We start from the raw sequence: 45,603 nt of genomic DNA on the forward strand, positions 1-45,603 counted from the left end.
GGTGGGTGGCTTCATGCCATTGCCGGTGATCGAGGCCCTCGTCGCCCGGCTCGAACCGCTGCATCTTTCGGTCAGTTCGACCAGAGCGCGGTCCACACCGCGCGTGGTGGTCGGCGCCGCCGGCAAGGACACCTCCGTGCTCGGCGCCGCCGCGCTGCCGATCTTTTCGGAGACCAACCCCCAGTTCGACGTGCTGCAGAAGCCACTCGGCTGATCCGCCGGGCCATTCCATGAAAAGCGGGGCACGGTCCTCCGCCTGGGCGCTATGGCAACCCGTAGAGAACGGGCATCAATCCAGCGAGCGCCTTGAACCGCTCCCAGGATTTGCGCTGCGGCTGCGTCCAGCCGGTTTCGGCAAGCGCCGAGAGGCGCGGAAACACCAGCCGGTCGAAGACGGCGCGGTCGGTCATCGGTTCCGACCAGATGCAGCATTGCACGCCGAGGAAATGTTTCTTCTGCGCCTCGCTCCAGCCTTGCACCGGATCGAAGCCGTAGAGTTTCTCGGGCGACGACCAGCCGGCCCAGGCGGCGCCCGGTTCCGACCATTCCTGGCTGTTGGCCATGTCGAGATAATAGACCTGTCCCGGATTGACGACCATGTCGTAGCCTTCGCCGGCAAGGGCTGCCGAAACCTCGACATTGCGCCAGCCATTCAGGTAGCACTTCGTCTTATCGATGACATTGCCGTGCGCGGCTTCTTCCCAGCCGCCGGTGATGCAGCCCCGCGATGCCAGGAAGGTTTGGATCCGCTTGAGGAACTGCGCCTGCAGCACCGCTGCCCCCGAGCCTTCGATCTCATCGGCGCCATGCGTGTTGGTGACCACGCCAAGCCGCCTGGCATGCGACTGCGCCACCGCCTCGCCGCCGATCTCGGCAAGCCGGTGCAGCGCCTGCGGCGAACCCGACCAGGCGCCGATCGGCACCTCGTCGGCGCCGACATGAATGATCTTCGAGGGAAACAATTCGATAAGTTCGTCGAAGATCGTCTCCAGCACGCGGTAGGTTTCCTCGCGCGCCGGGTTGAGGCAGTTGTTGGGAAATCCCTGCACGGAAAAATACTCGCCATGCTCGCCGGGATCGCGCAGCCCGGGCAGCCCTTGCAGCATGGCGTAGCAGTGGCCGGGCACGTCGATCTCCGGCACCACCTCGATGCCGAGGCGGCAGGCCAGCGCGACGATGTCGCGGATGACCGGCTTGGTGTAATAGCCGCCGGACTTCTGCGGGCCCGAGCCCAGCAGCGGCGGGACCGGCAGGCCGTGACCACGCCAGGCGCCGATTTCGGTCAGTTGGGGATAGGCCGATATCTCGACCCGCCAGGCTTCGTCGTCCGACAGGTGCCAATGGAAACGGTTGAGCTTGTTCCAGGCCAGAAGCCTGAGGAATTTTTCGATTTCTGCCGAGGCGTAGAATTGCCGCGCCGCGTCGAGATGGCAGCCGCGCCAGCCAAGTGAGGGTTCGTCGCGGATTTCGCCGGCCGCCGGAAAGCGGAAGGTGCCGGGATGTTGTCCGGCGCCGCGCAGGATCTGTCCAAGCGTGATCAGCCCGTAGAGAAACCCCGTGCTCGTGGCCGCTGAAACCGTCGCGGCATCGGTGGAAAAGGTGATGGCATAGGCTTCCGGCGCGAAGCCGTCCCCTGGCGACATGATGACGGGGAAGCCGCCTTCCGCCGCCGGGCGAACGATCCCCTCGACGGGGAACAGGCTTGCGGTGAGGTCGGCAAAGGCCGTCGTTGCGGCGGTGGCCTCTTTGCCCTGCGGCCTCGGGTCGAGACCCGCGGGCGCCGGCATCGCGCCCGACACCTCGACCTTGCCTGGCCAGGGGATGACCGAAATCGAAACCGGCGCCACGGCGGGCACCGGATAGGGTTCGGCGCCGCGCCTGCGCACCGCATTGTCGCCGGTTGCCTTCGTCGGCTCGACCGAGATGCTCTGCGTGTTGCCGTCGGCGAGCACGAGATAGGCGCTGGTGGCGCCGTCGGTCCAGTGGCGCAGCGGATAGCTCAGGCCCCGCGCCGTCACCGTCCAGGCAGCGCCCGGCTCGAGCACGAAGCCGTCCGGCGGCGCGAACGCGGCATGGTTGGACATCCGCTCGGTCAGCACACCGCCTTCAACCGTCGCGGCGGGATCGATCCGGCCCGGGCCGCTGATGCAGAGCCGGAAGTCTCGCAGTGGCTGGTGCGAAGCGTTGGTGAGTTTCAGCGAATAGGCCAGTTTCTGGCCGTCGCCCGGAGGCGTCCAGAAACTTTCCAGCCGCAGGGCAAGTGTCTCGGTCATGGCAATCTCGTGAGGTGAAAGGGTCAGGTCTTCAGCAGGCCGGCATAGATGCCGGGCTCCGAATTGGGGATCGGCGTCGCACCCACGGTGCATTCGTAGAACTCGGACGGGCCGACATCGCCGATGATGGCGTAGGCATAGCCCATCGTCTTCAGGTCGAGCAGGGAGGCAAGCAGCAGCGCATGGCCGATGCCCTGGCCGCGCGCGGCCTCGTCGACACCTGTCGGGCCGAAGAAGCCACGGGCGATCGATTCATGGCAGGCAAAGCCCACGAGCTCCCCTGCCCGCGTCGCCAGGAAACAGGCCGGCGGCTGGCGCATGAAGGAGACGGCGGTTTCTCCCGCCCAGCCGGCACTGAAAGTCCGCCGCACCCAGCCCGTCACCAGTTCGTATTCCGGCGCCAGCGCCCGGCGGACGGTGACACCAGTCTCGGCCAGGCGCTGGTCGAGCGCCGGATCGGGTCCAAGCAGGGAAAGATTGACCAGATAGTCCATTCCAAAGATCCTGTTACGAAACCGCGCCGAGCGCACGGACGAAATGGTCCGAAGCCACCTGCTCCACGTCAGCCGAGGCCGGGCGTGATAGCCGCCGCACCTCCTCGGCATGGTTGAGGAAGCGGGCGCTGTCGCCCGGCACGAAAGGCCGGTCCGGATCGGGCACCGCCGAAAGCAGGAGCTGCGTGTAGGGGTGGCGCGGGTCGGCGATTACGGCTGACGTCGCGCCCCACTCCACCATCTGCCCGGCGAACATGACGATGATCTCCTCCGCCACGTGGGCGRCAGTGGCGATGTCGTGGGTGATGTAGAGCAGCGCCAGGTTCTTCTCGCGCTTGATACGGGCGAGCAGTTCCAGGATACCGAGCCGGATCGAGACGTCGAGCATCGAGGTCGGCTCGTCGGCAACCAGCACGTCCGGCTGCACGGCGAGCGCTCTGGCAATGTTGACGCGTTGGCGCTGGCCACCCGACAGCTCGTGCGGAAACTTGTGCGCCGTCAGCTCCGGATCAAGGCCGACATCGGCAAGTAGGTCCATCACGCCCTTGGTCAACGCTGCCTTGCCCCTGGCATGGCCGTGCAAAGCGAGCGGTCGGGCCAGGTGATGATGCACGGTGAACACCGGATTGAGCGAGGCGAACGGATCCTGGAACACCATCTGCACGGCGCGGCGGTAGGCCCGCTCCTCGTCGCCTGTCCCGGCTCGCGTCGCGTCGCGGCCACGAAAGGACAGCGTGCCCGCGGTCGGATGGTCCATGCGCGCGATGATGCGCGCGCACGTCGTCTTGCCGCAGCCGGATTCGCCGACCAGGGCGAGTGCCCGGCCGGGCCGCAGCGACAACGAGATGCCGCGCAGCGCCTGCACAAGGCCGAAGCTGCGTTCGATCGCGTTGAGCGCGATCACCGGCTCGGCGAGCACCGAGGGCAGCGCGTTCATGCCAGCGCCTCGCGCGCCCGCGCCGGCAGTTGCGGGATCGCGCCCCAGAGCTTGCGTGTGTATTCGTGCACCGGGGCATGGCTCACCTGACGGACATCGCCCACCTCGACCAGTTCGCCCTTCAGCATCACGCCGATGCGATGACAGAGCTGCGCCATCAGATGCAGATCGTGGGTGATGAACAGCACCGAGAAGCCGAGCGCGCGCTGCAGGTCGATCACCTGTTCGAGGATCTCGCGCTGCACCACCACGTCGAGCGCCGTCGTCGGCTCGTCCATGATGATCAGCTCGGGCTCCAACGCCAGGCAAATGGCGATCACGATCCGCTGGCGCATGCCGCCGCTGAACTGGTGCGGATAGTCGGAAAGCCGGTTCGCCGGGATGCCGACCAGCTTGAACATCGCCTCGGCGCGGGCCCGCGACTGCTCCCGGATGGCGCCATTGTGCCGCCGCAGCACGTCGTGGAACTGCGCTTCCACCCGCATTAGCGGGTTGAGCGAATTCATTGCGCTCTGGAACACCATGCCGATGCGGCTCCAGCGCACCTTCTGCATTGCCGGCTCAGCGAGCTTCAACAGATCCTGGCCGTCGAGCAGGATCTCGCCGCCCGCTACCCAGGCCGGCGCCTTGGCCAGCCTGGTGATGGCATAGGCGATGGTGCTCTTGCCGCAGCCGGATTCGCCGGCGAGCCCGAACAGTTCCGAGCGGCCGATGTCGAACGAGACGTTCTTCACCGCGCGGAAGGCGCCCTTGTCGGTGAGATAGTCGACGCTGAGGTCGCGGACTTGCAGCAGGGGTCCGCTCACCGTGCGGTCTCCAGTTCACGCTTGCGCAGCCGTGTCAGCCGCAGCCATCGCGACAGCGCCGGCCCTGAGCGCAGCTGCGGGTTGGCGATCTCGTCGAAGGTGAAGTTGAGCAAGGCCAGCCCGAGCCCGACCAGCGCGATGCCGAGCGCCGGCGCGCCGATATCCCACCAGGCGCCGACGATGATCGCCGAGGAATTCTGCGCATTGTAGAGCATGGTGCCCCAGGTGACGTTGAGCGGATCGCCGAAGCCCAGATATTCGAGCGTCGTCTGCGCCACGATCGCATAGATGATCGAGCCGACAATGTTGATGCCGATCAGCGGCACGAGGTTGGGCAGGATCTCGACGAAGATGATGCGCCATGAAGGCTCGCCGACCATGCGTGCCGCGGTGATGAATTCACGGTTGCGCAACGCCATGGTCTGCGCGCGCGTCATGCGCGCGCCCCACGGCCAGGATGTCAGCGCGATGATCGTCATGATCGCCAACGGGCCGACCGTTCCGGCGAAGGAGGCAAGCAGGATCAGCAGCGGAATGTTGGGTATGACCAGCACCGCATTGGTGGCGAGATCGAGCGTTCCATCGATGCGGCCGCCGAAATAGCCTGATATGAGGCCGATTACCGTGCCGATCGCGGTGATGGCGAGGCCGGTGGCAAAGCCCACGGCAAGCGACGGCCGCGCACCCCAGACGAACTGGCTGTAGACGTCGCGGCCCATCTTCGTGGTGCCGAAATAATGCGAGACCGTCGGCGGCTGGTGCGAGCGCCCGACGCGCGCGGCCGGATCGGTCGGCGCCAGGATCGGAGCGAAAATCGCCATCAAGGCAAGGGATGCAATGATGATGAAGCCGGCCACCGCCTTCCTCTGGCGGAACAGGAGTTGCAGCCCGAACCTCATGCGCGCTCCTCCCTGATGCGCGGGTCGACGACACCATAGATGATGTCGACCAGCAGATTGGCGCCAAGCGTGGCCAATGTCATCAACAGAAGCTGGCCCTGGATGACGGGATAGTCGCGCGCCACGCTCGCGGTGAACAGTGTCAGCCCGAGCCCGGGATAGTTGAAGACGATCTCGGTGACGATCGAGCCGCCGAAGACCGCGCCCAGCATCAGCGCCAGATTGGTCAGAACCGGCAGCATTGCGTTGCGCGCCGCGTATGAGAACATCACCGCCGTTTCCGACAGGCCCTTGGCGCGGCCCATGGTGACGTAGTCCTCGCCGAGCACCGAGATCATCGAGGAGCGCATCGTGGTCTGGAACTCGCCGATCATATACGGCGAGAGCGTCAGCACTGGCATGATGGCGTGCCAGAACACGCTGCCGAGGAAGGTGAAGTTGAAACCGGGATCGAGATCCGGATTATAGGCGTAGCCGACTGGGAACCAGCGCAGCGTCACACCGAAGGTGAACAGCGTGGCCAAGGCGATGATGACCGGCGGGATCGCGATCAGCACGACAGAAAACGGCGAGACGAACGCATCGAAACGTCCGCCCCGCCGCCAGGCTGCCACCGCGCCGAGGGAGACACCGACGCAGAGGGAAAAGACGATGGCGCAGGTGACCAGAAGTGCTGTCCAGCCGGCCGAGCGGGCGAGCACCTGGGTGACCGTCTGCGGATAGTATTTTACCGAGACGCCGAGGTCGAAGGTCGCCAGCCCCTTGATATAGTCGACGAACTGCAACCAGACAGGCTGCTCGACGGCGCCGAAGCGGGCCTTGATCGCCTCGACCGCCGCCGGTGTCGCGCGCGGACCGAGCTGCGCGATCATCGAGTCCACCGGACTCCCAGGCATCAGCCTGGGAAGGGTGAAGTTGACGATGATCGCAAACAGGAAGGCGACGAAGTAGACACCCAGCCGCCTTAGTGGAATCCGCATCGCGATTACCTGCCGGCCGGGTTACTGAGCGGGCTTCAGGCGCAGCAGATGCATCAACCGCATGCGGTTGTTGTCGTGGTTCTCCGGGTTCATCACCGGCTCGTCCTTGGTCACCCAGCCGGTGAAGCGCTTGCTTGAATACTGGTACCATGTCGGGCCGTTGAACACCGGAACGACCGGAAAGTCGTCGGCGATGATCATCTGCACCTGGTCGAACAGCTTCTTGCGCTCCTCATCCGTGGTCGCCTTGCGGTAGGCGTCGAACACCTTGTCGAGTTCAGGATTGGAGTAGCGCGAGTCCGCGTGGACGATGCGCCCGGCGAATGCCGTCGACAGCGTCTGGTAGTAGCCGCGGAACGGTGTCGGCCCATCGGGGCGCGAGTTCATGACGGCGTCGAACGACCCGTCCAGGAGTTGCTTCTGCCACTGCTCATATTCCGGCGTGGCGACGGAGGCATTGACGCCGATCTTGCGCAAGCCTTCGGTGGCGATCTGCACGGCGTCGATCCAGTCGGTCCAGCCGTTCGGCACGATAATGACGAAGGCAATCGGTTGGCCCTTCGGCGTGGTGCGGAAACCGTCGGCGCCCTTCTTGTAGCCGGCATCGTCAAGCACCTTGTTGGCCTTGTCGATGTCGTAGGTCATCCAGACATCCTTGTCGCCCTCGGCGGCCTTGTTGCGCCAGGAGTCGAAGCGCGGCGGCAGGCCGCTGGCATGCAGATTGACCACGGGATAGCCGAAGCCGGCAATGTCGACCATCGAGGTGCGGTCCATGGCGAGGCTGAAGGCGTGACGGAAATTGATGTCGTTGAACGCTTCAAAATTGCCCGGCTTGTTGGTCTTCAGATTCATCTCGTAAGCGATGGTCTCGGCCGGCGGCTGCCAGTAACCATTGTGATCCTTGTCGAGCGCGACATAGGTCTTGTCGATCTCCGGCAGGAACGAGCCGATCCAGTCCATTTCGCCTTGCGGCAGCAGCGCCAGCATCTGGTCATTACCGGAGATCTGCGGCAGTTTCAGGCAGTCGACATGCAAGTCGGCTGCGTCCCAGTAATTCGGGTTGCGGCACTGCTCATAGACCTGCGGCGTGAAGCGGCGGATCTCGGTCATCGGCCCCGAGCCGACCGGCTTCTCGTTCTTGAAGGCGAGCGGGTCCTTGATATCCTTCCAGATGTGCTCGGGCACGACGGGAAAATCGGCCAGCGATTCCGGGAAGTGGGTGTCGACGCCCTTGAGGTCGATCTTGACCTCGGTCGGTGACGGCGCCTCGACCGAAGCCACGCTTTCACCTACGCCGACGATGTCGACGGCCGGGTTCTTGAGCATCAGTTCGAGCGTGTATTTCATGTCGGCCGAGGTCAGCGGCTGACCGTCGGACCATTTGACGCCGTCGCGCAGCGTGTAGGTGATCGACTTCAGATCGTCGGAGAATTTATAGCCCGTCGCCAGCCGGAAGATCGGCTTGCCGCTGTCATAATCGTTGAAGATGACCAGCGGCTCGTAGACGAAATCCATCGTGCTCTGGCGCCGCCCGCCGAGATCGAACGGGTTGAAGTTCTGCACCCAGCTCGTCTGTTCCTCGATATGCATGGCGAGCACGGATTCGGCGGCCGCGGGCCGCGTCACGCAGACAAAGGCCGATGAAACCGCCACCGCGCCAGCAAGCGCGAACAGCAGCCGGCGGCTGATCGCGCCGCCCGCGAAAGCGGCCGCACGCATTGAACCCTGCACCTCTGGTGATTGTACGAGACCCAGCATCTTTCTCCTCCCTGAGCAGACTGGTCATGATGTAAATCAAATTGATTTAATCGCAGGCCAATGCGGGCGTCAACCCTTGTCCCTGACATCCGCACAGGGTCGCGCCACTGCAGCCGCCCGAAGGCCTGGCCACCGTCGCAAGACAGCCTGCGCCTCCTGAATGCGTCCCACCGCGCCGGTGGACGCCGCCACTGTGTCCGTAAGTCTTCGTGAGGAGATCGGCCTATGTGCGCCGAAAGCAGATCAGCCGATCATTTCCCGCAATGATGGTCGTTGATCTTGTTCAAAGCATTCGCATCCGGCCCGACCCGGTCGTAGGAACACGCGCCCGCGGCTGTCGTGAACAGTTGCTGGTCGTAGTAGCGCGGACCGCCGAAGAGGAAGCCGATGAGATCGTCATCGGCGGGAACATAGCGTTCCGGCTCGGCCTGATGGTGGCGATGCTTGCTCCCGGCGGATGCCGACGCGGACATGCCACAGGCCATCGCCACGGCAAGAGCGCAGATCGCAAACCGTTTCGTCGTCATCGGCAACACCCTCCTGGCCATTCGCATGTCCTATATAGGCAAAATCGGCAGGCGAAACAAAGGTTCCCTGCCCGTGCGCGTCACCGCACCGCCACACCCCTCAGTCGGTCTGGATCCAGACCGACTTCGTCTCCAGATACTCGTGCAGATGTTCGAGGCCGCCCTCGCGGCCGTAGCCGGACATCTTCGTGCCGCCGAACGGCACGGCAGGGTCGATGGCATGGTACATGTTGACCCACACCGAGCCGGCCTTGATGCGGCGCGCCAGCTTGTGCGCGGTGCCGAGATGGCTGGTGAAGACACCGGCCGCCAGCCCATAGGGCGTCGCATTGGCGCGCGTGACCGCCTCGTCCAGCGTGTCGAAGGGCATGGCGGAAATGACCGGCCCGAAAATCTCCTCGCGCGCGATGGTCATCTTGTCGGACACCGCGCCGAAGACGGTCGGCGCGATGAAATTGCCACCATCGTAGAGTTCGCCCGTCAGCCGCGATCCGCCGGCGACCAGTTCCGCGCCCTCGTCGTTGCCGGCCTTGATGTAGCCCTCCACCTTGCCGGCCTGCCTGGCATTGATCAGCGGCCCGATTTCGGTCTCCGCCTCGATGCCGTGGCCGATGCGCAGCCTGCCGGCGAATTCGGCGACCCGGCGCACGAATTCGTCGTGGATTTCGCGCGCCACGAACAGCCGCGAACCGGCAATGCAGATCTGGCCCGAATGCACGAACACCGCCATTGCCGCGACCGGAACCGCCTTGTCGATGTCGGCGTCGCGGCAGACGATGATCGGTGACTTGCCGCCGAGCTCCAGCGACACGCGCTTGAGATTGGTGACCCCTGCCCGCGCGATCGCCTGCCCTGTCAGCGTCGAGCCGGTGAAGACGATCTTGTTGACGTCGGGATGTTCGGCGAGCCGCGCGCCGGCCTCCGCCCCTGTGCCGGTGACGATGTTGACGACGCCGTCGGGCACGCCGGCCTCCTGCATCAGCCGCGCGATCAGAAGCGGCGTCAGCGACGCTTCCTCGGAAGGTTTCAGCACGATGGTGCAGCCCGTGGCGAGCGCCGGGGCGATCTTCCAGATCGAGGCGGCTGTCGGCGCGTTCCAGGGAATGATCGCGCCGACGACGCCGACCGGCTCGCGCCTTGTGAAGGAGACGATCTCGCCGGGAATGGAATTGTCGATCGCCTCGCCATGCAGCGCCGTCGCCATGCCGCCATAGAAGCGCAGCATGCCGATGACACGGCGCCGGTTGGCCAGCGTGCGGGTGATCGGCAGCCCCATGTCGAGCGTGTCGGAAACGCTGAGCTCTTCCCAATGCGTCTCGAACAGATCGGCGATGCGCAACAGCACGCATTGCCGCTCATAGGGCGAGAATTTCGACCACGGCCCCTCGAAGGCCCCGCGTGCGGCGGCCACCGCCGCGTCGACATCGGCCGCCCCGCCGCGCGGCACCGTCGCCAGCACCTCGCCCGTCGCCGGGTTCAGCGCCTGCATCACCTCACCGGACTGCGCCGCGACCCACTTGCCGGCGATGAACATCGGCCGGAATTCGCCGTGGTAGAGCGTCGTGGCCTTCGCCCTCGGGTCGAAGCTCAGCGTCATCTCTTCCTCCTCACGAACTCCGCCGCGACTATTACTCCCGGCGCGGTCGACCTCAACAAGGAAAGGTGAGCTTGGGCTTCATGCCGGACGTCGAGCACGGCAAGCGTCGCCCAGCGGGGGTTTCGAAAGCCGGTGTCAGGCATCCGTCGCACCGCGAAAGAAGGATGGTTCAGTCGAAGAAGCCCGCATCCTCTTCGCTGAGATACTTCCTGGCGGCTTCGGCGTCGATATCGAGCCCCAGGCCAGGCGCTTCCAGCAGGTCCACCATGCTGTCCCTGACGATCTGCGCCGGCAGGCCGATCACCAGATCCTCCCACCACGGGTCCGAGGCGCTCGGATATTCGAACGCCACGTAATTGGCCGGCAAGGTGGCGCAGACGTTGATCAGCGCGCCAAGGCCGAGCAGGCCGTTCGCGGTGCCGTGCGGCGCCATCAGGATCGAGTGCATATAGGCATGCTCGGCGACCCATTTGAGCTCGGCGATGCCGCCGATATCCGCCGGATCGGGACCGATGACCCGGACCGCCTGCGTCTCGATCAGTTCCTTGAAATTGTGCCTGAGGTAGATCTGCTCGCCGGTATGGATCGGCGTCGATGTGGAGGTGGTCAGCTCGCGATAGGCCTGCGGATTGACCCACGGCACATAGTCGCCGGTCAGCATGTCCTCGAGCCACATCAAATTGTACTTCTCGACCGCGCGGGCGAACTTGATCGCATCGGGCAGCATCCAGCCCGGGCCGCAGTCGAGCGCCAGGCTGACCTTGTCGCCCAGCACTTCCTTCATCGCGATCACACAGTCGAGCATGTGATTGAAACCGCGCTCGCTGATCACGCCCTGATCCATGGCGCCGTGATAGCCGGCCTTCTTCTGCGTCACGCCGTAATGGAAGCCCTCGACGGTGTCCTTCATGTTGGAGTGGAACGAGATTCCCTGCTTGACCATGAAGAAGTTCTGCGGCTGCTCCATCATCCATTTGACGTCGGCGGCGTAATCCTCCGGCCGGTCGCCGGCGCGCTTCCGGCGGATCGAGCCGTTGTAGACGCGCACCTTGTCGCGTACCTTGCCGCCAAGCAGCTTGTAGACCGGCACGCCCGCCGCCTTGCCGGCGATGTCCCATAAGGCATGCTCGATGGCGGAGACGGCGGCGCCATAGGGCTTGAACGAGCCGCGCTGGCGGATCTTCAGCATCACCCGCTCGACGTCGGTCGGGTCCTCGCCGATCAGCGCCTCGCGGAAATGCAGCACAAAGGGCTTGAGGTAGGTCTTGGTGAACTCGACCTCGCCAAGGCCATAGAGGCCCTCATCGGTCACGATGCGGACGATGGGGTGCTTGCCGATGACGGCGCAGCGCAGGTCGGTGATCTTCATGGCGCAGCCCTATTTCACGGACGAGAAAGCTGTCGGCGTGAGCAGCTGGCTGCTGATATTGGCAACGATCTGCCCGTCGCGCTCAGACTCCTCCCGGGCCTTGTGCCATACCGGATCGGTGACGAAAGCCGCCCATTTCGCCTCACGCTCGGCCAGCGATTGCCAGGCGAGGAAATAGGTGAGGCGATTGCTGTTTTCGCCGATCGCCGTGGTGAAAAACCCGGCCTGGCGGATGCCATGCCTCTCCCAGATGGCCAGCGTTTGCTCGGAAAAGCGCTTGAGCAAAGCCGGCAGCCTGCCCGGCAGGCAGTCATAGATACGCAATTCGTAGATCATGGTTTCGTCCGTTTCTTTCTTCGCCTGGGAGAGGTCGACACGAATGGTCGGTCGTTGGCCCTGTGATCCATGGGGGAATGATGGCAGGTGGTCTGGGCTAACTCCAAGTCCGGTCCCAGCTATATTCATTGTCCCAGTGCTCGGTGGATTGCCATATCCCCGTGACACCGGGCTGCAGATGCTGGCTGATCACCTCGTCGACCACATCGTCTATGCCCAGCCCCGGTTTGTCGGGCACTGTGATGAAGCCGTCCTTGACGAGCGGCTTGGGCAGGCCGGTGACGATGTCGTCCCACCAGTCGACATCGGCGGAGTGGTATTCGAGCGCCATGAAGTTTTCGGTTGCGGTGGCGACATGCGCGGCGGCCATGGCGGCGATCGGACTTTCGGCCATATGGATGGCCATGGCGACGCCGTGGTCTTGCGCCATGTCGCCGATCTTCTTGGTCTCCAGGATGCCGCCGCTGGTGAGCAGGTCCGGATGGATGACGGAGAGGCCGCCGCTCTCGAGCAGGGGCTCGAATCCTTCCTTGAGATAGATATCCTCGCCGGTGCAGATCGGCACCGTGGTGGCCTGCTGCAGCTGCCGGTACTGCTCGGTATATTGCCAGGGGATCACATCCTCCAGCCAGGCAGGCACATATTTCTCGATGCGGCGCGACAGGCGTATGCCGTCCTGCAGCGAAATGTGGCCGACATGGTCGATGGCGAGCGGAATCTCGTATCCGATCACCTCGCGGACCTCGTGGATATACTGCTCGAGCAGGTCGATCCCCTTTTCGGTGAAATGCAGGCCCGTGAACGGGTGCTGCACGTTCTGCGCGTCATAGGCGAGATTGCGGGCCTTGCGCTCCTCCAGCGTGCCGCCACGGCCGCGCGGGTTGGCATGAAACCCTTCGAGCGCGCCGGCGGGCGCGGCCACGGCGCCCGGGACATGGGCGATCTGCATCAAGCCCAAATCCATCTTGAGGAAGGTGAAACCGCGCTCCATGCGCTGCTTGAGGCGCTTTCCGGTTTCCGTACCGCTCGGTTTCTCGGCATCGGTATCGCAATAGACGCGCACCTGATCGCGGAACTTGCCGCCGAGCATCTGGTAGACGGGAACGCCATAGGCCTTGCCGGCGAGATCCCACAGCGCGATCTCGACCGCCGACACGCCGCCGCCTTGCCGGCCATGGCCGCCGAACTGCTTGATGCGGCGAAACAGGCGATCGATGTCGCAAGGGTTCTCGCCAAGCAGCCGGCTTTTCAGCATCAGCGCATAGGTGGCGCTGGCGCCGTCACGCACCTCGCCAAGCCCGACAATGCCCTGGTTGGTATAGATCTTGAGCAGCGCCGAGGTGAATGGCGCGCCGACGATTTCGGCCACCCGCATGTCGGTGATGCGAAGGTCGGATGGCCTGGAATTGGCGTTGACCCGATTGAGAGCCTCGCCGGCTCCTCCCGTCTTTGGCATGACTTGTCCTCGTTCTGGTTGGAAGCTTGTCGCTCCCCGAGCGGCGGCCAGCATCGAGCCTGGCTAACTCAGCTCGATCTCATGGGCTTGCAGGTAATCGCGGTTCATCTCGACACCGAGACCAGGCTTCGACGTCAGCTTGAGGCTGCCGTTCGAAACATCGAGCGGTCTGTCGATGAGATGATCGTATTTGCCCAGGTTCCACTCCGACGTTTCGAGCTTGTAGAAGTTCGGAACGGTCATCATCACCTGCGTCCCCGCGACCACGTTGATCGGCCCGGCGGCGTCATGCGGCGAGACCGGGATGTAGTAGGCCTCGCACAGGGCGGAAATCTTCTTCAGTTCGGTAATGCCGCCGGTCCAGGTGACGTCAGGCATGATGTAGTCGGCGAGCTTGTTCTCGAGCACCGGTACGAAATCCCATTTCGTGTGGCCGCGCTCGCCCCAGGAGATCGGGGCGCTGACCTTGTCGCGCACCTGCTTGAGGGCGTTGAGGCTTTCGGGCGGACAGGGCTCCTCGAACCAGTCGATCTGGCCGGCTTCCTCGAGGCTGCGGCAGAGGCGAATGGCGGTGGGAACGTCGAAGCGGCCATGCGCATCGATGAGGATGTCGACGTCGGGACCCGCCGTTTCGCGGATCAGGGCCGTGAGTTCGGCCGCTTCGCGCTCGTCCTTGCGGGTCATGCCGCCATCGAGATAGCCGTCCCGCTGTTCACGCGACATGCCGTCCGAGGTGCGGCCCTGGTGGGGGAACGGATCGAATTTGAGCCCGGTGTGCCCGGATTCGACAATATCGCGAATTTCGCGGACCACGGCCTCCTTGCTGGTGAATTTGGCCTGGTTGGGATGGGTGTAGAGCGCGATTTCATCGCGCACCGGGCCGCCCAGCAGTTCGTAGATCGGCTTGCCTAGGACTTTGCCGCGGATATCCCAGAGCGCTATGTCGATGGCGCTCACGCATTCGACGGCGGCGCCGCGGCTGCCCATATAGGTGAAGCTGCGGAAAATCTTGTGCCACAGGTGCTCGATGCGCGCCGGATCCTCGCCGGTCACGGCGGCGCCGATCTGCCGCAGGATCGTGCAGAGCGCACGGTTGGCCAGCTTTGTCGTGGTTGTGATCTCGCCCCAGCCACTCACGCCTTCGTCTGTCGTCACTTCGACGAACAGGTACTCTCCCCAGTAAGATGCATCGGATTTGATCAGCCACGGCCGAATGCTCGTGATTTTCATCTCTTGACTACCCTTGTCTGGAATGAACCGAAGAGCGGTGTTCCGGGCCAGTTGTTCTACCCTGCCCGGGCGGCGTTGCGCGCGCGCATGTGTTCGAGGACATGCCGTCCGGAACCCTCGACATGGCGTGCGATGAGTTCGGCTGCCTCGTCGGCATTTCCCGCCTTCACATGAGCGATGAGCTCGCGGTGCTCGCGAATGATCGCGGCACGCCGGGCGAGTGTGAAATTGAAGCGCCGGCTCACGGCTCGCAGCACCTCGCGATGCTTCCACCAAAGCTCGGCGGCATGGCGGTTGTAGTGCCGCTGGTACATCACGGTGTGGAAGGCGGTGTCCAGCTCGCTGTGCCTGAACGTGTCGGCAAAGTTGTTCTCTTCGATCAGGCCTTGAAGACGTTCGAGTTCGGCGATGTCCTCGTCGGTTGCCATGTTCACGAACCATCGCGTCAGGGCCGGCTCGATGAGGACGCCGATCTCGTAGATATCCCGGACAAAATCCTGGTCTATGGGCCGCACGCGCGCCCCGCGGTTTGGGAGAAAGGTGACAAAGCCTTCCCCGCGCAACAGTTGCAGGGCCTCGCGCACGGGATTGGTCGAGGTGCCGTGGCGCCGGGCCAGATCGGTCACCACAAGCCGCTCGTTGGCGGCGAGCCGCCCCTCGATGATGTCCTCCCTGATCAGCTCATAAAGCGAGGCGCCCTCGCTCGACGCGCCGAGAGGATCGATCCCCTCGGGTGGCTCTGCTTTGAATTCCCGCGTTTCGGCCAAGGCCGCCCCCTTCCATGAATACACGCCTTTCTCGATATCACGCACGATTTCCATAAACAATGTACGATTTGTTGCGTTGACAGCCAATCTGCGATCTGAAAACGTATAAAGTGCTCGAAGGGATACATTTGAGGAGATGTCCCCAGCCGACGAGTAAAGCCCGCTCGCCTCGATAAGGAGCGGCATGGGAGAGAAACCTGGAGGATACCTATGACGAGGTTCACACTCGGCGGTGCCGTCCTGCGCGGCACTGTCTCCACTGCATTGATCGCATCGTTGATGTCCGCACCGGCTCTCGGCGCGGCGCCGGTCGATCTGAGCAAGTGGTCGCCCGAATATGTGCGCTCCATCGCGGGCACGCAGGAATTTGACACGGCGGCCGATTGCGGCAAGGTCACCCCGCTCGACTACAAGGGGCGGCTGACTTTCTGGTATCAGGGCGTGTTCGAGGGCGACCCCGATCTCTTGCGCCAGTACTACAAGGATTTCTTCGAGACCTTCCGCAAGACCTATCCGAACATCCAGCTCGAGGAACAGGCCCTCACCTACAACGATCTCCTGGACAAGTTCCGCACGGCGCTCCTTGGCAATGCGGCGCCGATGGCGGTCCGCCTGCAGATCCTGGGCGGCACCGAATTCGCTTCAAAGGGCTATCTGCAGCCGCTGAAGCCGGAGGATGTAGGCTATTCGACCGAGGATTTCTGGCCCGGCGCCATGAAAGCGGTGACCTGGGACGGCGTGACCTACGGCATTCCAACCAACAATGAAACGATGGCGTTCATCTGGAATGCCGATATCTTCAAGCGCGCGGGCCTCGATCCGGACAAGGCTCCGGCGACCTGGGACGACGTCGTCAAGTATTCCAAGCAGATCCACGACAAGCTCGGCATTGCCGGTTACGGCCTCGTGGCCCGCAAGAATGCCGGCAACACCCCGTATCGCTTCATGCCCCAGCTGTGGGCCTATGGCGGCGGCGTGTTCGACGAAGCCACGGCGAACCCGGCCTATAAGGAGATCGAGCTCAACAGCCCGCAGAGCAAGGCCGCCCTGCAAGCCTCCTACGACATGTATGTCCGCGACAAGTCGGTCCCGGTTTCGGCACTCACCAACCAGCAGGCCGACAACCAGCCGCTGTTTCTCGCCGGCCAGCTCGGCATGATGATCTCGCACCCGTCCGACTATAACGTCATGCTCGACCTGCAGAAGAAGGCCACCGGCACCGACAAGGACAAGGCGCAGACCGTCATCGACAACATGCGCTACGGCCTGATCCCGACCGGCCCGGACGGCAAGCGCGCCGTCGTCTTCGGCGGCTCGAACATCCACATCCTGAAGCCTGAATATGTCGAGGGTGGCAAGGTGGACGAACCGGCCGCGAAGGCCATCATCTGCATGTGGACCAGCCCGGAATGGTCGCTGAAGATGGCCTATGCCGGGTCCAATCCGGGCAATCTCAACGGCTTCAAGACCAAATGGATGAAGGAACGTCTGGACAGCATCAAGTTCCTCGACGTCACGACTTCGATGCTGCCATACGGCATCCCGTTCCCGGCGCTGCCGCAATCGCCCGAGATCATGAACATCATCGTCCCGGACATGCTGCAGAATGCCCTGACCGGAGCGATGACCGTCGATCAGGCAGCGGACGACGCGGCCCAGAAGGTGAAAGACCTGATGGGCGGACTCTAGTCCGAGCCTCACCTGCGACCCGACCGGCTGTTCCAGGGAACAGCCGGTTCGTTCCGAACAACAAGGGCACGCCAAAGTGACGATCGTGACCGGCAAGACCGAGGCTCGCCGAAGATTGCAACCGGGTGGATCCGGCTTGCCGCGCAAGATCTGGGAGCATCGCGCTGACTACGCCTACGTGCTCCCCGCGATCGCCGTGATGCTCGTCGTCATCGCCTATCCGATCTACTACACGATCGAGCTGTCGTTCTTCAGCACGCCACCCGGCCTGCAGCTTCGCGACAAGACCTTCATCGGCTTCGACAATTACACCGCCATCCTCACCAGCGGGGTGTTCTGGAAAGTCACCTGGAACACCCTGATCTGGACGGTGGGGTCCACCGGCATCTCCTTCGTCCTGGGGTTTGCCGCCGCGCTGGCGCTCCACCGCGACTTTTTCGGCCGTGGTGTCCTGCGCGCCATCCTGATCATTCCCTGGGTCATCAGCGCGGTCGCCGCCTCCTATATCTGGAAGTGGATCTACCATTCGGACTTCGGCATCATCGGCGCGGTGCTGGTCGGCCTCGGATGGGCTGACCGGCCGCCGAATTTCATCGACAGTGTCTCGACGGTGCTGCCCTCCCTGATCGTCGTCAACATCTGGCGCGAATTTCCGTTTGCCATGATCATGATGATGGCCGGCCTGCAGACGGTCCCCGACCAGTTGCTGCGCGCCGCGAAAGTCGACGGAGCCAATGCATGGCAGCGCTTCTGGCACGTCACCTTTCCGCATTTGAGAAACGTCTCGACGGTGACGATCCTTCTGCTGGCGGTCGCCAACTTCAACTCCTTCATCATCCCCTGGATCATGACCGGCGGCGGGCCGTCGAACGCATCGCATATCTGGATCACCCACATCTATGAACTCGCCTTCGGCCGCCAGCGCTGGGGGGTGGCATCGGCCTATTCGGTGCTGCTGTTCATCATCCTGATGACGTTCGGCTACTTCTACGTCCGCGCGCTGAGCGGCAACGACCGGAGGGACGGAAGCGCATGAGCACGATTGCCGGGACAGCCCCTCGAGGCCAGGCCCGTCGCCGCATCCGCTTCGACGGATGGCGGTGGGGCGGACGTATCTTCCTCGTGTTCATGCTGCTCTACACAGCGTTGCCGATGATCTGGATGCTGCTCACCTCGATCAAGTCCGGCTTCGCCGCGATGCAATTCCCGCCGCAATGGTGGCCTGACCAACCGACACTCGCCAGCTACCAGAAGCTGCTCGATCCGCAGAACAGTGTCGGCCAGGACTTCCTCCGCTTCTTCTGGAACAGCCTTTTCGTCTCCACCGCCACGACCATCCTTTCGGTGATCGTGGCGGTTCCCGCTGCCTACGCGTTTTCGCGCTTCACCTTTCCGGGCCGGAACTTCCTGTTCTTCACCGTCCTGCTGCGCAACATGTTCCCGGCGGTGATCTTTCTCGTGCCGCTCTTCATCCTGATGCGCGCGATCGGGCTGGTGAACACGCATGGCTCACTCGTTCTCACCTACCTGACATTCGGCCTGCCGCTGGCGATCTGGCTGCTGAAGGGCTTCTACGACAACATCCCGGTGCAGCTCGAGCAGGCGGCGCGCATCGATGGCGCGACGCGGTTCCAGGCCTTCATCCTGATCGTGATGCCGCTCTCGACGCCGGGCATCATCGCCACGGCGATCTATTCCTTCATCGGCGCGTGGAACGAGTACATCTACGCCTACACCTTCCTCTCCAAGAACGAACAGTTGACGCTGCCGGTCGGCATCCAGCGCTTCTTCTCGGAAAACACCACGGACTTTCCAGGCCTGATGGCGGCCAGCTTCATCATGAGCGTGCCCGTCGTCGTGCTGTTCCTCGTCCTGCAACGATACTTCGTACGCGCCCTGACAGAAGGCGCGGTCAAGCATTAGGGAGTTGCCGATGGCCCACGTGGTCCTCAAAGATCTCGTCAAGACCTATGGCAGCTTCAAAGCCGTCAACGAGGTCTCGCTGACGGTGAATGACGGTGAGTTCGTTGCGCTCGTCGGCCCTTCGGGCTGCGGCAAGACAACGACGCTCAACCTCATCGCCGGGCTGATCCCGATCACATCGGGCGACATCGTCATCGGCGACCAGGTGGTCAACGATCTCGACCCCAAGGACCGGGACATCGCAATGGTGTTCCAGAACTACGCGCTCTATCCGCAAAAGTCGGTCTATATGAACCTCGCCTTCCCGCTGCAGATGCGCAAGCTGCCCAAGGCCGAGATCGACAAGAAGGTCCGGGAAGCGGCACGGGTGCTCGACATGACGCAGTTGCTCGAGCGCAAGCCGCGCGAACTTTCCGGCGGCCAACAGCAGCGCGTGGCGCTCGGCCGCGCGCTCGTTCGAGATCCGGCGGTGTTCCTGATGGACGAGCCGCTCTCAAATCTCGACGCCAAGCTGCGCGTGCAGATGCGCTCCGAGATCAAGCGGTTCCATCAGGACCTCAAGGCGACCATCATCTATGTGACGCACGACCAGCTCGAGGCCGTGACCATGGCGGACAGGATGGCTGTGATGAACGGCGGCTATCTGCAGCAATACGATTCGCCGGCCCAGGTTTTCGCGCATCCCGCCAACATGTTCGTCGCCAGCTTCGTCGGCAGCCCGGCGATGAGCCTCATTCCGCTGGAGGCATCGACGGCGAACGGCGACACCGTTCTGACCAGCGCGGAAGGCTGGAGCCTCGGCCTGTCGCAGCTCAACGCGCGCAAGGCCCAGAGAGCGACCACCAGGAAGGTCGTGCTCGGTGCGCGGCACTCGACGATCAAACTCCACAAGAGCGCGGTGCCAGGCGCCATTCCGGCCAAGGCCTATACGGTGGAACCAACCGGAGACGTCACCTTCGTGCAGGCCTTCCTCTCCGGTGCCATCGTCAACGTCAGCGTGCCCCCCAACATTGCCGTCAAACCCGACGAGCAGATCTGGCTCGAGTTCGACCAGGAACGGATGCACCTGTTCGACGGCGAAACTGAAATGGCTCTAGAGGCCGCCTGAGACAGGCGTTTGGGACGGGGCGTGGATGACGACGAAGCTCAAGATCACAGCGATCAAGCCCTACCCGGTGTGGGTGGGAACGCGCAACCAGATGCTGGTGAAGGTCGAGACCGACCAGGGCATCTTCGGCTGGGGCGAGAGCGGCCTGAGCGGCCGCGAGAAGGCCGTGACCGGCGCGGTCGAGCACTACCGCGAATTCCTCATCGGCCGCGATCCCATGCAGATCGGCCGGATCTGGCAGGAGGCCTATCGCAGCCAGTATTTTGAAGGCGGGCGCGTTCTGCAGGCGGCGATTTCCGCCATCGACATCGCGCTCCACGACATCAAGGGAAAGGCGCTGGGCGTGCCGGTCTACGAGCTGCTCGGCGGCAAGCAGCGCGACCGCATCCCCACCTTCGCCTCGACCGGTGACGAGGCCGAGGGCGATGTCGCCATCGAACGAGCCCGCGAATTGCACCAGCAGGGGTGGCAGGCGATCCGCTTCTTTCCCGCCGGGCAAAGCAGCAGGGACATCTTCGAGCCGCGCGAGTCGATCGGCGTGACCGCGCGGATGCTCAACAAGGCCCGCGAGGCGCTGGGCGACGAGGTCGTGCTCGGCATCGACTATCATCATCGGCTGTCGGTGGCCGAGGCGGCGAGCTTCTGCAACAAGCTCGGCCGCGGCGTGCTCGATTTCCTCGAGGAGCCGATCCGCGACGAGACACCGGAGGCCTACGAATCCCTGCGCACGATGACCGACATCCCGTTCGCCATCGGCGAGGAATTTGCCAGCAAGTGGCAGTTCCTGCCCTACATCGAGCGCGGCATCCATCAGTTCAACCGGCTCGATGTCTGCAATGTCGGCGGGCTCACCGAAGCGATGAAGGTCGCTGGCTGGAGCGAAGCGCACTATGTCGACCTGATGCCGCACAACCCGCTTGGTCCGGTGTGCACGGCCGCGACCGTGCATCTGGCCGCCGCGGTCGCCAATTTCGCCTGGCTCGAGACCAGGGTGCCCGAGAGAAAGCTGGGCTTCGACAGCTCCGAGTTCTTCCCGGTGCAACCGCAACTCGACGGCCCCGCCTATCCGGTCGGCGATCTGCCGGGGCTCGGCGTCGAGGTCAACGAGGCGGCGATCCAGGCGCAGAGCTTCCGTTTCTGGGAAGCGCCCCACCTCAAGCGCCGCGACGGTTCTGTCACCAACTGGTAGTTCAATTTCAACCGGAGTCCACCATGACGCATACCTCCGACATCATCCGGCCGCCCAAGGACTTGATCGAGGGATTGAGGGAGATCGGCGCCGCGACGGTTGCCGGCACGCTTGGCCATATGGGCTTCCGCAATCCGCATATGGTCGGACCGGTGGCGCAGAACCACGGCAAGTCGATCGTCGGGCCGGCGCTGACGCTGCAGTTCCTGCCGCAGCGGCCGGACCTCTTCAACGAGGGAGAATATGCCGATCCGGAGACGCAACTGCACCGGCACGTGCTCTATCATGCGCAGGAAGGGGACGTGGTCGTGGTCGACGCGCGCGGCGACATGAGTTCCGGCGTTTTCGGCGATATGATGTCGACCTATTTCAAGGGCAGAGGCGGCGCCGGCATCGTCATCGACGGATGCATGCGCGACAGGCCCAATGTCGAGAAGCTCGACCTGCCGCTTTGGCTGCGCGGCTGGACGCCCAACTATCATGTGCAGACCAGCATCTATCCCAATGCCGTCAACGTTCCGATCGCCTGCGGCGGTGTCACGGTGATCCCCGGCGACATCATCGTTGCCGACGATGACGGCGTCGTGGTGGTTCCCGTGGCAATGGCCGCGAAGGTCATCGACGAAGCGAAGAAGCATCACGATTGGGAAGAGTTCTCACGCGAGAAGCTTATGCAGGGCGCCCCGTTGCAACGATATTATCCGCTGCATGACGATGCCCGTGGGGAATACGAGGCGTGGCGCAAGACAAACGGCTTGAAGAACCCCAATTAGGCTAGAGAAAACGCGACGAATCCAGCAGTTCGGCCACGCCGTCCAGTTCCTTGTGCAGGCGATGCCAGCGACGGTCGAGATAGACCAGCGAATGCGCCTCCGGAGGGACCTCGTCCGGCTGCACCTCGCCTTCCAGCAGCTCCGCCGCGACCAGCGTCGCGCCCTCGATCGGCAGCAGGCCGAGCCGGCGCGCGCGGAACCAGGTCGAAACGCCGGTATAGCGCGGTTCGCCCGTCGGCAGCCGCGCCCAGGCGCCTCCGGGCGGGAAGCGTTCCGCGCCGCTCGACGCGCAGAGTTGCGCTAGGTCGATGTCGGTGAAGCGGAGCAAATGGATCACCATGGTCTCGGCCCGCAGCAAAGGCTCGGACGAGGTCGATTTCATCGAAAGCGAGAAGGCGACGACCGGTGGCGCGGCGCTCACCGAGATCAAAGAGGACACGGTCATTGCCACCGGCCGGTCGCCGGGATCGGCCGTGATCACGGCGACGCCCGCCGGGTGGCGGCGAAAGGCTTCGCGGAAGGCGTTGGTCATCGGATGCGGCGCGTTCATCGACATGTCTCTTCTGCTGTTTGAAAAGGGGGCCGGACGGCGTCCGCCGCCCGGCCCTTCGGACTACTTCTTCTCGATCAGGTCGTAGAACTGCCAGACGCGGTCGCTCCACATGCCGCCGATGTCGCGGCCGGCCGAGGTGACGATCGACGGCGCGATGGTGAAGTGGTTGGCCGCCACCATCATCTCGCGGAAGGTGCGCTGGATCACGCCGGCGCGCAGCGAGGCGCCGCCGCCCGCGCGGTAGGCGAAGTTGCAGATATCGACGCCAACCTCGTGGATCTCGGACTTGGCCAGATGGACAAGGCTGATCTGGCGCGTCGACATCCTGTTGCCGGCCTCGACCGTCGCCTCGACGTCGCGCCAGGTTTCGAAGACAAAGGCGCGGGCGGCACGATAGCGGGCCTCGGCGCGGCCATAGTCGTGCCAGAACTTCTCGCTCTCGCCGATCAGTCCGGCGCGGCCCGACTTCGAACGGGCGAACTTGGCGATCTCGTCCAGCATCCGGCGGCCCGCACCCAGCGCCCAGCCGGTATGGCCGATGGCGGCGAGGCCCACGACGCCGAGGCTGAAGAACTCCTTCTGGCGCAGCGGCGGCGCGGTCAGGATCGGGAAGACGAGATCGTCGGCGATGAAGACGTCCTCGGCGGCGTAGTCGATGCTGCCGGTGCCGCCGAGGCCCAGCACGTCCCAATTGCCGAGCTGCTTGTGCTCGGAGATCGGCGCATGGGCGCACATGACGATGACATTACCGTTCTCGTCCTTGGCGGGCTTGCCGGAGCCGTCGTCGACGAAGGCGGCGCTATGGCTGTAGGTGGCGTGGCTGAAACCGCTGCCATAACTCCACTTGCCGTTCAGCCGGTAGCCGCCGTCGACTTTTTTCAGCATGCCCAGCGGTGCGCCCTGCCCCGAGAACCGGTTGTCGGTGCCCGGCGCGAAGAGCCGCGCGACCGCACTGTCGGGCAGGAAGGCCGCCGACATCGCCCCGATGCAGCAATGCACCATCGAAACCCAGCCCGCCGAGCCCGAATGCCAGGTGATCGCCTCGATCAGTTCAAGGCCCTGGGTGGGCGGCAACTGCGCGCCGCCAAGGCTTTCGGCGGCGAAGATATGCGACATGCGCAGCGGCTTCAGCACCTCGAACGTAGCCTGGGTCAGTTCGCCGCCCTCCTCGTCGGCGGCGGCATTGGCTTCCAGGACCGGCCCGATCTCCGCGATCTTCTTCAGCAGGTCGCGATGGTCGACGGTCGTTCCCCAAGAGCCATGCTTGATGGGTTTGTTCATCGTCTTCTCCTCCTTATTTTGAAAATGTGGTCAGCCGGCGAGGAAGTCGCCGATCTTCCCAAGCGTTTCGGGTTTTTCCTGCATGACGAAATGGCCGGCGTCCTCGACCAGGATCAGGCGTGCGTCCGCAAGCGCCTCGACGAAGAGTGGCGCCTGGCTGGCGGGCAGCAGACGGTCCCTGGTGCCCCAGACGACCAGTGTCGGATTGGTGATGCGCGCCAGGAAGCGGCGCAGATTCGGATGGCCCATGCCGAAGGGGGCAAGCAGGCGGCCCAGCGTCTCGCCTTCGCGGGCGCGATCGGCGCCGAAGGCCTCCGCAAAGGCGGAGTCCGAGCCGTCCGGGAAATAGCGCAACGCCGCCGAGACGTCATGCGCCAGATAGGCCGGCAGTTCCTGCGGCGCGACCGCGCCCAGATTGGTGGCTGGATGCGCGGGATCGTTGAGCCCGGCCGGCGCGACCAGCACCACCTTGTCGAACCGCTCGCGGGCAAGGCCGGCCAGCTCGGTCGCCATCCAGCCACCCATGGAAAAGCCGATGAGATGAGGCTTCTCCGACAGTTTCAGGACATCGAGCAGGTTCAGATAATGCAGAACCATGTCGGACATCGCCGCCACATGCGGCGCGGCGCCCGAAAAGCCGAAGCCCGGGTGGCTGGGGCACAGAACGCGGAACCGGTCGGCGAGACCTTGTGCAAAGTCGAAACCTTCCAGCGTCGAGGCGCCGTGCAGGAACAGCACGGGCTTGCCCTTGCCGATGGCCTTCACCACCGTTTTTACGCCGCCGACATCGTATTCGAGCGTTTCGAACTGAACGGTCATTCCTATTCCTCCTCAGACAAGGTCGGGCTGGATCAGCACTTTGCACTGCGTCGTGCGGCGGCGAAGGCTCTCGAAGACCTGCGGAACCGGCGAGAGGTCGATCCGATCGGTGATCAGCGCCTGCGGCGCGAAAGGTCCGCCGCGCAGCGCATCGAGGGCGATGCCGAACTCATTGCGCTGATGGAAGAAGACCGAGAACAGCAGGTTCACTTCCTTGGTCAGCGCGATGAACGGGTCCCATTCGTCGCCGCCGATGCACAGGCCGACGCCCACCACCGTGCCTTGCAGCCGGATCGCCTTGACGGCCGCGTCGATGAGGCCGCGCTTGCCGACGCATTCGAGGACGATATCGGGCGCACCGCCACAGAGATCGGCAAGGTTCTCGGCCAGCCTGTCGCCCGATAGCGCAAAACCCGTCGCGCCGAGCGCCAGCGCGCGGTCGCGCTGATGGCTGTGTATGTCGGCCACGACCACGCACGACGCCCCCATGCGCCGCGCCCAGAAAGCGACGAGCAGCCCGATCGGCCCGGCGCCCAGTATGGCGACCCGGTCTCCCGGCTTCATGCCCGAGCGGACGATGCAATGCAGCGCGACCGAGAGCGGCTCGGCCAGCGCGCCGTCCTCCAGTGCCACCTCGTCGGGCAGCACATGGCACTGGCGCGCCGCGACGGCCACGTATTGCGCATAGCCGCCGCCAATCAGCACCATGTCGGGACAGCGGCCCGGATCGCCGCGCCTGCAGGCCGGGCATTGCCCGCAGCCGCGCATCGGCACGACCGCGACACGGTCGCCGATCCCAAGGCCCGCCACGCGTGATCCCAGCACGACGATGTCGCCGGCGAATTCATGGCCGAGAACGAAACCTCCACCGATGCCGAAAGGCACCGGATCCTCGGTGATGTGCAGGTCGCTGCCGCAGATGCCGCAAGCGGCGACACGCAGTACGACCTCGTCGGGTGCCGGGGTCGGATCCGGCACCATGCCGACGCGCAGCGGACTGCCGACCGTATCGAAGATGGCTGCTTTCATGAAAACCCTCCCTTTCAGCGGTCCGGATCGACGAGCTTGCGTCGGATCGGGAACCATGGCGCATCCCACCGTTTCGAGATCAGGCCCCAGATGCCCGTGCGGGCGTACAGCGCCACCAGCAGCGTCATTAGGCCGAGGACGACGAAATAGGTTGCGCCATATTCACCGAACCAGCGGTCGGCGATGAAGAAGATCAGGGATCCGATCAGAACGCCCTCGATGGAGCCGATGCCGCCGACCATGACGATGAAGATCGCCACATTCGCCCACATCGGATCGAAGGCCGAGCCCGGGGTGATCCGCAACTGCGCCATGAAGTAGATCGCGCCCGCGAGGCCGCAGCCGACCGCCGACGCGACGTAGACCAGGAAGCGCAGCTTTGCGACATTCACGCCCTGGCTGGCAGCTGCCACCGGATTGTCGCGCATGGCGATCAGCGCAAGGCCGAAGCGCGAGCGAAGCAGCCAATAGCTGCCGCCCAGCGTCACCAGCAGCATGCCCGCGCAGAGCAGCGACATGGCGACATTGCGCTCGAAGGCCGAATAATCCTTCATCACGCGCAGCGACATGCCCGCGCCGGAATTGACCAGCGGCAGGTTCGAGGCGGTCAGCCGGAAGACCTCGGCCACCACCCAGGTGCCGATCGAGAAATACGGGCCGTCCAGGCGATGAAGCAGAAGGTAGATCGGCACGGCCAGCGCCGCCGGCACCAGCAGCGACAGGAAGACCGCCGCGAACGGATTGATGCCGTAAGTCTGCGCCAGCACGAAAAGCGCGTAGCCGGCCGCGCCCATGAAGGCGTGCTGGCCCACCGAGACAAGGCCGGCATAGCCGGCGAGCAGGTTCCACATCTGCGCGACGGCGATGTAGCAGCACAACACCAGGATCGAGCGGATCGTGCCGGTCGAGGCCCACCACGGCATGGCCGCGACAGCGATCATCGCCAGCACCGCCAGCGTCATCGCGATGCGGCCGGACCGGGTCTGGCGCTGAACCAGCACCTCGGGCGCCTCGGTTTCCACATAGGGGATCGCACTCATGACAATGCCTTTCCGAACAGGCCCTGCGGGCGGGTCGCCAGCACGATCAGGAAGACGATGTGTCCAGCGAGCACGCCGAAGCCCGGATCGATGCGGAAGCCGATGGCCTGCGAGATGCCGAGGACCATCGAGCCGACGAAGGCGCCCCATACCGTACCCATGCCGCCGATGATCACCGCCTCGAACGCGTAGATCAGCTGGGCAGGCCCATCGGCCGGCGCGACGGTCGACCGCAACGCCTGGAAGACGGCGGCGAAGCCGAGGATGCCGACCGCCGCCGCCGTCGCCATCGCATAGACGGCGCGCGGGTTGATGCCGGTCATCGCCGCCGCCTCGACATCGGCCGACGCGGCGCGCAGCGCCCGGCCGAAGCGCGTGCGCTTCAACGTCAGATCGAGGCCCCAGGTGAGACCCGTGGCGACCGCCAGCACGATCAGCGGCAGAAGGCCGACATAGACACTGCCGATCTCGATGGATTGGCTCTCGATCCCGTGGCCGGGCAGCGACCGGCTGTTGGCGGACCAGATCTGGAGCATCAGGTTCTGCAGCGCGATCGACAGTCCGAAGGTCGCGATCAGCGACGGCAGCGGATCGCTGCCCACCACACGGTTCAGCACGGCCTTCTGCAGCACCCAGCCCATCAGCACGGCGAGCGGCACCAACACGATCAGCACGGGCAGCGGTCCCAGGCCCCAGGCCGTGGCCATCGAGATGCCGATCAGCGACAGCAGGATCACCAGATCGCCATGGCTGATGTTGACGATGCGCATGACGCCGAACATGAGCGCCATGCCGAGCGCGTACTGGGCATACATGCCGCCCAGCAGGATCCCCTGCACCAAGGCGTCAAACCACTCCATGGCCCGCTCCAAAATAGGCTTTGCCGATCTGCTCGCGCGTGATTTCGGCGGACTTGCCGGTCAGGGTCACGCGCCCCTCCAGCATGCAGTAGAGACGGTCCGAGGCGGTCCGGGCGAGGCCGACATCCTGTTCGACCACGATCATCGCCGTCCCGGTGGCACGGATCTCGGGCAGAGCGGCATAGATCTCGCGGATCACCTTGGGCGCGAGGCCGAGGCTGATCTCGTCGCAGAGCAGGACGCGCGGCTGGCACAGCAGCGCGCGGCCGATCGCCACCATCTGCTGCTGCCCGCCCGAGAGGCTCTGCACCTGCGTGCGGGCCTTCTCCTTGAGGATCGGGAACAGCTGGTGCAACCGTGCCAGCGTCCATCCGCCCTTGGCGCCCATGCGCGCGGCCTGGTCGATGGCGACGCGCAGATTGTCCTCGACCGACATGCCGGTGAACAGGCGGCGGCCCTCCGGCACGATGGCGACGCCCTTCTGCACCATGCGGTCGGTCGCGGTGCCGCCGACAGGGTCGCCGTGCAGCCGCACCATCTCGCGCCCGACCGGAAGCAGGCCCATGATCGAACGCAGCAGCGTGGACTTGCCTGCCCCGTTGGCGCCGATCAGGGCCACGGCCTCACCCTGGTGCAGCTCGATGTCGATGCCGTAGAGCGCCTGGAAATCGCCATAGCGGGCCAGCAGCCCGTGGGTGGAAAGAACGGCCGTCATGCCTCGATCCCCATATAGACGCGCTGGACCTCGGGCAGCGCGATCACTTCGGCCGGCACGCCTTCGGCGATCTTCTCGCCGAAGTTCAGCACCAGCAGCCGGTCGGCCACAGCCAGCAGCGCGTGCAGCACATGCTCGATCCACACGATGGTGATGCCGCGGTCGCGGATGCGGCGCACCAGCGCCACCAGCGCTTTCGATTCGTCGTCGGTCAGCCCGCCCGCGATCTCGTCCAGCAGCAGCAGCTTTGGATCCGAGGCCAGCGCGCGCGCCAGTTCCAGCCGCTTGCGGTCGAGCAGCGTCAGGGCGCCGGCCGAGACATTGGCCTTGTCGGAAAGCTCGCAATCGCGCAGCACCTGGGCGCAGAAGGCATAGCTCTGCTTCTCCGACCGGCCGCCGCCGAAAGCGGCGGCGACCAGCAGGTTCTCGAAGGTGGTCATGCCGGAATAGGGACGCGGGATCTGATAGGTCCGTCCGATCCCCATCTGGCAGCGGCGGAAGGGGGGCTCGCCGCGCAGCGCGGTGTCGCCGAGCTGGATCTCGCCGCCGGAAGCCTTCAAATCGCCGCTGATCATGTTGAACAGCGTCGTCTTGCCCGCCCCGTTCGGGCCGAGGATGCCCAGCACCTCGCCCCGATGCACGTCGAAACTCACCTCATGCAGGACGCGGACGGCGCCGAAGGACTTCGACACGCCGCGCGCCGTCAGCAGGATTTCCCTTTCCATCGATCCGTCCGCGTCCCTGCTCATGTCACCACGCGATCGGCTGGATCGCCTGTTGCGGTGCGAAGAGCTGATTGACCGTGTTGTCGACGATCTTCAGGTCGTAGGGCCATTTCTCGCCCTTCACCCACTGGCCGCCGAAGATCGGCGTCTTGCAGATGTTCTTGTGCGGCGAACCGTCGAACTTGATGTGGCCGACAAGCGTCTGCAGATCGGTGGCGACCAGCGCGTCGCGGTTGGCCGTCCGGTCGAGCGGATTGGAGGAGCGCTTCAATATGTCGAGCGCGACCTCGAGCAAGGCATGCGAATAGCCCAGCGGCTGCGTCCACTGCCGCTTCGAATCGGCTTCCCACTGGTCGGCGATGTCGCGGCTGACCTGCCCGGTCAGCGACGACTTGAACGGGAAGGCCGGCGTCCACCAGACCTCCGAGGACATGCCGTTGCCGAGCGGACCCATCGCCTCGACGCCGCTTGGGAACAAGAGCGCCGCCGCCACCGTGACGGCCTTCGGCTTGAAGCCCTGCTGGTTGCACTGGGTGACGAAGGTCTTGAGATCGTCCGGATAGGTGATGCCGCCGATGATGTCGCAGCCCTGCTTCTTGAACTCGGAGATCTGGGCGGAGAAGTCATTGGTGCGCGGCTGGAAATAGCCGGGCACGACGACCTCGTAGCCGGCCTTACGGGTCGGCGCCGGCAGGCCGTATTCGTCGTTGCCCCAGGTCTCGCCGTCGATGTTCTGGGGAAACAGCATCCCGACCTTCTTGTTGGTCTCCAGATGGTTCCAGAGCCCGACGAAGGTGTTCAGCGCCTCGTCGAGGCCCCAGAAGAAATGGTAGGTCCAGTCGAAGGTCTGCTTGCCGCCGCCGCGCGGCATGATCACCGCCTGCCAGGGCGCGCCGGAGGAGATGCACGGCGTCTCGTAGAGTTCGGACTGTTCGGCCGCGGGCAGGATCGTGTCGGTGGTCGAGGCCGGCACGAGTAGGTGCACCTCGTCGTTGAGGATGAGGTTGCCGGCGATTTCCGATGCTTTGTTCGGATTGGACTGGCTGTCACGATCGAGGATCTCGATCTCGTAGGTGTTGCCGTTGGCGCATTGCAGCTGGCCGCCGAGCAAGGCGCGGATCTTCTGCAAAGTGTAACCGTCGGTCTCGCCGAAAAGGGCGAGCGGACCGGTGGTGGGGCTGAGATAGCCAAGCTTGATCTTGCCCGCCGTCGCGGCGCGGACATAGGCCGGCATGCCGAGCGCGCTGGCGGCAACGCCGGCTCCAAGCCCCTTCAGCACCGTCCGGCGGCTGGGCAAGCCCGATTTCACGAGTTTGTTGTAGTAGGTCATCGTCGTTTCCTCCCTTGGTTAAGACTTGCCGGCCCGTCCCCTCGACGAACCCGCGTCAGTTGAAGCTTGGTCAGGTCATGCGCAGCAGCGAGCCGCCATCGATGACGATCAGCGAGCCTGTCACGTAGGACGCGGCGGGCGATGCCAGATAAAGCGCAAGGCCCTTGATCTCCTCCGGATCGCCGATCCGGCCGACGAGCGACTGGGCTTCGAAGGCCTTGCGGTCCGCCGGGTTGCGCAGCCTGCCGCCGGCGATGTTGGTGATGAACGGCCCGGGCAGGATGGCGTTGATGCGGATGTTGTAGGCGCCGAGTTCCATCGCCATGTGGCGCACGAGATGGTTCACCGCGGCCTTGGCGGGCATATAGGGCGTGCCCACGATGCTCTCGTTGATCAGCGAGGCGATTGACGACGTGACGATGATCTGGCCACCGCCATTCGGCTTCATGTGCCGCACGGCGTGCTTGATGGTGGTGTAGACCGAAGTCAAATTGATCTCGATCACCTTGTCCCAATGCTCGTCGGGCAGGTTCTCGATGGCGCCCTCCGGGTTCCTTTCGCCGGTCGGGGTGTTGAATCCCGGTCCGGCGTCGATCCCGGCATTGGCGAACACGACATCAATGGAACCCGCCGTCTCGGCCACCTTGTCGAAGGCTTCAGCCATCGCCGCGCGGTCGCCGACATTGACGACCTGGCCCCAGACCTCGCCGCCCGATGCCTTGATCGCGGCGACGGTCTTCTCCAGCCCGGCCGGGTTCAGGTCGAAGATGCAGACCTTCGCCCCATGCTCGGCCATGATCTCGGCATAGGCCTGGCCGATGCCGCTGGCGCCGCCGGTGACGATCACCGACTTGCCTCTGACATCGAACATCTTCTCAAGTGCGGCCATCAGTTTCCTCCCATTTGCACGATACCGGCCTGCGTGCGGGCCGCCTTCTCGGCGCCCGCGGCGCGGCGGTTCACTTCTTCTTCCGCGAAAGCACGAAATCGAACTCGACGTCGTAGAACGGAGCCACAACCTCGGCCTTGGCGGCGGCCCTGGCGTCCTCGACCTTGCGGAATTCAGCGAGCAGGCTCTGCTTCACCCCGAAGACGGCGTCCGTATCGATGTACGGGTCGTCCGGATCGAAGATGTGGGTGGTCAGCGCGTCGAAGCCCTCGGCCTCGACGATGTAGTGGAGATGCGCCGGGCGATAGGGGTGGCGTCCCAGCGCACCGAGCAGCTTGCCGACAGGCCCGTCATCCGGGATCGGGTAGTATTTGGGCTTTGCGCCGCGGAACCAGTAGCGTCCGTCCGAGCCGGTGCGGAAGACGCCGCGCAGGTTGAAGTCGGGCTGGATGCCCTTCTGCTGCACGTCGTAGAAGCCTTCGTCATTGGCCTGCCAGACATCGATCTTGGCGCCCGCGATCGGGTTGCCCTCGGTGTCGAGGATGCGGCCGTGCACGAACATCGGCTCTCCCTTCTGGTCGAGGCAGATGTTCGAACCCATCGGCAGTTCGGGCGCGTCGGCGACGTGGAATGGCCCCAGCACGGTGGATTCCGAAGCCCCCGACGGCTTGCGGTTGTTGATCGCATCGACCAGCATCGAGACGCCGAGGACGTCAGACAAAAGGATGTATTCCTGCCGCCACTCGTTGCAGATCTGGCCCGTCCGCGTCAGGAACATGATCGCGTCGAACCATTCCTCTTGCGTCGGCTCGATCTCCTTAACCGCCTCGTGCAGCTTGCGGGTGATGACCTCCATGACCTGAGCAAGCCGCTGGTCCTTGGCGTACTTGTTGCGCGCCACGACGACTTCGGCCGAGTTCGCTTCGGTGAAATAGCCGTGTTCGTGTTCGTCGATCATGGGATCCTCCTCAGCGCGCCAGAACGGATTTGAAGACCCGGCGCAGTTCGGCCGCAGGATCGGCCGCCAGAGTTTCGGAACGCCAGGCAATGTGGTGGTCGGGACGCACGGTCAGGCAGCCCGCGTCGCGGATTTCGCGCGCGCGCGCCCAGTCGCCGGTGTGGTCCTCGATCGCGCGGCGCGGGCCGATCACATGGCTGCGGATCGGCAGGCCGAGCTCGGCGCCCACCGCCTCGGCAGCGGCGACCCACGCCTCGCCGCCGATGCCGGTCAACAGCGTGAACTCGCCATGTCCGCAAAGGTCGAGCGTCGACACCTTCCGGCCCGAGCGCTCGAAGACCCAGACATGCGGAAGGCGCGCGCCGGGCCAGGTCGTGGGCGCGTAGTGCAGCTCGCGATCCTTCTCGAAAGCCGGCTCGCGCTGGCCGTCGGTCACCACGGCGCCCGACGCATAGCGCTGGTTCATCTCGACGCCATGGGCGTCGAACTCGTACTTCTTGAAGGCGATGGCCTTGCGCAGCGCCTCGCGCTGCGCTTCGGCCGCCGGGGTGGCGTCGGCGCGGGCCTCCATGTTCCTCTGGATCTTGTCGTGATCCACGCCGCCATCCATGCCGAGCGCCTCGAAGATCGGGCCGAATTCGGCGATCGACTGGTTGGCGCGCGTCACGATCTGGCGCGCGATCGGCGCACGCTCGGCCGAGTAGCTGTCCAGAAGCCCGATACCCGCCTGCCCCTTGACGACCTTGGCGAGTTTCCAGGCGAGGTTGAACCCGTCCTGGATCGACGTGTTGGAGCCGAGCCCGTTCGAGGGCGGATGCCGGTGCGCGGCGTCACCCATGATGAACACCCGCCCCTTCTGCATGTGCGTGGCGAAGCAGTTGTTGACGGTCCAGGTGTTGGCGCCCAGGAGCTCGATCTCGAGCTCGGGATCCCCGACCAGCTGGCGGGCGACGCCGGTGGCCAGTTCCGGCGTCACATCGGGCGGCGGCTGGTTGATGTCGTAGCCCCAGACGATGAGCCACTCGTTCCACGGCCGCACCATGCGAACGAGACCCATGCCGATGCCGCCGACATCGGCACCGGGCTGCATGACCCAGTAGAGGACGCTCGGCCGGTGAGCGACGTATTTCGAAAGATCGGCCCGGAACAGGATGTTCATCGACCCGCCGACGCCCATCTTGCCCTCGAACGGCAGGCCAAGATGCTCGGCCACCAGCGAGTTGCCGCCATCGGCGCCGACGAGAAATTTCGACCGCACGGTGAAGTCCTTGCCCGACAGCCGGTCGCGGCAGGTCGTGGTGACGCCGTCCGCATCCTGGACATGGCTGACATATTCCGTGCTCATGCGCGCCTGCGTGCCGCGCGCGCACGCCGTCTTGAACAGGATCGGCTCCATGAAGGTCTGGGGCAGATCGTTCATGAAGGACGGCGACGACTGGAGATGTTCGGCCTTGGAGAGCGGGTCCGTGCCCCAGCTTTTCATGCGGCCGAGCTCTTCGCCGGCCAGGCTTTCGCAAAACACGTTCTCGCCCATCAGTTCCTGCGGCGAGGCGTGCATCACGGCCTCGGCCTCGACCTCCGGCCCGAGGTCGCGCAGCACCTCCATGGTGCGCTGGTTGGTGATGTGGGCGCGCGGCGTGTTCGACAGCCAGCGGTAGCGGTTCACGACCATGTTGGCCACGCCGGAGCTGGCGAGAAGTGCCGCCGTGGCCGAGCCGGCCGGGCCCGTGCCCACGATCAGCACGTCGGTTTCTATATCCGCCATCAAATTCCTCCCTCGATCTTCGGACCGGCCAGCCTGCGGCGGACCGGAAACAGGTGCAGGCCGGTGCGGGCCGAAATCAGCCCCCACAGCCCCTTCGGTGCGAACAGCATCACCGCGATTGCGGCGAGGCCGAGTGTCATCAGGTACCAGCTGCCGTAGTCGGCCAGCGCCGAACGCAGCGCAAAGAAGACCAGCACCCCGACGATGGGTCCCTCGATGGTGCCGATGCCGCCGATGACGACGATGAAGATGACGTAGGCCGTCCAGTCGGTGACGGCGAAGGCCGCTTCCGGCGAGATGCGGGCCGTCTGCACGAAGATCAGCGCGCCGGTCAGTCCGGTGGCGGCCGCGACGATCAGAAACACCGCCCATTTGAGCCGCACGACATCGACGCCGACCGATTGGGCCGCATCGACATTGTCGCGCACGGCCGCCAGCGCCAGCCCGAGGCGGCTGCGCAGCAGCCAGTAGATGCAGCCGGTGACGACCACGACCAGCGCCAGCGCCAGCCAATAGGCGAGAATGTCGCGCGCCGCCGCCTCGCGCACGCCGAATAGCGCCCGGATCGCATCCGTGCCCATGATGTTGCTGGTCGCCTCGCGCGGCAGCGAGGTGCCGGTGCCGCCGCCGAGCGCCTTCCATTGCGCGATCAAGAGCCGCGTCACCTCGGCGATCACCCAGGTGCCGATGGCGAAATAGGCGCCCTGCAGCCGGAAGGCGAAGAAGGCCGTGGGAACGGCCAGCGCCAGCGCCGCGAGGCCACCCAGCAGGATCGCGGCAACCGGGTTCCAGCCCAGCAGGATCACGCCGGCGAACATCGCATAGGCGCCGATGCCGACGAAGGCCTGCTGGCCCACCGAGACGAGACCGCCATAGCCCGCCAGCAGGTTCCAGATCTGCGCCAGCGTCAGCATGGTGAGAATGAAGAACAGGTCCTGTATGACGCCGCGCGAGGTCACGGCGGGCAAGGCGAGCGCGGCCACGACGAGAACCAGCACGGCGATCTCCGTGGCAGTTCCGGCGCGGGTGCGGGTTGTCAGCCGATACATGCCGCCCTCAATCCACTGCCCGCGGGAACAGGCCCCGCGGCTTGAGCAGCATCACTGCCAGAAAGGCGATGTGGCCCGCCAGGATCTGCCATTCCGGGTTCACCGCCGCGCCGGCCGTCTGGGCCACGCCGATGATGATCCCGCCGGCAAGCGTTCCCCACAGGCTGCCGAGGCCGCCGATGATCACCGCCTCGAAGGCATAGATCAGCCGCGCCGGCCCGATCGAGGGATCGAAATTCGCCCGCATGCCGAGATAGAGCGCCGCCAGCGTCACCACGACCATCGCGATCCCGGTGGCGACGGCGAACACCCGCTTCGGCTCGATCCCCATCAGGCCCGCCGTCACGGCGTCGTCCGAAGTGGCGCGGAAGGCACGGCCGAGCGCTGTGTGATAGAAGAGCCCGTTCAGGGCCATGATGGCGAGGATCGCGGACGCGAAGGTCATCAGCGGCATCACCCCCACCGTGACCAGCCCGAGATCGAGCGACGCCCCCTCCAACGCGCCGGCCGGAATGCGCCGGCTGTCGGCGGAAAAGGCCTCGAGCAGCCCATTCTGCAGGGCAACCGACAGGCCGAAGGTGACGAGAAGCGGCGGCAGGATATCCTTGCCCAGCACCCGGTTCAGCACGGCGGCCTGCAGCAGCCAGCCAACCGCGAACATCGCCGGCATGGCGATCAGGGCTGCGATCCAGGGCGACAGGCCGAGCAGCGTGACGCCCATCAGCACCAGATAGGCGGCAAAGACGATAAGGTCGCCATGGGCAAGGTTCACCAGCCGCATGATGCCGAAGACGAGGCTCAGCCCCGCCGCGAACAGGGCATAGAGCCCGCCCAGCAGAATCCCCTGCACGAGGGTGTCCAGCCAGATCATCGCCGCGCCCCCGTCATCGGGCGGCGGGAAAATTGCGCAGGCATGCGGGGTTGCCTCGTCATGCCGCCACTCCGAAATAGGCGGAATGGATTTCGTCGCGCGAGACCTCGGCCGCCTTGGCGACCAACGTCACCCGGCCCTCCATCATGCAGTAGACACGGTCGGCCACGGCCAGCGCCTTGCCGATATCCTGCTCCACCAGCACGATCGCGGCGCCGCCTTGGCGGACCTTGGGAAGGGCTGCGTATATGTCGCGGATGACGACGGGCGCGAGGCCGAGGCTGATCTCGTCGCAGAGCAGCAATTCGGGATTGGACATCAGCGCGCGGCCGATCGCGACCATCTGCTGCTGGCCGCCCGAAAGCGCCGTGCCGGGATTCTTGCGCCGCTCGCGCAGGATCGGGAAGAGCTCGTAGACCGCCTCCAGGCTCCATGGCCCCGGCGCCTTGCGCGCCTGGCCACCGATCAGCAGGTTCTCCTCGACGCTTAGCGAGGCAAAGAGCCGGCGCCCTTCCGGCACCATGGCGATGCCGCGCTTCATGATTTCGGCAGAGGACAGCGCGCCGATGGGCTCGCCCTTGTGCAGCACCATGCCGGGCTCGTTGCGGATCACGCCTGTGATCGAGCGCATCAGCGTGGATTTTCCGGCGCCGTTGGCGCCGATGATCGCCACGCATTCGCCCGCGGCGACGGTGATATCCACGCCGAACAGCGCCCGGAACTGGCCGTAATTCGCAGTGAGGGCGCGCGTCTCCAGCAGCATCAGACCTCGAGCCCCAGATAGATTTCGCGAACCTCTTTCGAGGCCATGATCTGATCCGGCTCACCGATTGCGATCACGCGCCCGAAATCCAGCACGAGAAGCCGTTCGACCACCGATCTCAGCGCGTGCAGCACATGCTCGATCCAGATGATCGTGGTGCCCCTGGCGTGAATGGCCTTGATCGTCGCGACAAGTGCCTTGCATTCGCCCTCGGTCAGCCCGCCCGCGATCTCGTCCAGAAGCAGCAGCTCGGGTCCCGTCGCCAGGGCGCGGGCGAGTTCCAGGCGCTTGCGGTCGAGAAGGCTCAGCGATCCGGCCAGCACATTGGCTTTCCTGAGAAGTTCGGTCTCTTCGAGGATCCCAGCGCAATCGTCGACCATCTCGGCTTCGCGGCCGCCCCGGCCGAAAGCGGCGGCGGTCAAGAGGTTCTCGAACACGCTCAGCCCGTCGAAGGGCTGCGGGATCTGGAAGCTGCGGCCGACCCCCATGCGCACCCGATCCATGGCCGGGGCGCGGGTCACGTCGCGGCCGAGGAATTCGATGCGGCCCTCATTGGCGAGCAGATTGCCGGTGATCAGGTTGAAGAGCGTCGACTTCCCAGCCCCGTTCGGACCGATGATGCCCAACGCCTCGCCGCGCGGCACCGCGACGCTGACGCCGTCGGTAACCTTCAGGGCCCCGAAGGACTTCGAGACGTTTTCCAGCCTGAGTATCATCACTGTCATCCTCGGGTCGCGCCGAACGAGGGCGGCGGCATACGCCGCCCCCGGCGGCGTCAGGCCAGGGCTTCCATCTTGCCGGCGGTGGGAATCTCGGACGCGGTGGCGTTTTCGACGATCACCAGATCGAAGCCGCCGCCGGCCTTTTTGCGCCACTGGCCCCCGACGAGCGGCGTCTTGCAGACGTTCTTCGCCGCGAAAGGCGGCAGCCCCGCACCGCTCCAGGCCACCTTGCCGACCACGGTCGTCATGTCGGTGGCCGCTATTGCCGCCGCGATCGCCTCGGCATTCCCGGGATCCGAGACGCGGCCCATGACATTGGCCGCCACCTCGAACAGCGAATGGACGAAGCCGATCGGCTGGGTCCACGGACGCCCGGTCTTGGCGGTGAAATCCGCCGCCAGGTCCGCCGAACTCTGGCCCGTCACCGACGATTTGAACGGATGCGAGGCCGACCACCAGACCTCGGACGAAAGGTTGTGGCCGGCATCGCCGAGCGTCTCGACCGATTGCGGGAAGAGGATGGCCTTGGCCACCGTCGCCGCCTTGGGCTTGAAGCCTTGCTGGCGGGCCTGGTTCCAGAAGGTGGTGAAGTCGGGCGGGATGACCACGCCGGTGACGATCTCGGCATCGGCCGCCTTGAAGGCGTTGACCTGCGCGGTGAAATCGTCCGAGAGGTTCTGGTAGCGGCCGGGATCGCTGAGGCTGAAGCCGGCGGCATCGAGGCCGGGCTTCAGCCCGTTCTTCGGATCGCCCCAGGCATTGCCGTCGGCATCGTTGGGGAACAGTCCGCCCACCTTGCCGTTGGTGGAAAGCTGCTTCCACATGCCGGTGTAGACGGCGATGATGTCTTCAAGACCCCAGAAGTAATGATAGGCGAACTTGAAAGGCTTCCATGACGACGGATCGGCGGGATTGCCCTGTTGGCCGATGAACCAGGGTTGCCACGGCGCCATGGTCGAGATGACCGGCACGCCCTCCGCCTCGCAGGTGGTGGCGACAGGGTTGGTGTTTTCGGGCGTCGAGCCGACCAGCATCAGGTTGATCTCGTCGTCGACGATCAGGCTCTTCGCCACTTCCGCCGCGCGATTGGGGTTGGACTGGCTGTCCTTGACGATGACCTCGAAATTCTTGCCCGCCTCGGACGCGAGGAAGGCCTTGATGTTGTAGTCATCGCTTTCGGCGAAGCCGGCGAGCGGCCCCGTCTGCGGCGAAACATAGCCCAGGCGAATCTTGGCGCCTTGCGCGAGCGCCGGCGTCGCCAGCCGGGAACCGGCAAGCGCAAGACCTGTCGCCGCCGACGCTTTCAGTAAGCTCCGTCTTGTAATCATCTGCTCTTCCTCCCTCTTGCCTCTTTTCAGCTCCCTGGACGGCGTCCCTCAAACGCCGCCTGGAGGAGTTCCCTTGTCGATCCCAAGTCGATCGGCCGCGGATTCGCATAGGCGTTCTTCACCGCGATCGCCGCCGCGCGGTCGAGATCGGCCTCCTTGATGCCGATCTCCTTCAGGCTCAGCGGAGAGCCGACGGAGCGCGCGAAATCCCAGAGCCCGCCGCCCGCCGAGCCGCCGCCGAAGGCTTCGGCCATCGGCCGCAGCAGATCGGGCACCGCCACTTCGTTGAAGGCGGTCGTGTAGGGCAGCAGGATGGCGTGGGTCTCGGCATGCGGCGTGTCGAACGAGCCGCCGAACACATGCGCCAGCTTGTGATGCAGCGCCATCGAGACATAGCCGAGCGCGGTCGAGCAGCACCAGGCCGCATAGAGCGCCTTCGTCCGCGCGGCGCGGTCCTGCGGATCGTCGATCAGCTGCGGAATGCCGTCCCGGAACGCAGCCATGGCGTCCCTGCACATCAGCACGATCACCGGGTTGCGGTCGGGGGCGTAGAAGGCCTCCATGGCGTGGGCGATCGCATTCATCGCCGACGTGACGGTGAGACCGATCGGCAGGCTCAGTGTCAGGTCGACGTCGTAGATCACCGTCTCGGGACGGATGTCCGGCGAGCGGCGGGTGGTCTTCTCGCCGGCCGCCGTCTCGCCCAGGATGTCGGTCATTTCCGAGCCGGCATAGGTGGTCGGGATCACCACCTGATCGGCGCCGGTGCGCACGGCGATGGCTTTGCCCAGCCCAGTGGTCGAGCCGCCGCCGAGGCTGACGACCGCCGTGGCGCCGCTGGCGCGGAAGGCCTCGACGGCCTTTTCGGTAACCTCGACGGGTGTATGCATGACAGCGCCGGCAAAGACCCCGGCGGCGAGGCCGCCAAGGCTGTCGGCCAGCTTGTCCGCATCGGCCTTCTGATGTGGCGTCGACAGGACCAGCGCCTTGTCATGGCCGAGCCGCCGCACCTCCTCCTCGGCGCGGCCCATCGTGCCGGCGCCGAAGATCACCCGCGTCGTCAGCCCGGGAAAGGTGAAACTGTCCATCATCGCGCCGCCCCCATGCGCGCACCCCGGCCGGCCTCGAGGTCGGCAATGATGGTGCCCAGCATTGCAATCTCGGCGTCCGAAACCTCATGGCTGCGGCCAGGGAACAGATCGGCCCGCAGGCTCGCGCCACCGCGGCCCAGCGACTGCGCCGTATCGGCGAAGGCCGAGACCGGAATCCAGGGATCGGAATCGCTGCCCGAAAGATAGACCGGCACGCCGGCCGGCACGGCTTCGGAGCGCCCGTCCGTCGGAACACCGACGCGGCAGCCCGTGAAGGCCGCGAGCGCGTCGGGCGGCGGCAGCCCGGCGCAGAGATATTCGATCGACAGACATGCCCCTTGCGAGAAGCCCGCCAGAAGCAGCGGCAGTCCGGGCAATTCCGCCCGCGCCGCCACCACGGCGGCCGCCAAATGGTCGAGCGCGTCGGAAAGGTGCGCGCGGGCGACGGGCGTCAGCGGGTCGACGGCGCGCGCTTCCCACCACACGCCGAGCGGCGCGCGCGGCAGGATGAATGCCACGGCCGGCGCGGAAAGCCGCGACAGCACGTGCGACTGCATCTCCTCCGGCGATTGGCCGCGGCCGTGGACGAAGACGCAAATCGCCTTCGCTTGCGCGCCCTTTGGCCCGAGCCGGAGTGGACCGCTGCCTGAACTCACGCGAAATCCGCCTGTTCCAGACCAGCCTGCAATTCGCTCTCGCGATCCTTGAACCACGGCGGGAAGACAAGCGTCTTGCCGATCTGGCCCGGGGGTTCGTCCTTGGCCCAGCCTTCCGGCGTGGTCCAGGCAAGTTCGAACAGCGCGCCGCCGGGCGAGCGGACATAGCAGGACTTGAAATAGTTGCGATCCTTCTGCTCCGAGATATCGGTGAAGCCGAGGCCTTCGATATGGGCGCGCAGCTTCAGCTGGTTCTCTTCGTCGCCGGTGTTGAGGGCGAGGTGGTGGATAGTCCCGCCCGCCAGCGTCCAGGTGCCTTGCGCACTGTCGCGATCGACGAGCACCTCGACCCGCTGATTGACGCCGGTCGCGTCCGGCACACGGAACACGAGCCCCTCGTGATTGTCCGCCTCCTTCTCCAGCGGCAATGCGATGGTCAGGAAGTCGTCCATCGCGGTGCGATCCATCACCGCCACGACGGCGCCGTAGATGCCCTTGATGCCGTGGTCCTTGCCGATGCCTTGCGCTGCGTTGGTAATGGGTGCGCGCGGATCGCTGTCGCTTTCCACCAGCTCATGCGAGATGCCGCAGGGATGCGCCAAAGCCACGCGGTCGGCGCCAAAGCGTGTGACCTTGGTGGCCTTGATGCCGCGCCCGTTCAGCCGGTCCACCCAGAAATCCGCGGCCCCCTTGGGGATGGATTGCATGATGGTGCGCGACTGGTTGGTGCCGCGGCGGCCATAGACGCCCGGCTTGCGGAACGGGAAGGTGGTGATGATCGTCGAGGCGTCGCCGTCGGGCGAGCCGTAATAGAGGTGATAGACCGGGATGACGCCGTCGAACAGGACGGTGCGCTTCACCGAATGCAGGCCGAGCGCCTTGGTATAGAAATCAAAATCTTCCTGAGCGCCGTCGGTCGACAGCGTCAGATGGTGGTAGCCGCTGATACGCGCCATCGCTCATCTCCTCCCAGAGGTTTCGGTTTCGCCCCGCCGCTGCGGGCAGAGCACGAGATTGAGGTCGAGCGCGTGCTTCCGCTTTCCTCCATGGGGCGGCAGCGCGCGGAACTCGGCCATGAGTTCGGGTTTGACCCCGAAAATGGCATCCCGGCCGATCGCGGGGTCCGACCGGTCGAAGATGTGGGTCGTCAGCGTTTCGAAGCCTGGCGCCGAAACGCGAAAATGGATGTGGGCCGGCCGTTCGAGGCCAAGACCGAGCGCGGACATCAATTGACCGACCGGGCCGTCCGCCGGCAGCGTGTAGCCCTTCGGCTTCACCGACATGAAGCGGAACCGCCCTTGCGGATCGGCACGGAAGCGTCCGCGCAGGTTGAATTCCGGTTGCCTGTCCGGCTCCTGGTTCTCGTAGAGGCCCTCGGCATTGGCCTGCCAGATCTCGACCATGGCATCGCCGATCCCCGCGCCGTCGAGCGCCACGATCCGCCCGGTAACCTCCAGCGGCTCGCCCTTATGGTCGCGCGAGATGTTCCCGCCGAGCGGCATTTCCGGCACATCAGCCCGGTAGAAAGGTCCGGTGAGCGTGTTGGGGGTTGCCCCGGCGGGGCGCGGGCTGTTCTGGTCCTCGATCAGCGAGGACACGCCCAGCACATCGGCGAACAGCACCCATTCCTGGCGCCGCGCATCGGCGTAGTGGCCGACCTCGGTCAGAAAATCGATCGCCAGCCGGAACTCCTCGCCGGAGGGCCGCAACTCCACGATCAGCGCGTGCAAACCATCGACCGCGGCCTGTGCCGCCGCCGCCAGCCGGGACTGCCCCATTGCCGCCAGACGCCGCGCGAACTCTTCGGCCTGCGTCGAGATCGCCTTGGGGAATTCATCCCTCTGGGGGTCGTGCTGGCCGTCCATTTCGCCGGGGCCTCCCTTCCCCTTGCCAAACGGGATAACACGGCCCGACACGATGCTTGATGAGATGTAATGGCCCTTGTATAGCGTTTTGCTATGAAGCTGAACGAGCGCCACTTGATGCAGCTCGCCGCGGTGCTGGATGCCGGCGGCGTGTCGGAAGGAGCCGCCATGCTGGGCCTGACCCAGCCTGCGGTCAGCCGCTCGCTGGCCATGCTGGAGGCGCGGGTCGGCGAGCCGCTCTTCCTCAAGGGCCGCCGGCCGCTGCAGCCGACGCCGCTCGGCTTCCAGCTGGCGGCGCAAGGGCGCACGATCATCACGGCCTCGCGCAAGGCGTCGGATGCGGTGCAGGGCTTCATGAAAGGCACCAAGGGTGTCGTCCGTGTCGGCGGCGTGCCTTTCTTCATGGATGCCATGATCAGCCGGATGATCGGGGAATTCCAGAAGCTCGAACCCGAGGTCACCGTCCAGCAGAGCTATATGAACCTGCCCGAGATGGTCGCGGCGCTGGAGAGCAACCAGATAGATCTCGGGATCGTGCCGATCGGCGTGCTCGACCTCGGACCCGGCTTCGAATTCACCGAGATCCTGCCCGGACGCAATGTCGTGGCTTGCCGGCCGGACCATCCGCTGCTGCGCAATCGCCGCCTCAGGGCGCACGACCTGACCAGTTTTCCCTGGGTGGCGCCCCTGCCCGGCTCTCCGTTGATGTCGGACCTGCAGATGATCCTGATGAGCATCGGCATGTCGGACCTGAACGTGCGCTATTCCGGTGGCTCGCTGATGAGCGTCATCAACTTCCTCGCCGAAACAGATGCACTGGCCGTCCTGCCGTTTTCCGTGGTCTTCGCGCAGCGCAAGGAGAACCGGGTGACGGTGCTCCCCTATGAAATCCCCCAGCCCAGCCGCTCGCTCGGCATCCTGCGCCGGGTTGGCGGGCCGCGCTCTCCCGCGGCGGAGCGCTTCGCGGGCCACGTCACGACAGCTTTCGAGAACTTAAAGCACATCATCAAGCGGCACGAGAACGCCGTCGTATGGGGCCGTTAGCCGGCGCTGATCAGCGCCCGCGATCGAAGCCCCACCTTTGGTCCTTGACAGCTCGCTTTACGCGGCGCTTGCGGGAGCATGTCCGGCATGCATGGACGCCAGCCGGCCCACGCCCTCGGACCTGCCGGACGACTGGCGCGACACGATCCGGCTTCTCTTCCGTCGGTTTCGCGCGCGCGTCCACGAGCACCCCAGGGCTGCGCCCCTGCTCGGCCCGCACATACGCTCAAACGGCGCGAGGCATTCAATTCTGTCGTCGGGGTCCTCGAAGGCTACATCACCATGGAATTGGCGGCGGACGGCGCCACCGATGGCTCGGAATGGGTCGAAACCTTCAACGCGGGTCTTGACGCACTTGACCCAGCGCAGTTTCCGCTGGTCACGCGACACCTGCCACAAATGTACAACCGGTCGTTCTTGATGCGCTGGAAGAGCGGCAATGCCGCCCCTCTCGAGGACGGATACAACTTCCTGATCGAGACCCTCATTCTCGGTCTGGAGGCGCAGGCCAAACGTGCCCGAAACAGGGATTAGAACCGGCCACGCCGACCCAGCCGTGTTTGCTGGACCGAGGGCCCTAGCGCCGGTGCGTTCAGCATCGACTAGACAGGCGACAAGGTTCTATGGCTGCGCCCAGCTAGACAAGTCTTGCACAAGCGCTGAACATGCGCTGAATGGCCTCGTTCAACTCGGACTCGGCCGTCGCGTAGGAAACACGAAAGAACGGCGACAGGCCGAACGCCGCACCCGGCACCACCGCGACATGAGCGTCTTCGAGCAAATAGTCGCAGAAATCGGTGTCGGTATCGATCCGCTTGCCCGCAAGTGTCCGCTTGCCGATCAGGCCGGCGCAACTGGCAAAGGCGTAGAAGGCGCCTTCGGGCAGGCGGCAGTCGATACCGTCAATAGCATTCAGTCCCGAGACGACAAGGTCGCGCCGCTTTTGAAAGCTTTCCGCTCGAGGCTTGAGAAAATCCTGCGGGCCAGACAGCGCTTCGACGGCCGCCGCCTGGCTGACTGACGACGGGCAAGACGTGGACTGGCTCTGCACTACCGCCATCGCCTTGATCAACTCGCGCGATCCGCCAGCGTAACCGATGCGCCATCCGGTCATGTCGTAGGCCTTCGAAACGCCGTTGACCGTGAGCGTCCGCCCCTTCAGGCATGGCTCCAACGCGACCGGCGTGACGAAACGGAAATCGTCGTAGACGATGTGCTCGTACATGTCGTCGACCAGCAAGCGGACATGCGGATGCCTCAGGAGGACTTCGATCAGCGGCCGATAGTCGGCTTCGCTATAGGCGGCACCGGACGGGTTGGACGGTGAGTTCAGGATCAGCCATTTCGTTCTTGGTGTGATCGCTGCCTCCAACTGGCCGGCCGTCAGCCTGAAGCCGGCTTCAGCGCTGCAGGGAATGCAGACCGATTTACCTCCGGCGATAGCGACGATGTCCAGATAGGACGTCCATGCCGGCGTCGGAATGATTACCTCGTCAGCCACATCCAGCGTCGCCATCATGGCATTGAACAGTATCTGCTTGGCGCCAGTCGCCACCGTGATTTCGTCGACGGCATAGTCGATGCCATTCTCGCGCTGGAATTTTTGCTGGATCGCCCCTTTGAGTTCGGGTGTGCCATCAAGTGCTGTGTACTTCGTGTCACCTCGCTCGATGGCGCGACAAGCGGCGTGCTTCACATTGTCGGGCGTGTCGAAATCCGGTTCGCCTGCCCCTAGAATGATGACCGGCGCGCCGGCGCGTTTCTTCGCCTGGGCACGGGCGCCAATCATCAGGATCTGCGAAACCCCGATGGCCGATATGCGCGATGCCGGGACGAAGCCTGTCTCATCGATCCTTGTGCTGATGGTCATGGGTCTGTTCCTCAGTCGATGTCGAAGGAGACGCCCTGGGCGAGCGGCAGCGCCTTGGAATAGTTCACCGTGTTGGTGGCGCGGCGCATATAGGCCTTCCACGCATCGGAGCCGCTCTCGCGGCCACCGCCGGTTTCCTTTTCGCCGCCGAAGGCGCCGCCGATCTCGGCGCCCGACGTGCCGATATTGACGTTGGCGATGCCGCAATCCGAACCGTCGACACCAAGGAAACGCTCGGATTCCTGCAGGTCGCGGGTGAAGATCGACGA

At 64.9% G+C, this 45,603-nt stretch carries 46 protein-coding genes (1 of these 46 running past the window's edge); 9 read left to right on the forward strand and 37 right to left on the reverse strand.

What is annotated here, in order from left to right; genetic code table 11:
- A protein-coding gene (locus AC1DPX_RS14065; protein ID WP_477237394.1) for an ROK family transcriptional regulator crosses the window boundary here: on the forward strand, positions 1–214 show its 3' end. It extends 992 nt beyond the left edge of the window; the window shows 214 of its 1,206 coding nt (coding positions 993–1,206); its start codon lies off the left edge, out of view; it ends in the stop codon at positions 212–214.
- Between the two features lie 49 nt (positions 215–263).
- Here AC1DPX_RS14065 and AC1DPX_RS14070 read toward each other — a convergent pair whose 3' ends face one another.
- The 14 genes from AC1DPX_RS14070 to AC1DPX_RS14135 all read right to left on the reverse strand — a co-directional run bounded on the left by AC1DPX_RS14070 (position 264) and on the right by AC1DPX_RS14135 (position 15,429).
- A complete protein-coding gene (locus AC1DPX_RS14070) occupies positions 264–2,273 on the reverse strand; it encodes a beta-N-acetylhexosaminidase (protein ID WP_477237396.1) in 2,010 nt (669 codons plus the stop codon).
- Between the two features lie 23 nt (positions 2,274–2,296).
- Positions 2,297–2,767 (reverse strand): GNAT family N-acetyltransferase, encoded by a 471-nt coding sequence (locus AC1DPX_RS14075; RefSeq protein WP_477237398.1) that lies wholly within the window; start codon positions 2,765–2,767, stop codon positions 2,297–2,299.
- Between the two features lie 13 nt (positions 2,768–2,780).
- The gene (locus tag AC1DPX_RS14080) at positions 2,781–3,704 is read right to left on the reverse strand and encodes an ABC transporter ATP-binding protein (protein WP_477237400.1); all 924 of its coding nucleotides are present in this window, start codon (positions 3,702–3,704) and stop codon (positions 2,781–2,783) included.
- Entirely contained in the window at positions 3,701–4,510 is an 810-nt protein-coding gene (locus AC1DPX_RS14085; RefSeq protein ID WP_477237402.1) for an ABC transporter ATP-binding protein, read from the reverse strand. Before AC1DPX_RS14085 ends, AC1DPX_RS14080 begins: the two co-directional genes overlap by 4 nt.
- Positions 4,507–5,409, reverse strand: coding sequence for an ABC transporter permease (locus tag AC1DPX_RS14090; RefSeq protein ID WP_477237404.1), 903 nt, complete (start codon positions 5,407–5,409; stop codon positions 4,507–4,509). Before AC1DPX_RS14090 ends, AC1DPX_RS14085 begins: the two co-directional genes overlap by 4 nt.
- The gene (locus tag AC1DPX_RS14095; RefSeq protein ID WP_477237406.1) at positions 5,406–6,389 is read right to left on the reverse strand and encodes an ABC transporter permease; all 984 of its coding nucleotides are present in this window, start codon (positions 6,387–6,389) and stop codon (positions 5,406–5,408) included. Before AC1DPX_RS14095 ends, AC1DPX_RS14090 begins: the two co-directional genes overlap by 4 nt.
- A 21-nt stretch (positions 6,390–6,410) precedes the next feature.
- On the reverse strand, positions 6,411–8,108 hold the full coding sequence (locus AC1DPX_RS14100) for an ABC transporter substrate-binding protein (RefSeq protein ID WP_202359339.1): 1,698 nt from the start codon (positions 8,106–8,108) through the stop codon (positions 6,411–6,413).
- A 290-nt stretch (positions 8,109–8,398) separates the two neighbouring features.
- Complete coding sequence (locus AC1DPX_RS14105) at positions 8,399–8,674, reverse strand: hypothetical protein (RefSeq protein WP_202359338.1); 276 nt, start codon at positions 8,672–8,674, stop codon at positions 8,399–8,401.
- A gap of 100 nt (positions 8,675–8,774) precedes the next feature.
- Positions 8,775–10,271, reverse strand: a complete 1,497-nt coding sequence (locus tag AC1DPX_RS14110; RefSeq protein WP_477237408.1) for an aldehyde dehydrogenase family protein — start codon at positions 10,269–10,271, stop codon at positions 8,775–8,777.
- A 169-nt stretch (positions 10,272–10,440) separates the two neighbouring features.
- Positions 10,441–11,640 carry a mandelate racemase/muconate lactonizing enzyme family protein gene (locus AC1DPX_RS14115; protein WP_202358488.1) on the reverse strand — a complete coding sequence of 400 codons (1,200 nt, stop codon included), beginning with the start codon at positions 11,638–11,640 and terminating at the stop codon, positions 10,441–10,443.
- A gap of 9 nt (positions 11,641–11,649) precedes the next feature.
- Positions 11,650–11,976 (reverse strand): NIPSNAP family protein, encoded by a 327-nt coding sequence (locus AC1DPX_RS14120; protein WP_202358487.1) that lies wholly within the window; start codon positions 11,974–11,976, stop codon positions 11,650–11,652.
- A gap of 97 nt (positions 11,977–12,073) precedes the next feature.
- Positions 12,074–13,432, reverse strand: a complete 1,359-nt coding sequence (locus AC1DPX_RS14125; RefSeq protein WP_477237410.1) for a mandelate racemase/muconate lactonizing enzyme family protein — start codon at positions 13,430–13,432, stop codon at positions 12,074–12,076.
- 63 nt (positions 13,433–13,495) lie between these two features.
- The gene (locus AC1DPX_RS14130) at positions 13,496–14,662 is read right to left on the reverse strand and encodes a mandelate racemase/muconate lactonizing enzyme family protein (RefSeq protein ID WP_477237413.1); all 1,167 of its coding nucleotides are present in this window, start codon (positions 14,660–14,662) and stop codon (positions 13,496–13,498) included.
- A 56-nt stretch (positions 14,663–14,718) separates the two neighbouring features.
- Positions 14,719–15,429 carry a GntR family transcriptional regulator gene (locus AC1DPX_RS14135; RefSeq protein ID WP_096455061.1) on the reverse strand — a complete coding sequence of 237 codons (711 nt, stop codon included), beginning with the start codon at positions 15,427–15,429 and terminating at the stop codon, positions 14,719–14,721.
- Positions 15,430–15,639: 210 nt separating this feature from the next.
- Here AC1DPX_RS14135 and AC1DPX_RS14140 point away from each other — a divergent pair, with 210 nt between their 5' ends.
- The 6 genes from AC1DPX_RS14140 to AC1DPX_RS14165 all read left to right on the forward strand — a co-directional run bounded on the left by AC1DPX_RS14140 (position 15,640) and on the right by AC1DPX_RS14165 (position 22,111).
- A complete protein-coding gene (locus tag AC1DPX_RS14140; RefSeq protein ID WP_202358484.1) occupies positions 15,640–17,118 on the forward strand; it encodes an ABC transporter substrate-binding protein in 1,479 nt (492 codons plus the stop codon).
- 76 nt (positions 17,119–17,194) lie between these two features.
- On the forward strand, positions 17,195–18,154 hold the full coding sequence (locus tag AC1DPX_RS14145) for a carbohydrate ABC transporter permease (RefSeq protein ID WP_477237415.1): 960 nt from the start codon (positions 17,195–17,197) through the stop codon (positions 18,152–18,154).
- Positions 18,151–19,041: a carbohydrate ABC transporter permease gene (locus AC1DPX_RS14150; protein ID WP_202358482.1), complete on the forward strand. Its 891-nt coding sequence runs from the start codon at positions 18,151–18,153 to the stop codon at positions 19,039–19,041. Before AC1DPX_RS14145 ends, AC1DPX_RS14150 begins: the two co-directional genes overlap by 4 nt.
- Positions 19,042–19,051: 10 nt before the next feature.
- Positions 19,052–20,149, forward strand: a complete 1,098-nt coding sequence (locus AC1DPX_RS14155) for an ABC transporter ATP-binding protein (RefSeq protein WP_477237417.1) — start codon at positions 19,052–19,054, stop codon at positions 20,147–20,149.
- Positions 20,150–20,174: 25 nt separating this feature from the next.
- The gene (locus tag AC1DPX_RS14160; RefSeq protein WP_477237419.1) at positions 20,175–21,338 is read left to right on the forward strand and encodes a mandelate racemase/muconate lactonizing enzyme family protein; all 1,164 of its coding nucleotides are present in this window, start codon (positions 20,175–20,177) and stop codon (positions 21,336–21,338) included.
- 23 nt (positions 21,339–21,361) lie between these two features.
- Positions 21,362–22,111: a ribonuclease activity regulator RraA gene (locus AC1DPX_RS14165; protein ID WP_477237421.1), complete on the forward strand. Its 750-nt coding sequence runs from the start codon at positions 21,362–21,364 to the stop codon at positions 22,109–22,111.
- A gap of 1 nt (position 22,112) precedes the next feature.
- Here AC1DPX_RS14165 and AC1DPX_RS14170 read toward each other — a convergent pair whose 3' ends face one another.
- The 21 genes from AC1DPX_RS14170 to AC1DPX_RS14270 all read right to left on the reverse strand — a co-directional run bounded on the left by AC1DPX_RS14170 (position 22,113) and on the right by AC1DPX_RS14270 (position 42,420).
- Entirely contained in the window at positions 22,113–22,661 is a 549-nt protein-coding gene (locus AC1DPX_RS14170) for a flavin reductase family protein (RefSeq protein ID WP_202358478.1), read from the reverse strand.
- A gap of 63 nt (positions 22,662–22,724) precedes the next feature.
- A complete protein-coding gene (locus tag AC1DPX_RS14175) occupies positions 22,725–23,945 on the reverse strand; it encodes an acyl-CoA dehydrogenase family protein (RefSeq protein ID WP_477237423.1) in 1,221 nt (406 codons plus the stop codon).
- Positions 23,946–23,975: 30 nt separating this feature from the next.
- Positions 23,976–24,764 (reverse strand): alpha/beta fold hydrolase, encoded by a 789-nt coding sequence (locus tag AC1DPX_RS14180; RefSeq protein WP_477237424.1) that lies wholly within the window; start codon positions 24,762–24,764, stop codon positions 23,976–23,978.
- 12 nt (positions 24,765–24,776) lie between these two features.
- Positions 24,777–25,793 carry a zinc-dependent alcohol dehydrogenase gene (locus AC1DPX_RS14185; RefSeq protein WP_477237426.1) on the reverse strand — a complete coding sequence of 339 codons (1,017 nt, stop codon included), beginning with the start codon at positions 25,791–25,793 and terminating at the stop codon, positions 24,777–24,779.
- Between the two features lie 14 nt (positions 25,794–25,807).
- Entirely contained in the window at positions 25,808–26,833 is a 1,026-nt protein-coding gene (locus AC1DPX_RS14190) for a branched-chain amino acid ABC transporter permease (protein WP_284267582.1), read from the reverse strand.
- Positions 26,830–27,693 carry a branched-chain amino acid ABC transporter permease gene (locus AC1DPX_RS14195; RefSeq protein WP_095774988.1) on the reverse strand — a complete coding sequence of 288 codons (864 nt, stop codon included), beginning with the start codon at positions 27,691–27,693 and terminating at the stop codon, positions 26,830–26,832. The genes AC1DPX_RS14190 and AC1DPX_RS14195 overlap by 4 nt, the downstream gene beginning before the upstream one ends.
- On the reverse strand, positions 27,680–28,408 hold the full coding sequence (locus AC1DPX_RS14200; protein WP_202358474.1) for an ABC transporter ATP-binding protein: 729 nt from the start codon (positions 28,406–28,408) through the stop codon (positions 27,680–27,682). Before AC1DPX_RS14200 ends, AC1DPX_RS14195 begins: the two co-directional genes overlap by 14 nt.
- Complete coding sequence (locus AC1DPX_RS14205; RefSeq protein ID WP_202358473.1) at positions 28,405–29,133, reverse strand: ABC transporter ATP-binding protein; 729 nt, start codon at positions 29,131–29,133, stop codon at positions 28,405–28,407. The genes AC1DPX_RS14200 and AC1DPX_RS14205 overlap by 4 nt, the downstream gene beginning before the upstream one ends.
- Before the next feature lie 25 nt (positions 29,134–29,158).
- On the reverse strand, positions 29,159–30,463 hold the full coding sequence (locus AC1DPX_RS14210) for an ABC transporter substrate-binding protein (protein WP_202358472.1): 1,305 nt from the start codon (positions 30,461–30,463) through the stop codon (positions 29,159–29,161).
- 70 nt (positions 30,464–30,533) lie between these two features.
- Positions 30,534–31,352 carry an SDR family NAD(P)-dependent oxidoreductase gene (locus AC1DPX_RS14215; RefSeq protein ID WP_477237427.1) on the reverse strand — a complete coding sequence of 273 codons (819 nt, stop codon included), beginning with the start codon at positions 31,350–31,352 and terminating at the stop codon, positions 30,534–30,536.
- 70 nt (positions 31,353–31,422) lie between these two features.
- Positions 31,423–32,310 (reverse strand): intradiol ring-cleavage dioxygenase, encoded by an 888-nt coding sequence (locus AC1DPX_RS14220; RefSeq protein ID WP_477237429.1) that lies wholly within the window; start codon positions 32,308–32,310, stop codon positions 31,423–31,425.
- Between the two features lie 10 nt (positions 32,311–32,320).
- Positions 32,321–34,075, reverse strand: a complete 1,755-nt coding sequence (locus AC1DPX_RS14225) for an FAD-dependent oxidoreductase (protein WP_477237431.1) — start codon at positions 34,073–34,075, stop codon at positions 32,321–32,323.
- Positions 34,075–35,124 carry a branched-chain amino acid ABC transporter permease gene (locus AC1DPX_RS14230; protein ID WP_477237433.1) on the reverse strand — a complete coding sequence of 350 codons (1,050 nt, stop codon included), beginning with the start codon at positions 35,122–35,124 and terminating at the stop codon, positions 34,075–34,077. The genes AC1DPX_RS14225 and AC1DPX_RS14230 overlap by 1 nt, the downstream gene beginning before the upstream one ends.
- 7 nt (positions 35,125–35,131) lie before the next feature.
- Positions 35,132–35,995 (reverse strand): branched-chain amino acid ABC transporter permease, encoded by an 864-nt coding sequence (locus tag AC1DPX_RS14235; RefSeq protein WP_477237435.1) that lies wholly within the window; start codon positions 35,993–35,995, stop codon positions 35,132–35,134.
- Between the two features lie 58 nt (positions 35,996–36,053).
- On the reverse strand, positions 36,054–36,761 hold the full coding sequence (locus AC1DPX_RS14240; protein ID WP_477237523.1) for an ABC transporter ATP-binding protein: 708 nt from the start codon (positions 36,759–36,761) through the stop codon (positions 36,054–36,056).
- Positions 36,758–37,474 carry an ABC transporter ATP-binding protein gene (locus tag AC1DPX_RS14245; protein WP_477237437.1) on the reverse strand — a complete coding sequence of 239 codons (717 nt, stop codon included), beginning with the start codon at positions 37,472–37,474 and terminating at the stop codon, positions 36,758–36,760. The genes AC1DPX_RS14240 and AC1DPX_RS14245 overlap by 4 nt, the downstream gene beginning before the upstream one ends.
- A 59-nt stretch (positions 37,475–37,533) precedes the next feature.
- Positions 37,534–38,808 carry an ABC transporter substrate-binding protein gene (locus AC1DPX_RS14250; protein ID WP_477237439.1) on the reverse strand — a complete coding sequence of 425 codons (1,275 nt, stop codon included), beginning with the start codon at positions 38,806–38,808 and terminating at the stop codon, positions 37,534–37,536.
- 26 nt (positions 38,809–38,834) lie between these two features.
- Positions 38,835–39,899, reverse strand: coding sequence for a maleylacetate reductase (locus AC1DPX_RS14255; protein ID WP_477237441.1), 1,065 nt, complete (start codon positions 39,897–39,899; stop codon positions 38,835–38,837).
- Positions 39,896–40,555: an alpha/beta hydrolase gene (locus tag AC1DPX_RS14260; RefSeq protein WP_477237443.1), complete on the reverse strand. Its 660-nt coding sequence runs from the start codon at positions 40,553–40,555 to the stop codon at positions 39,896–39,898. Before AC1DPX_RS14260 ends, AC1DPX_RS14255 begins: the two co-directional genes overlap by 4 nt.
- A complete protein-coding gene (locus tag AC1DPX_RS14265) occupies positions 40,552–41,511 on the reverse strand; it encodes a VOC family protein (RefSeq protein ID WP_477237445.1) in 960 nt (319 codons plus the stop codon). Before AC1DPX_RS14265 ends, AC1DPX_RS14260 begins: the two co-directional genes overlap by 4 nt.
- A gap of 3 nt (positions 41,512–41,514) precedes the next feature.
- Complete coding sequence (locus tag AC1DPX_RS14270) at positions 41,515–42,420, reverse strand: dioxygenase family protein (RefSeq protein ID WP_477237447.1); 906 nt, start codon at positions 42,418–42,420, stop codon at positions 41,515–41,517.
- A 93-nt stretch (positions 42,421–42,513) separates the two neighbouring features.
- On the opposite strand from AC1DPX_RS14270, the gene AC1DPX_RS14275 reads away from it, so the two are divergent.
- A complete protein-coding gene (locus AC1DPX_RS14275) occupies positions 42,514–43,464 on the forward strand; it encodes a LysR family transcriptional regulator (protein ID WP_202358460.1) in 951 nt (316 codons plus the stop codon).
- A 282-nt stretch (positions 43,465–43,746) separates the two neighbouring features.
- Complete coding sequence (locus AC1DPX_RS14280) at positions 43,747–43,998, forward strand: hypothetical protein (protein ID WP_477237449.1); 252 nt, start codon at positions 43,747–43,749, stop codon at positions 43,996–43,998.
- A 103-nt stretch (positions 43,999–44,101) separates the two neighbouring features.
- On the opposite strand, the gene AC1DPX_RS14285 is transcribed toward AC1DPX_RS14280, so the two are convergent.
- Positions 44,102–45,334, reverse strand: coding sequence for a pyridoxal phosphate-dependent aminotransferase (locus AC1DPX_RS14285; protein ID WP_477237451.1), 1,233 nt, complete (start codon positions 45,332–45,334; stop codon positions 44,102–44,104).
- A gap of 11 nt (positions 45,335–45,345) precedes the next feature.
- On the reverse strand, positions 45,346–45,603 hold a 258-nt coding region (locus AC1DPX_RS14290; RefSeq protein WP_477237453.1), incomplete at its 5' end, for an aldehyde dehydrogenase family protein.

The sequence above is a fragment of the Mesorhizobium sp. 01N446 genome, from assembly GCF_056399285.1.

What these genes read in the sequence shown, in the direction of transcription:
- AC1DPX_RS14070 (WP_477237396.1), bottom strand. Translation starts at nt 2,273, where the DNA reads ATGACCGAGACACTTGCCCTGCGGCTGGAAAGTTTCTGGACGCCTCCG.
- AC1DPX_RS14075 (WP_477237398.1), bottom strand. Translation starts at nt 2,767, where the DNA reads ATGGACTATCTGGTCAATCTTTCCCTGCTTGGACCCGATCCGGCGCTC.
- AC1DPX_RS14090 (WP_477237404.1), bottom strand. Translation starts at nt 5,409, where the DNA reads ATGAGGTTCGGGCTGCAACTCCTGTTCCGCCAGAGGAAGGCGGTGGCC.
- AC1DPX_RS14095 (WP_477237406.1), bottom strand. Translation starts at nt 6,389, where the DNA reads ATGCGGATTCCACTAAGGCGGCTGGGTGTCTACTTCGTCGCCTTCCTG.
- AC1DPX_RS14100 (WP_202359339.1), bottom strand. Translation starts at nt 8,108, where the DNA reads ATGCGTGCGGCCGCTTTCGCGGGCGGCGCGATCAGCCGCCGGCTGCTG.
- AC1DPX_RS14105 (WP_202359338.1), bottom strand. Translation starts at nt 8,674, where the DNA reads ATGACGACGAAACGGTTTGCGATCTGCGCTCTTGCCGTGGCGATGGCC.
- AC1DPX_RS14110 (WP_477237408.1), bottom strand. Translation starts at nt 10,271, where the DNA reads ATGACGCTGAGCTTCGACCCGAGGGCGAAGGCCACGACGCTCTACCAC.
- AC1DPX_RS14115 (WP_202358488.1), bottom strand. Translation starts at nt 11,640, where the DNA reads ATGAAGATCACCGACCTGCGCTGCGCCGTCATCGGCAAGCACCCCATC.
- AC1DPX_RS14120 (WP_202358487.1), bottom strand. Translation starts at nt 11,976, where the DNA reads ATGATCTACGAATTGCGTATCTATGACTGCCTGCCGGGCAGGCTGCCG.
- AC1DPX_RS14125 (WP_477237410.1), bottom strand. Translation starts at nt 13,432, where the DNA reads ATGCCAAAGACGGGAGGAGCCGGCGAGGCTCTCAATCGGGTCAACGCC.
- AC1DPX_RS14130 (WP_477237413.1), bottom strand. Translation starts at nt 14,662, where the DNA reads ATGAAAATCACGAGCATTCGGCCGTGGCTGATCAAATCCGATGCATCT.
- AC1DPX_RS14140 (WP_202358484.1), top strand. Translation starts at nt 15,640, where the DNA reads ATGACGAGGTTCACACTCGGCGGTGCCGTCCTGCGCGGCACTGTCTCC.
- AC1DPX_RS14150 (WP_202358482.1), top strand. Translation starts at nt 18,151, where the DNA reads ATGAGCACGATTGCCGGGACAGCCCCTCGAGGCCAGGCCCGTCGCCGC.
- AC1DPX_RS14155 (WP_477237417.1), top strand. Translation starts at nt 19,052, where the DNA reads ATGGCCCACGTGGTCCTCAAAGATCTCGTCAAGACCTATGGCAGCTTC.
- AC1DPX_RS14160 (WP_477237419.1), top strand. Translation starts at nt 20,175, where the DNA reads ATGACGACGAAGCTCAAGATCACAGCGATCAAGCCCTACCCGGTGTGG.
- AC1DPX_RS14165 (WP_477237421.1), top strand. Translation starts at nt 21,362, where the DNA reads ATGACGCATACCTCCGACATCATCCGGCCGCCCAAGGACTTGATCGAG.
- AC1DPX_RS14170 (WP_202358478.1), bottom strand. Translation starts at nt 22,661, where the DNA reads ATGAACGCGCCGCATCCGATGACCAACGCCTTCCGCGAAGCCTTTCGC.
- AC1DPX_RS14175 (WP_477237423.1), bottom strand. Translation starts at nt 23,945, where the DNA reads ATGAACAAACCCATCAAGCATGGCTCTTGGGGAACGACCGTCGACCAT.
- AC1DPX_RS14180 (WP_477237424.1), bottom strand. Translation starts at nt 24,764, where the DNA reads ATGACCGTTCAGTTCGAAACGCTCGAATACGATGTCGGCGGCGTAAAA.
- AC1DPX_RS14185 (WP_477237426.1), bottom strand. Translation starts at nt 25,793, where the DNA reads ATGAAAGCAGCCATCTTCGATACGGTCGGCAGTCCGCTGCGCGTCGGC.
- AC1DPX_RS14190 (WP_284267582.1), bottom strand. Translation starts at nt 26,833, where the DNA reads ATGAGTGCGATCCCCTATGTGGAAACCGAGGCGCCCGAGGTGCTGGTT.
- AC1DPX_RS14195 (WP_095774988.1), bottom strand. Translation starts at nt 27,693, where the DNA reads ATGGAGTGGTTTGACGCCTTGGTGCAGGGGATCCTGCTGGGCGGCATG.
- AC1DPX_RS14200 (WP_202358474.1), bottom strand. Translation starts at nt 28,408, where the DNA reads ATGACGGCCGTTCTTTCCACCCACGGGCTGCTGGCCCGCTATGGCGAT.
- AC1DPX_RS14205 (WP_202358473.1), bottom strand. Translation starts at nt 29,133, where the DNA reads ATGGAAAGGGAAATCCTGCTGACGGCGCGCGGCGTGTCGAAGTCCTTC.
- AC1DPX_RS14210 (WP_202358472.1), bottom strand. Translation starts at nt 30,463, where the DNA reads ATGACCTACTACAACAAACTCGTGAAATCGGGCTTGCCCAGCCGCCGG.
- AC1DPX_RS14215 (WP_477237427.1), bottom strand. Translation starts at nt 31,352, where the DNA reads ATGGCCGCACTTGAGAAGATGTTCGATGTCAGAGGCAAGTCGGTGATC.
- AC1DPX_RS14220 (WP_477237429.1), bottom strand. Translation starts at nt 32,310, where the DNA reads ATGATCGACGAACACGAACACGGCTATTTCACCGAAGCGAACTCGGCC.
- AC1DPX_RS14225 (WP_477237431.1), bottom strand. Translation starts at nt 34,075, where the DNA reads ATGGCGGATATAGAAACCGACGTGCTGATCGTGGGCACGGGCCCGGCC.
- AC1DPX_RS14230 (WP_477237433.1), bottom strand. Translation starts at nt 35,124, where the DNA reads ATGTATCGGCTGACAACCCGCACCCGCGCCGGAACTGCCACGGAGATC.
- AC1DPX_RS14235 (WP_477237435.1), bottom strand. Translation starts at nt 35,995, where the DNA reads ATGATCTGGCTGGACACCCTCGTGCAGGGGATTCTGCTGGGCGGGCTC.
- AC1DPX_RS14245 (WP_477237437.1), bottom strand. Translation starts at nt 37,474, where the DNA reads ATGATACTCAGGCTGGAAAACGTCTCGAAGTCCTTCGGGGCCCTGAAG.
- AC1DPX_RS14250 (WP_477237439.1), bottom strand. Translation starts at nt 38,808, where the DNA reads ATGATTACAAGACGGAGCTTACTGAAAGCGTCGGCGGCGACAGGTCTT.
- AC1DPX_RS14255 (WP_477237441.1), bottom strand. Translation starts at nt 39,899, where the DNA reads ATGATGGACAGTTTCACCTTTCCCGGGCTGACGACGCGGGTGATCTTC.
- AC1DPX_RS14265 (WP_477237445.1), bottom strand. Translation starts at nt 41,511, where the DNA reads ATGGCGCGTATCAGCGGCTACCACCATCTGACGCTGTCGACCGACGGC.
- AC1DPX_RS14270 (WP_477237447.1), bottom strand. Translation starts at nt 42,420, where the DNA reads ATGGACGGCCAGCACGACCCCCAGAGGGATGAATTCCCCAAGGCGATC.
- AC1DPX_RS14275 (WP_202358460.1), top strand. Translation starts at nt 42,514, where the DNA reads ATGAAGCTGAACGAGCGCCACTTGATGCAGCTCGCCGCGGTGCTGGAT.
- AC1DPX_RS14280 (WP_477237449.1), top strand. Translation starts at nt 43,747, where the DNA reads ATGGAATTGGCGGCGGACGGCGCCACCGATGGCTCGGAATGGGTCGAA.
- AC1DPX_RS14285 (WP_477237451.1), bottom strand. Translation starts at nt 45,334, where the DNA reads ATGACCATCAGCACAAGGATCGATGAGACAGGCTTCGTCCCGGCATCG.